Origin of the sequence: Burkholderia sp. AcTa6-5, assembly GCF_017815075.1 — a bacterium.
GTDB classification, from domain to species: Bacteria; Pseudomonadota; Gammaproteobacteria; order Burkholderiales; family Burkholderiaceae; genus Burkholderia; species Burkholderia sola.
Genome location: NZ_JAGIQE010000001.1, coordinates 57,672 through 114,933 on the forward strand (window position 1 = coordinate 57,672; position 57,262 = coordinate 114,933).

The window sequence follows — 57,262 nt, forward strand, 5'->3', positions numbered from 1 at the left end:
TCTCGGCGTGTCGGCGCTCGCGCTCGTGCCCGCGCTGGCGGGGATGGCCGGTGGCCAATACGCGCGGCGCGTGATGAGCGAGAAGATGTTCAAGCGTTGCTTCTTCGTCGGGCTGATCGCGCTGGGCGCGTATATGGCGGGATCGCGGTGGTGGTGAACGCGGGCCCGGGCACTGCATGATCCCGAAGCCGGCTTCGGCAACCGGCTTCGGGAAGGGGCGCGGGAGCGCGGTCTTGTCGCTTACGCCGGATCGGCGTACTTCAGCGTCCACCCGACCGTGCGGGTCGCGCCCGCGCCGAGCGCGAACGGCTTCGTCGTGCACGCGAAGTTCGAATGCAACTGCCCGATCGGCGTCGTCGACAGCGGATTCGTCGTGCCGTTCGCGGTGTCGAAGGCGGACAGCGCGCAGTTGTCGAACCCGGATGCCGCATAGCGCGTCGCCGCGCTGTTTGCGTACGTTACCGACACGCCGTCGCCGTTGGCCTGCGTCGACGCGAAATCCGCGAACGACGTGAAGTCCGTCTCGACCGCGAGGTTGCCCGCGAGCGTGCCCGAACTCAGCGTATCGCTGCGCGAGATCATGCCGTGCGCGAACGTCAGCACCGTGTGCACCAGCAGGTCGAGATCCGTCGTGTACGCGGTGTTCTTCGACGCGACGCGGAACTTCGTCGTATCGAACGACACGATCACCTGGCCGTTGCTTTGCTGCACGTTCAGGTTCTTGTAGTACGTGACGGGAATGTAGGTCTTCGCGTTGTACGTCACCTGCGGCACCAGCAGCGCATAGCCGAGGTCGGTCGTGCCGTAGATCAGCTTGTCCGAGAACGGCACCGGGTAATACGGCGTGTATGCGTCGTAGTCGGGCGCCTGGCTGAGGTTCAGGTTGATCACGCGCCGGCCGTCGCGCACGGTGAGCAGCGCGGCGCTGTACGGATGCGCGGCATCGCCCGGCTGGTTGTACCAGGTGAGCGTGTAGCGCGGCAGCGCGTCGAGCCACGCGCGGTAGTCCGCATCGGCCATCGGCGCCTGGCCGCCGAAGCCGAGCTTGTTCCACCATGCGTTCACGTACAGGTACTGGTGCAGCAGGCTGAAGTTCTCGCCCATCACGCGCGGCTTGCCGCGATACGTGTCGGTGCCGCGGCCCTTGACCCACATGTTCACCGACGGCGTCGGCAGCGACGGGTCGTACCAGTACGTGTCGAAACGACGCGCGGCCTGATAGATGAATGCATACGCAACCTGTTTCTCGCGATCGGTCAGCACGCCGGCATTGGCCGCGGCCGTCAGCACCTCCATGAACGCGGAATCGCCGTACGGGCCGATCGAGCGGCCGTAGTTGAAGCCCTGGCCGTCGGCGTTCAGCTGCGGCAGGATCAGGTCGACCGACTTGCGCAGATAGCCCTTCAGCTCCGGCGTCAGATTCGCTTCGTTGCCCATCTCGAACGTGCGCTCGACCACTTCGCCGATCAGCAGCGTGCTGTAGCGGTCGAAGCGCGTCTGGTCGTAGTAGGTCGTGTGCGTGTTCGATGCTTCGTCGGAGAACCCGCCCGACGAGTCGTTGCGGATGTGGTTCGTCAGCGTGTACAGCAGCGCGTCGCGTGCGCTCATCGTCGCGACCGCCGGATCGGTCTTCGATGCGAACGACGGGCTGCTCCAGCCGAGCTTCTGGCGCAGCCCGGCAATGCCGTAGGACACCGCATAGTAGTTCTGCGCGGTGTTGAGCGACGCGATGTCGATCGGCGTGCCGGCGGCCGGGCAGGTCGTGGTCTTGCCGCTCGCATCGGGGCCGAACATGTCGCAGAACGTGAGCCGCTGCTGCAGCGTCGCCAGCATCGCATCGCTGAAGACTTCGTTGAGCATGCCGTGCGCCTTCAGGTTGTTCAGCGCGACGAGGTAGTAGTACTCGCCCCACGAGGTATTCGCATACGCGTAGTTGCCGCCCGACTGCGCCATCATCGCGGTCGTGATCGTCTGGTACGTCGCGAGGTAGCTCGCGTATTGCGGGTCGTTCTTCGCCTTCATGTCGATCAGGATGTAGGACAGGCCGAGCGCGAGCTTGCCGGGCAGGAATTTGTCGCCGGTATTCGTGTCGAGCACGTGGACGGGCGTGCCGTCGCCGAGATCCATCACCACCTGCGTGAAATCGGGCGATTTCCGGATCAGGTCGAACAGCGCGCGCATCTGGCCCATCATCGTGAGCGGGATGTTCGTGCCGGCCGGCACGCGGGTGTCGGGCGCGCCGTAGACGAGCGCCTGCAGCGAGTTCGCTGCGAGCGTGGGCGGGGTGGACGTAGGGGGCGCCGACGGCGTGTCGGTCACGTCGTTGCCGCCGCACGCGCTGACGAGCACGACGGAAAGGGCGCTGAGCGCGAATCTGCTGCGCGGATGCATGGTGTCTCCAATTTTGAATAGTGATGAAGCACGGGCACGTGTCGCCGATGCCGCGCTCGGTGCCCGTACCGGGCGTCCGCCTTGCAAACCCTGATCCTTGAAGACGGACGGCCTGAATCGCAAATCGAGCAGGCAAGCGTTCCCCCTGCACGGGCCGTGATCGGCGTCGCGCTCGAGCATTGGAAAACGTTTTCCAAATTTAGGCATCGATCGGCGCGATGTCAATGAACTTTCACATCGGATGCGCCGGTAGAAACCCGAATGGAGGAAGCCGGGGCGTGCGAGAGGGGAATCGGAATTACGCGTAAATCGTCGGGATGTTTATCTTGACGATCGCGTGGTCATCGTGCGAAAGAAAAGCTTTGAAGCGGTGAGGGCAAGCATGGGCGGGAAACGGGTTCTCGGTGCATGAAGAGAGAAAACGTTATCCATAAGAATCGGAATGCAGCGAACCGCTCACGGCCGCCCGCCGCCGCATGCGCCGACCCGCCGTTTCGACGACGTTCAAAGCTGCTTCTCGATCGCCGCCTTGTCGATCACCGACCACACCTGGCGGATCTTGCCGTCGTGAAACTCGTAGAACACGTTTTCGGCGAACGTGACCTTGCGGCCGTCGACGGCGAGCCCCATGAACGTTCCTTTCGGCGAACACGCGAAGCGAAGGCGGCACGCGACGCGCGGCGGCTCGCACACGAGCAGCCGGATGTCGAAGCGCAGATCGGGAATGTCGCGGAAGTCCTGTTCCAGCATCGCGCGGTAACCGGCGAGGCCGAGCGGCCGGTCGTTGTGGATCACGTCGTCGGACACGTATTCGCCGAGCGCCGTCCAGTCCTGCCGGTTCAGGCAGTCGATATACGCGCGATAGCGGGTGGCGAGATCGGTATCGGTCATGGCGATGTCTCCGTAGGTCGATGGGACGAATCGAATGCGGCGCGCGTTACGGCGGCGGCGCGTCGCCCGACAGGAACGCGACGAACTCGCGCGTGTACTTCGGCAGCGCGTCGAACGACCGCGCGCAGAGCGTCAGTTTCCGATGGCTCCACGGATCGGACAACTCGACGAGCCGCACGTCCATCGTCTGCATCGCGCGCTCGGCCGCATGCCGCGACACGATGCCGATGCCCACGCCGCTCGCGATCATGCGGCAGATCGCGTCGAAGCTCTTCAACTGCACGCGATAGCGGATCCGCTTGCCGAGCGCGCGCGCCTGGTCGGCGAGATGCACCTGCAGCGCGCTGCCGTCGGTGAGGCCGATGAAGTCTTCGCCGGCGATGTCGTCGAACGCGACCGCGCCGTACGACGCGAGCGGATGCGTGGCCGGCACGACGACGATCAGCCAGTCTTCGCGGAACGGCTTCTGTTCGAGGCCGCCGAGCCCGACCGAATCGGCGACGATGCCGACCTCGGCCGTCTTGTTGCGGATCGCATGCACGATCTCCTGGCTCGAGCGTTCCTCGACGCTGATCGACAGCTTCGGATGGTGCGGCAGGTAATCGGCCAGCGCATCGGGCAGGTATTCGCTCAGCGACGCGGTGTTGCACAGCAACCGGATATGGCCGCGCAGCCCCTGGCCGTATTGCTGCAGTTCGCCGCGCATGTGATCGATCTGCTGCAGCACGGTGCGCGCGTGGTGTTCGAGCGCGCGGCCCGCGTCGGTGGCCTGCGCGCCGGACTTGGTCCGGTGCAGCAGCGGCACGCCCAGCTCGTCCTCCATCCCGCGAATGCGCTCGCTCGCGGCCTGCAGCGTGATGTGCGTTCGCTCGGCGCCGCCCGTGATCGTGCCGGCTTCGCAGATGTTCAGGAAGAGCCGCAGGTCGGTCAGGTCGAAGCGCATGATGGGCGGAGGGATGGCTGGGGGAATGGCCGATAAGTTAGCAGGAACCGCGGCGGCGGTCTCAGGGCCAGCCTGAGACCCGGTTCGTCGCTTCCGCATTTTCGGGGCGCGATCGACGCCCGATCATGGACACACATCAACCGGGGAGCCCGTCATGCGGATCGATTCGTCATGGGGTGTGTCCTTCAAGATCGCGCTGCATCTGCTGTTCCTGTGCATCGGTGTCGCGTGGGCCGGTGCCGAATTCGTCGCATGGTTGCGATGAATGTCGTCGCGCGACTATCGAAACAAATGAACCATAGTTTTTTGTGACGAAAATTCTTCCGTTTTTCTGCGCCCAGACCATCAAGTTTTTCCGGATCGGACCGTATTACCGGTAGCGAATGCCGGCCGGCATCCGGTCCGTGATCGTTTGTCATCATTGTTTGCATCCGGTTACACGTCGGCCGTTCCGTTTTTGAGATGCTTGAAAGATTGTCAAACCGGAGTCGGATCGTCCATGAAAACGCGCGAGATTCACCGCAAGGCGGCGTGGCTGTCGGGCCTGGCCGCCGTGCTTGTCATGGCCGGTTGTGCAAATACGCAGTCCGTTCCGCCGAGCGACACGCTGGCGGCGCAGCCCTCTGATTCGAGCTCGTCCGCCGCGGCGCCGCCGGCCGCCACGATGCCGGCCGCGCCGATGCCGGCCGCGCCGATTCTCGTCGCGCGGAAATATATCGTGAAACGCGGCGACACGCTGACGGGCATCGCCACCGCGAACGATTGCAGCGTGGCCGACTTGCGCACCTGGAACAAGCTGGCCGCGAACGGCAGGCTGCGCATGGGGCAGGTGCTGCGGATCGTCAAGCAGCAGCCGCTGCCGCCCGCGGGCGCGGCCGGCACGCAGGTCGTCGCGAGCAATGGCGCGGCGGGTAATCAGGGAACTGCGCAGGCCACGTCGCCGGCCAGCGCGTCGACCGCGAACGACCGTCAGGTCGTCAAGGAAACGAAGCGTCATGCGGGCGGCGTCGCGCTCAAGTGGCCGGCGACCGGCAAGATCGTCGAAGGGTTCCGGCCCGGGCAGAACCGAGGCATCCAGATTGCCGGCCGGCCGGGCGACCCGGTCCGCGCCGCGGCAGATGGGCGCGTGATGTACGCGGGCACCGGCCTGAACGATTACGGCAGCCTGATTATCGTCCAGCACAACGCGGATTTCCTGACCGCCTATGCGCACAACCGCAAGCTGCTCGTGAAGACGGGCGACATCGTGCATCAGGGCGATGCGATCGCCGAGATGGGCGACCTCGACAACTCGCGCGTCGCGCTGCTGTTCGAGGTGCGACGCGACGGCAAGCCGGTGAATCCGATGCCGTACCTGCCTTCGTCGCAAGGGTGAAGCGGGGCCGTTTCGCTGGAACGCGACGGCGGTCGCTGCTACGCTAAGGTTTGTTCATGCGAATCCCGCTATCGCGGGGCCGACGGGCGTCTTTCGGGGATGCGCGGCGAATGCCGTCGCGGGCCGACCGTCGGCGTGAACGGTCGCGCGTCGCCGATGCGCGGCCGCGTTGCTTCGCGCCACCGTTTCCGACAGAACAGACCTCATTCATGGAACACTCTCCGACACGCCGCTCGCTGTTGCTCGCCGCCGTTGCCGCGCCGTTCGTTGCCGCGTGCACGTCCGCGCCGGTCGCCGACCAGGGGCGCGCCCACGCCGCACAAGCCGAACTCGCCGCGCTCGAAAAAGCCTCGAACGGGCGGCTCGGCGTCGCCGCGCTCGATACGTCGAACGGCGTGCGCATCGCGCACCATGCGCGCGAGCGCTTCCCGCTGTGCGGCACGTACGCAGTCATGGCGGCCGCCGCGATGCTCGCGCGCGGCTCGCTCGACGCATCGCTGCTGCCGCGCCGCATCCTGTATCGCCGCTACGAAATCGTGTCCGGCTCGCCGATTACGGAGAGCCACGTCGACACCGGCATGACGATCGCGCAGCTGTGCGCGGCGATGCTGCAGTCGGGCGACAAGGGCGCGGGCAACCTGCTGATGGGCGTGCTCGGCGGCCCGCAGGCCGTCACGGCGTTCGCGCGCGAAAGCGGCGACACCACCTTCCGCCTCGATCATTGGGAACCCGAACTCAACAAGGCGGCGCCCGGCGACGAGCGCGACACGTCGACGCCGGTCGCGATGGTCGACACGCTGCAGCGGCTGCTGCTCGGCGACACGCTGCGCGAACCGCAGCGCGCGCAACTGACCGAATGGATGGTCGGCGGCGCACGCGGCGCGACCGGCATCGCGGCGGGCGTGCCGCCCGGCTGGCGCGTCGCCGACAAGGCCGGTACCGGCGGCTTCGGCACGACGACCGACGTCGCGGTGCTGTGGCCGCCGTCGCGCGCGCCGATCGTGATGGCCGTGTCGTTCACGCAGCCGCAGGCCGATGCCGCGGCGCGCGCGGACGTCGTTGCATCGGCGGCGCGCATCGCGGCGGGCGCGCTCGCCGCGACGGCCTGAGTCCCCGGCGTCTCGCGCGAAGCCGGCGTTTGGCTTATCGTGTCGGTCAGCGCGCGCCGGCGTCGGCGCGCGGTCCTTCCGCGTCGTTTTCCGTTCCCGTTTCCCGTTCGCCATGCGCCGACTTCCGCCCCTGCACGCGCTGCAGATCTTCTCGACGGTGGCTCGCCACCGCAGCTTCACGCGCGCGGCCGAGCAGCTGTGCATCACGCAGGGCGCGGTGAGCCGGCAGATCCAGACGCTCGAGGCGCACTACGGTTTTCCGCTGTTCAGGCGGCATGCTAAGGGCCTCACGCTGACGGCCGAGGGCGAGCAGTTGTTGCCGGTGGTCGACGAGAGCTTCGCGCGGATCGAGGACATCTCGATGAAGCTCACGCGGCAGCGCACCGATCTCGCGCTGAAGGTGCCGACCTGCGTGATGCGCTGGATGCTGCCGCGGATCATGCGCTTCCAGGGCGAGCATCCCGATCTCCATGTGCAGATCACGACCGCGTGGCAGCACGTCGTCGATTTCTCGACCGAACCGTTCGATGCGGCGGTCGTCTACGGCACGTCGCCGGGCGCTGGCGTGTGCGCGCTGCCGCTGTTCGACGAGCGGCTGACGCCGGTGTGCGCACCCGAGTTGCGGCAGGCCGCACCGCTCGATGCGGTCGGCGATCTCGCGCGCCATACGCTGCTGCATCCGACGCGCGACCATCGCGACTGGCGCGCGTGGCTCGATTACGCCGGCGAGCACGCGGTCGATGCGGAGCGCGGGCCGACCTTCGACACGCTCGACCTCGCGACCAACGCGGCGACGCAGGGCTTCGGCGTCGCGATCGGCGACGTGACGCTCGTCGACGACGACGTCAGCGCGCGCCGGCTCGAACGGCCGTTCGACATCGTGCTCGAGACGGGCGCCCGCTATTTCTTCGTCTATCCAGAGAACATCGGCAGCCAGCAGAAGATCCGCGCGTTCAGCGACTGGATCGCACGCCACCGCGACTGACGCGCGGCGGTTCCAGCGGGGGCTTCTACTGGTAAGTCACGACGGCGATCATCGGCGCGCGCGCGTTGCCCGGACGGTCAGGTAAAACGATTGCGCGGGAGGCCTGCGTAAAGATCGTGGTCTTGATCGTGCGCAGGCTGGCCGCGTCGACGAACGCGACTTGTCCGCTCGCCGGGCGCGGGCAGTCGGGCCGCACCTGCGCATGCGCGGCGTTGGCCGTGTCGACCGCGAACGAGCAGGGCGGCTCGACGATCATGCCGGTGAAGTGGATGATGCCGCCCGTGCCGGCGGCAAATGACGAGGACGAGGCCAGAAGCGAGGCAGCCAGGGCAAACGAGGCGGCAAACGAACGATGCTTCATGACAGGCTCCAGAGAGGAAGCGCGTCGCAGCGAGGCCGCTCGAATGGCAGTCCGTCAACGCTGCGGTGCTGTATGCGTAAACGGCAATTTCATCGAACCTCTTGAGTGAGAAACCGGAAATAACGACGACGAGCAAACGACGCCGTGTTCCTTCAATCAATTTATCTCAAAATTGTGCGGCCGCAAGTCGGGGTATTGCCGATGACGTAGACTCGGGGGAAGCGTGCCAATGGATGCGGGATTTGCAGATAAATCGTTGAGGGCTCAACGATTCGTCCAATCCCCAGGATGACGATTCGCCAAAAGAAAACGGCCGCTCGTGTGTGACGAGCGGCCGTTTGCGTCGGAGTGAACGACGCTGAGGTCAGCTTGCGCGTTTGCGCACCGCACCCACGACGACGAGCAGCACGATCGCGCCGATGATCGATGCGATCCAGCCTGCGCCCTGGCCCGGCGCATACCAGCCCGCGGCGCGGCCGATGTAGCCGGCGACGAGCGAGCCGACGACGCCGAGCACGACGGTCATCAGGATGCCCATCTTGTCGTCGCCGGGCTTGAGCGCACGGGCGAGGAGGCCGACGATGAGCCCGACGACCAGGGTTTCGATGAATTGCAGCATGAACGCCTCCCTATTGCTGTTGAGCTGTTGACGAAAGCAAATGGACTCGTGCGGCGCGCCGGGGTTCCCTGCGGCGGTGATATCGGCGCGCGGCGTGCCGAGTATCGCACGCCGCCGCGTCACGCGGATGTCAGGTCGCGGCGAGGCGTGCGCCGACGTCGTTCATTGATAGTCGAGCAGAACCTGCGCCGCGGCATGAACCGAACCGCCGCCGACCTTCGCGCCCGTTTGCAGGTACGACGCGCGGAGCTGAATCGACGGCGATCCGCCGGTGGCCCGGTTGTAGCCTGTCACCGTGTGCGACTGCCTCAGCGGCAGCGGCTGGCCGGTCGTGGGGTCGGCGATCTGGATGCCGACGCCGGTGGCCGTGGCATCCGGGCGCAACTGCATCCCGCCGGGCGTGCCGGCGACCACGTCGTCCAGCGGGGCCAACTGGTAGCCGATCCGGTTGTAGCCGGCCGGGCAGTTGTTCAACTGCACCCGGAAATCCGTCGCGCCGGCAGTCGAACCGACGCCGTTGAACACATGGTGCTGCACGGGCGGCAGCGTGACGGTCTGGTCGGGAATCGAGCAGGTTCCGTTGATGAAGCTGACCTTCGCGGCGAGGTAGATCATGGACGAGTCGCCGAAAATGCCGGACTTGTAACGGATCGTGTAATAGGCGCTGAGCGTGCCGGAATTGAGCGACCCGTCCTGCGGCTGCCGGCTGTCGCGAAACAGCATGATTTCGAGCGTGTTGCGCAGTGTCGTTTTCGTCGACGAGACGGCGACGTTGCCGTCGATGATCATGCGCGTCGACAGGCCGGACACGTTGGTTTCAAGGTCGGGGCCGTCGGAGGGCGAAAAACTGCCCTTCGGGTACATCGAGATGCTCGTGATCTGGCAGGTGCTCGCGCCGCAAACGTCCTGCGGCGTGAAGTAATAGCGCCCGACGACCACGCCCGGCGTGGCGTTTCCGGGGCTTGTAACGGTTGCTTGCCCGAATGCATAGAGGGAGGAGCCGGCGGTTGCATCGGTCGCGAACGCGACGCAGGCAAGCAGCCCCCCCGAGGCAGCCGCGATCATGCGGGCGCAGTGTCGGGCAATGCCGCCGCGTGCGTGGTACGTCAGGCCTGCCAGGCTCGTCATTCGGGTCGATGCGGACGATGAATTGAAATTGAACATGGGGATTCCTTATTGAATGCCGGCGGTCGTCGAGTCGGGCTGGCAGAGGCTCTTGATGGTCTGAAGGCCCGACGATTGTTTGCGACGTTCCGCGACGGGCAGCTCGTAGGCGATTCGACAGACCGAGCGGCGGTCGGCGCCCCATTGAACCGTCAGCGAGCCGCTGTCGACGAGCCCGCGCGCGAAGATCTTGCTCGCCTGGCCGACGACGCCGACTTCCTTGCCGGTCTCGTCATGCACGGTGGCACCGAACGGCAGCGGCTTGCCGTCGGCCTGGCGCGCCTGGACGAGCGCCGCGCGGCCGGTGTCGGTCGCGAAGCGAATGAGCGGCACCGCACCGGCGCGCGGGGCGATCTGCCGGCTGGTTTCCTTCAGCTCGACATCCATCGGGATGCCCTTCGGATCGAGCGCGACCGTATTGAGGCTGTATGGCGTCAGGTACGGCACGATCGCGTAACCGTTGCCGTCGACCTTGACGCCCGCCGCGTTCGTGACGCGCGCGCCGGCCGCGCCGGGCGCCTCGACGATCGCGAACGTCTCGGATACCGGTTGCGAGAACGTGATGCCGCCGCGGTGCGCGACCAGCGCGCCGCGCACGCCGAGCGAACCCTGCTGGAAGTCCGCGCTCGCGCCGGCGCTGGCATTGATTTCCGCCGCGCGCGTGCGATACGTGACGTTGGCGCTGCCGTCCGTGACCGAATCCGGCCCGGACGAATGGTTCGCACTGACGCTGTACGACAGCGCGTGGTCTTCGCCGAGCGATCCGGACAGCGTCGATTGCAGCCGGGTGCGGCCGAGCGTGTCGCGCGACACGTTGCCGGAGACGGTCATCGGGCGCTCGCGGCCGAACGGGATCGTGACGCTGGCGTAATAGAGCGTGCCCATGTCGCCGCCGGCATTGCGCTGCCGCGTGGCCGTCAGGCTGTAGGACACGTTGCGGAACTGGTTCGTATAGCCGACCGAGTAGTTGACGTCGGAGCCGGAGCGGTTCCAGTAGTTGACGGCCGACGCCGTGACGTTGATGCGCCCGCCGGTCGCGCCGAGGCGCTGCGTGAGCGCCAGCGACGCGCGATGGCGCTGGCGCCAGAGCGACTGGGCCGAGCGGCCGTCGCGCGCGGCATCGCGTGCCTGCATCGCGTCGTTGAGGCCGAAATAGCCGTCCGTCGAATAACGATACGCGGCGAGCGCGATGTCGGTGCCGGTCGCCTCGACCGACTTCGCATAGCTGACGCGCACGCTCGAGCCGCTGTAGCGCTTCGCGCCGGGGATCGAGGTCAGCGCATGCGTGACGTCCGCGCCGAACGCGCCGAACGACGTGTTGAACGCGCCACCCAGCATCGCCGATGCGTAACCGCCCGCGAGCGTGACGCCGCCGTATGCCGTCAGCAGGTTGGTCAGCCCGCGCTGGTACGTTGCCTGCGTGAACAGCGGCTGGCTCGACCCGTGCGGATTGCGCAGCGAGCCCGCGACGAAGCTGTAGCGGCCGACGCCCGGCCGCAGCGACATCGGCACGGCGGCGTAGGGCACCGAGAACGAGTGAACGGAGCCGTCGGCCTCCTCGACCGATACCTGCAGGTCGCCGCCATATCCGGTCGGGTAGAGGTCGTCGATTTCGAAATTGCCGGGCGCGACCGTCGTCTCGTAGATCGTCACGTCGTTCTGGCGGATCGTCACCTTCGCGTTGCTGTTCGCGATGCCGCGCACCACCGGCGCATAGCCGCGCAGCGAGTCGGGCAGCATCCGGTCGTCGGTCGACAGGCGCACGCCGCGGAACTGCGTCGAGTCGAACAATTCGCCCGACGTGTAGCTTTCGCCGATGACGAGTTGCGACGACAGCGACGGCAGGTCGCGCTGCAGATAGGTCGCGATGTCCTGGTACTGGCTCTCGCCGCGCGACGACCAGGAATAGGAGCCTTCGTGGCGAAAGCGCCAGTTGCCGAGGTTCACGCCGCCGTTCAGGCCGAGATAGCCTTGCGTCTGCGCGGTGTGGCCGCTGGCCTTCGACGAATAGAGGTTGAAGTTGTAACCGAGCAGGCCGACGGTCTCGCCGGAAGTCCATTGATCAGGGCTCACGTAGCCGCGTGCCTTGCGCGCGAGCGACGCCTGCGGGATCGACAGCCTCAGCGTCTGTCGCGTGAAGTCGAATGTCGCACTGGCGCCCGGCACGACTTCGTCGAGTCGCAGGCATGCGCCGTCGCCGTCCAGTCGCGCGACGACGTCCGGCGCGAGCTTGCCGAAATCGACGCCGACGCGCTCGAGCAGCGTGCGGTCGAAGCACGGCCGTGCGTCGCCCGAATCCGGCGCGGCCACGAAGCGCACGTCATAGCGGCCGATCCAGTCGGGACCGACATGAATGTCGGCGGTGTACACGCCGGGGGCCGTCACGTTGCGCCGGGCGAAGCGCGACACGTCGAAATCCCTGCCCAGGCGATTCTGCATGAACGCACCGTCGAACTCGACTTGCGCGAGCGTGCCTTCGGCGACCGCGGGTGTCGTCGCGCGGCCCTCGGCGGACCACGCGGCGACGCAGGCCGCCACCACCAGGTGGATCGGCTTGACGCGCGGCAGGTCGGCCGCGCCGCGGTGCGGCAGTCGAGTCGGGGTCATGCGCAGTACTCCACAAAGTTTCGGATCGAGCGGGCGCGGGCGCGTGGCGTGGCGCGGCGGCGGCGAAGGGCAGGTCCGGGGTGTCCGTGCCGGTCGTCGGGACAGCCGAGACGACGGCGGACGAAAAGAGGTGATGCAGTCGACACGCGCGGTGGGCGCGCACAGACGGTTTCGGTCGCGTTACGGTGCGACGCTGACCGGACGCTTGATGTCGGTTGCCCGGCCCCAGTCGTTGATATTGGCGAATTCGACCGTTGCGTCCGCGGCGGGCGCGCCGGCGAGATCCTTGATCGGGAACCGTTGGGTGCTGCGCGGCAGCACGTAGCCCATGCCGGCGTCATGCTTGCGGCCGGCCGAATTCAGCAGCACGTTGCCGAAATTGACGACGAACGGCGTCGGGTTGCTGGCCTCGAGCGCGTAGCCGCCGTCGATGCGAACCACGCGCCAGTCGAGCTGCGAGGGGGCGTCGTCCACGTTGCCGGCCAGACCGGCGGGGCGATACATGATCTTGATGCGCGAGCGGAACGCGAGCTGGATGCGGTTGCGCGCTTCCGTCGCGTCCGCCTTCGGCGGCACTTCGAGCACGTTCAGCCAGAACAGCGATTCGCGGTCGGCAGGCAGCGGTTCGCCGGTATGCACGAGCCGCAGCGTCTGACCGTTGCCGGCTTCCATCCGGAAGATCGACGGCGTCAGCGTGAACGGCACGTCGATGTTCTCGGGCAGCGCGCGGCTGTCGCCATCGTCGAGCCATGCCTGCACCAGTGCCGGACGCTTGCTGTCGTTCGTGAGCTGGATCGTGACTTCGCGCTCGCTGGACGGGAAGATGACGCGCGTGCCGGCGATCACGACGCTCGCATCGGCCTGCGATGCGAATGCGGTGACGGCGAGCGTCAGCGTACGGAAGAGCTTCAACAGTTTCATGGGCATGGGCACTCGGATCGTTGGGACGGGAAGCGGGCGGAATCGGCGGTTCGCGCGCCGCGCGGCGTGACGGGCGGAGATCGCCGGGACGGCGATCTCCACACGCGGTCCTTACTGATAGATCAGCGAGTACTCGACACGCGAATTGACGTCACCGGCCTTCACGGCGTCCGCGGCGTAGTACTCGGCGAAGTAGTTCAGCTTCGCCTTGCCGTCGGCATCGATGGTGGCCATCTCGGTGCTCGCGCCGGTTTGCGCGCCGACCGGAATCAGCTTCTGCTGCGAATCCAGCACGTTGATCTGGACGCCCGAGGCGGCCTTCGTGCCCGCGTCGATCGTCAGTCGGCCGGTCGATTGATCGACGTTCGTGCCGTTCTCGAACACGACACCGACCTTCACCGGGTTGCCATCGCCGACCGAGCAGCCCGTGAGCGCCAGCGAGAACGCGCTGCGGCCGGCGACGGAGCCGACATCGGCGAGCGCGGTGGTGCTGACCGGCGGCAGCGGGACGGTGAAGTCCGATCCGCCCGCGACGCTGCAGGTCGACGCGATGACTTTACCGACGAAGCTGACGGTGCCGTCTGCCGCGTGGGCCGTGGACGAGAAGGCCGCGCCGGCGGCGACGAGGAGGAACGGAATTGCGCTGCGCTTGAAGTTCTTCATATTTAAAATTCCAAATAAAGTTCGACGTTCGAAAGCGCGCATTGAATTTAAATCGATGAATGACGCGTTTCGGATTGAATTATGTGGAATTCGTAATGATTTTGTAATTTGACGGGTACGAATCGATTTGTTTTTTATCTAGTACAAGTACTAATTTGGAGGTTGCCGGCGAGCGGCATTCAGGCGCAACGGGTGGGGGAGCAGGCAGGAGGGCGCGCGCGCGTGTCGCTATCGAGATCGGTCGAGGTGTCGATTTTGTCGGTCGCGCCATTCGATAGGCGCAATAGCCGCTGTTTGTCCGCTATTCGTTGGCGGTTATTCGTTGCTCGGAACGGATCGAAACGGGAATGGTTGGCCGACAAAGGGGGCGGCGGCCGGTATGTCGCGTTGGGCGCGCGGCACGTCATGAGACGTTCGCGCGTGCGAACGTCTCATTGTCATGAAGCGCGCGTCAGGCCGCAGGCGCATCGACCGCCGGATCGAGCCGGCGGTAGCCTTCGGTCGCGCGCAGCAGCGTGCGCGTGTAGTCGCGTGCGACCTGTCCCGCGCGCACGTCCTCGATTCGCAGTTGTTCGACGATCTCGCCGTGCTGCATCACCGCGATGCGCTGGCACAGGAAGCCGATCACCGCGAGGTTGTGGCTCACGACGATCATCGTCAGGTTGCGTTCGCGATGCAGGCGGCGCAGCAGGTTCAGGATCTCTGCCTGCACCGACACGTCGAGCGCGGAGGTTGGCTCGTCGAGCAGCAGCACGCGCGGCTCGACGATCAGCGCGCGCGCGATCGCGACACGCTGGCGCTGGCCGCCCGACAGCTGGTGCGGGTAGCGGAAGCGGAACGTCGGGCCGAGGCCGACCTCGGACAATGCGCGGGCGATGCGTGCGTCGGGTTCGTCGATGCCGTGGATCGACAGCGGCTCGCGCAGCGTCTGGTCGACCGTGAAGCGCGGATGCAGCGACGCGTACGGATCCTGGAACACCATCTGCACGTAACGGCGAAACGCACGATCGGGCGTGCCTCCCACCGGCCGTCCGTCGATCGACAGGCTGCCGGACGCGAGCGGCACGAGACCCGTCAGCGCGCGCAGCAGCGTCGACTTGCCGGAACCCGACTCGCCGACGAGCCCGAACACTTCGCCGTCGCGCACCGCGAAGCTCGCGTCGCGCACGGCGTCGACATGGCCCGTGCGGGTCGGAAAACGGATCGATGCGTGATCGACGTCGATCATCGTGCGGCCTCTTGCGGTACATGAGCGGTCGGCGCGGGCGCAGCGGCGTCGAGCCACGCCGGATCGCGCTGCAACACCGGCAATTCATCGGGCGGGTTCGCGAGCGGCGGATTCGCCGCGAGCAGCCCGCGCGTATAGGGATGAGATGCATCGCGCAGATCGCGCGCGGCGCAGGTTTCGACCACGCGGCCGGCATACATCACCGCGACGCGATCGCAGAACGACATCACGAGCGGCAGGTCGTGGCTGATGAACATCAACCCCGTGCCGTGCCGCGCGATCATCGCGTCGAGCACCGCGAGCACCTGCATCGACACCGCGACGTCGAGCGCGGAGGTCGGCTCGTCGGCGATCAGCAGGCGCGGGCCCGTCGACACCATCATCGCGATCATCACGCGCTGGCCCATGCCGCCGGACAGCTCGTGCGGATACGCATCGGCGACGCGCGCCGGGTCGCGGATCTGCACGGCCGCGAGCGCGTCGACGATCCGCTCGCGCAGCGCGCGGCCGCGCAGGTTCGGCTCGTGCCGCCGGAACGCTTCGCCCATCTGCTTCGCGACCGTCATCACCGGGTTCAGCGAATACTTCGGGTCCTGCAGGATCATCCCCATCTGGCTGCCGCACAGGCGCCGGCGTTCGCGCGGCGACATCGCGAGCAGGTCGTGGCCCGCGAAGCGCATCGTGCGGGCCGAGCAGCGCGCGGCGTCGGGCAGCAGGCCGAGCAGCGCGCGGCCGGTCAGCGACTTGCCGGAGCCCGATTCGCCGACGATGCCGAGCCGTTCGCCGGGCGCAAGCGTCAGCGACAGGTCGCGCACCGCGTCGGTGACGACGCCGTCGTGGCCGCGAAAGCCGATCTTCAGGCCGTCGATCTCGCAGAGCGGTGCTGCCGGCGCGGCGGTGGAATTCAGTGGCATGTCACGCTCCATGACGCGGATCGAAGACGTCGCGCAGCCCGTCGCCGAGCAGGTTGAACGCGAGACTCACGAGCAGGATCGCGATGCCGGGCAGCGTCGCGACCCACCATGCGTCGAGCAGCACGTTGCGGCCCGACGCGACCATGAACCCCCATTCGGGGCTCGGCGGCTGCGCACCGAGGCCGAGGAAGCCCAAGCCCGCGACGGTCAGGATGATGCCGGCCATGTCGAGCGTCGCGCGCACGATCACCGACGACATGCACAGCGGCACGATGTAGCGCAGCAGGATCCGCGGGCCCGACGCGCCTTGCAGCCGCGCCGCATGGATGTAGTCGGCCTGCGCGATGCGGATCGTCTCCGCGCGCGCGAGCCGCGCATAGGCGGGCCACGCGGTGATCGAGATCGCGACGACCGCGTTGATCACGCCCGGCCCGAGCGCGGCCGCGAACGCGAGCGCGAGCACGATCTTCGGGAATGCGAGCGCGATGTCGGTGATGCGCATCAGCACGCTGTCGACGAAGCCGCCGCAATAGCCGGCCGTCGTGCCGATCAACAGGCCGATCGGCACGACGATCACGACGACGAGCAGCGCGATGCCGAGCGTCAGGCGCGACCCGGCGATCAGCCGCGACAGGATGTCCCGGCCGAGCTGGTCGGTGCCGAGCCAGTGCGATGCGGAGCCGGGCGGCAGCAGCCGGTCGGACAGCACCTGGCGCAGCGGATCGTGAGGCATGATCAGCGGGCCGACGATAGCGACGACGATCAGCGCGACCAGGATCGCGAGCCCGAACAGGTTGAGCGGATTCGTGGCGAACCGGCGCCAGCGGCGGTACGCGAGGCCGAACGCGGCTTGCGAGCGCGACGCGGGCGCATCGGACAGCAGCCACGCGCGCAATGTGAGACGCTCGGCATTCATGATTGGACGACCTTCGGCATCGGCGATGAAAAAAGCGGGGTGAAAGCGGTCATGTCGGGGCGGTCCTTTAGCGTGCACGCGGATCGAACACGCGGTACAGCGCATCGGTCAGCAGGTTGACGGTGATGAACATCGCGCCGATCACGAGCGTCGCGCCGAGCACCGCGTTCATGTCGGCGTTCAGCAGCGCGCCGGTCAGGTATGAGCCGAGCCCCGGCCACGCAAACACGATCTCGGTCAGCACCGAGCCTTCGAGCAGGTTGCTGTACGTGAGCGCGATCACGGTCAGCAGCGGCACCGCGATGTTGCCGAACGCATGCCGCCAGATCACGCGCCGCTCCGAGAGGCCCTTCGCGCGCGCGGTGACGATGTATTCCTGGCTCAACTGGTCGAGCATGAACGAGCGCGTCATCCGGCTCAGGTATGCGACCGAGTAGTAGCCGAGGATCGCGGCCGGCAGCGCGATGTGCGACACCGCGTTGCGGAACACGTCCCACTCGCCGGCGAGCGCCGCGTCGAGCAACAGGCTGCCCGTGCGCGGATCGACCATGCCGTCGTACACGGGATCGAGCCGGCCGGGCCCGCCGACCCAGTGCAGCCGCGCATAGAACAGCAGCAGCCCCATCAGGCCGAGCCAGAACACCGGCACCGAATTGCCGATCAGCCCGACGAAGCGCGCGATGTGATCGATCGGGCGGTTGTGCTTCACCGCGGCCGCGACGCCGAGCGGCACGCCGATCGCGATGCCGATCAACGTCGCGATCGTCGCGAGTTCGAGCGTGGCCGGAAACACGCGCCTGATGTCGTCGAGCACCGGGTTCGCGGTCAGCAGCGACATGCCGAGATTGCCGTGCAGCACGTCGCGCGCGTAGATCAGGAACTGCGTGACGAGCGGCTTGTCGAGGCCGAGTGCGATGCGCTCGGCCGCGTACGCTTCGGCGGACGCGCGATCGCCGAGAATCGCGAGCACGGGATCGATCGGCACCTTGCGGCCGATCACGAACGTCAGCGCGAGCAACCCCGCGAACGTGACGGCGAGCGTGAGCGCCCAGCGCACCACGCGCAGCGCCCAGCGTACGGCCGGGCGCCGCGCGGGCAGCGTGCGCAGTGCTTCGAGGGAGGAGGCGGGAGTCGACATGCGGCGATTCTTATTGCTTCTTCAGGTTGCGGTACGACACGAGATCGTTGATCGGCCCGACTTCGAGCCCGCTCACGCCGGGCCGCGTGGCGACCTGCGCGACTTTCTCGAACATGATCACGAACGGCGAGCGCGCGAGCATCGCCTTCTGCATCGCCTGGTACCGCTGCGCGCGTTGCGCGGCGGTCGGCTCGGCGAGCGCGGCGTCGGTCTCCTTCGTCAGTTGCGGAATGTCCCAGCTGTTGCGCCAGGCCAGCATCTTATAGCTCGATTTGTCGCCGTTGTCCGGATTCCATGCAAAACCCTGTGCGTTGCTGTGCGGATCGATGTAGTCGGCCGACCATTCGCCGATGTAGATGTCGTGCTGGCGTGCGCGGTATTTCGCGAGCGTCTGCTTGTTGTCGCCGGGGATCAACTGCACCTTGACGCCCGCCTGCGCGAAGTTCGCCTGCACGGCCTGCGCGATCTCGGTGTACGGATAGTCGTTGCGCACGTCCATCGTCACCGAGAAGCCGTTCGGCACGCCGGCCTTCGCGAGCAGCGCCTTCGCCTTCGCGACGTCGAGCTTGTACGGGTTCGAATTCAGCGTGCCGAGGAAGCCTTCGGGCAGGAAGGTCTGGTGCACCTTGTAGGTCGTCTTCACGACGTTGGACTGGATGCCCGCATAGTCGACCAGCCACTTCAGCGCTTCCTGCACGTCGGGCTTCGCGAGCGTCGGGTTCTTCGTGTTCAGGCCGAGATACAGCAGCGTCGCCTGCGGCGAGGCCGATACTTTCGCCTTGCCGGATTTCACGACCGACGCGAGATCGTCGGGGCTCAGGTCGCGCGCCGCGTCGACGTCGCCGTTTTCCAGCAGCAGGCGCTGGCTCGCGGCTTCGGGCACGTGACGCAGCACGATGCGCTTCATCGCGAGCGGCAGCCGGTAGCCGTCGAAGCGCTGCAGCACGATGCTGTCGCCGGCCGCCCACTTGACGAGCTTGTAGCCGCCGGAGCCGGCCTCATTTGTCTTCAGCCACGCGTTGCCGAAATCGTTGCCCTGCTGGTGCGACAGCAGCAGCTTCTTGTCGAGCACCGACGCGGGCCACGAGCCGAGCACGTTGAGCACGAAGGTCGGCGCGTATTTGTGGTCGGTCGTGATCGACACCGTCTGGTCGTCCAGCTTCTTCACGTTCGCCGCGACGTTGGCCTTCGTGAGCCCGATGCCGGTCAGCACCGCGGCCGGGCCCTTGTCGAGCAGCACCGTGCGCTGGATCGACCACGCGACGTCGTCGGCCGTCAGCGGGTTGCCCGAGTGGAACTTGAGGCCCGCGCGCAGCTTGAACGTATAGGTCAGGCCGTCGGGGCTCACCGTCCACGACTGCGCGACGTCGCCGTTGAATTTCGACGGATCGCGCAGGTCGACGCGCACCAGCCGGTCGTACGTGTTCGCGACGTATTCCTCCGGCACCAGCTCGTAGATCTCGCCGGGGTCGAGCGTCGTGAATTCGTCGAGCAGCGTGGCCATCACGAACATGTCTTTCGGCGTTTCCGCGCGGGCGGCGGAAAACGGAACGGCGGCGAGCAGGGGCGCGGCGGCCAGCGCCGCGACGAGCGGGGAGGTCGGGAATTTCATGGGCGCTTCTCCATCTGTCGTTTGAGTCGTTGAACGTGAACGTGCATGAAAAAGGGGGCGTGCGGCGTCGTCACATCAGGCGCCACGGGCCGCTCGCCGCATTGTCGATCGGCGGCAGCGCGTGCGAACCCGGCAGCTCGTAGTGCCACCATTCGCTGTCGATGTGCGCGAAGCCGGCCGCGTGCATCACGCCGAGCAGCAGCAGACGGTTGCGTTGCACGGGCTCGGGCAACCCCGCGTGAAAGTGGCCCGATGCGGCCACCATCTCGTCGAAGCCGGTGCCCATGTCGAGCGGCGCGCCGTTCGCGTCGACGAGCGTCAGGTCGATGGCGGTGCCGCGGCTGTGGTTCGACCCGCGGCCGAGATCGGCGACGAAGTTCGGGTCGGGCAGGAAATCCCACAGCACCTGCTGCGCTTGCGGCGGCCGGTATGCGTCGTAGAGGCGCAGCGTGAAGCCGGCTTGCGCGGCGACGTCGACCGCGCGGCGCAGCGCGGCTTCGGCCGGCTCGAGCAGCAGACAGTGCGCGTGGCGGTAGATCGGCTTGCCGGTCAGGTTGCGCTCGGTCGCGTAGACGAGATCGATCTCGACGCGATGCGTGGCGGGCGTGATTTCGACGAGGCGGTGCGGGTTCATCGGCGGTCCGGTTCGCTCAGGATTCGAATTGGTCGAACGTGCGCTGCAGTTCGCGGTTGCGCGCGACGCGCCGGTCGATCGCGGGACCGAGGCGGTCGACCACGGCGGTGATCAGCAGGTTGAACAGGCAGGTGAGCGGCGCGAGCGAATCCCAGAACTGGCCGACGTCGGTCTTCACCTGCAGCAGATCCGCTGGCCATTCGCGCGCCCATGGGCAATACAGATCGGTGACCAGCGCGAACGGCTGGCCGCGCTCGGCGGCGGCCTGGCAATAGCGGCGCGCGCTGCGCGAATAGGCGCGCGTATCGGTGACGATGCAGTACGGCCGTTCGAACTCGGAATTCAGCGAATCGACGTACGAGCCCGACTGGCCGTCGGAATAGAACACGCGCGGGCGCAGGTATTCGAGGTAGCTGCTGAACGCATTGCTGATGCCGCGCGTCGACTGGATGCCAAGGATGAAGACGGCATCGGCATGCGCGATCCGGTCCGCGACCTGCGCGAACACCGGTTCCTCGGCGAGCCGGTACACGTGGCGGATCGCGTCGAGTTCGCGGTCGAGCGATGCGGCGAGCGTGCCGGCGCTGCGCTCGCTGTCGCGCGCGTCGGCGGTCGTTGGCATGGCGGCGGCGCGGCGGTACTCGTCGAGGCGGTCGGTGATCATCCACGGGCGGTCGCCGCCGCCGCGCAGTTCGCGTTTCAGGTCGTCGAGATTCCGGTAACCGACGCTGCGCAGGAAACGCCCGACCGAAATGCCGCTGGTGCCGGTCTGCTGCGCGATCTGGTCGGCGGTTTCGAGGCCGAGCCGATCGAGGTTCGCGAGCATGTAGCTGGCGATGCGTTTCGCGGTCGGCGTCAGCTCGGCAAAGCGGGATTCGACGGTGTGGGCGAATGCGCAGGTCATCGGCTGTTAGATCGTTGTCATTTGATGATTCGATGTCATCTATCTGACAAAGCCAAAATCATCGGCGCCAGCGAATAAAAACTATGGGGTGGTAGGAGGCGATAGGGCGGTGCGTGCGCGCAACGACTGGGGCCGCAACGCGCTGTAGTGTGAAAATATTCCTGACAGGGATATTCCGCGTTTATTCGTATCAGAGATAATTTGCGTTTATGCCTGTCAGAGATATACTGCATGGATTGCATAGAGGACCCGCGCCGTGAATCTCATCGTCAATACCCCTGCTCAACTGGGCGAAATCCTGTCGTCCGCGCGTCAGGCCAAGGGGCTGACGCAAGCCGAGGCGGCGGCACGCATCGGCGTCGGCCAATCGCGGCTGTCGTCGCTGGAAACGATCCGCACCGAAAGCCTGTCGCTCAAGCAGTTGCTCGAACTGACCGCGCTGTACGGTCTCGAGCTCAGCATTCGCACGAAGGACGGGCGCGACGCTGCCAACGTCGAGTGGTAATCGATGGGACGCAAATCGCACAGCCGCGCGCTATCGATCTGGGCCAACGGCGTGCGGGTCGGCATCTGGCGGATTCCCGCGCGCGGCGACATGGAGTTGCTGTACGACATCGGCTGGAAACAGTCGGATGCCGGCCGCCCGCTGTCGCTGTCGCTGCCGTTCGGCATCGGCCCTGCGCCGTTGCGCGGCGAGCGCGTGAACCACTACTTCGACAATCTGCTGCCCGACAGCGACGCGATTCGGCGCCGGCTTGCGTCGCGATTCGGCACGGCGACGACCGAGCCGTTCGATCTGCTCGCCGCGCTCGGTCGGGACTGCGTCGGTGCGGTGCAGTTGCTCGGCGAGGATGAAGCCCCGACCGGCCATGACCGGATCGACGGTACGCCGTTGTCCGACGACGACGTGGCGCGCGTACTCGATCGGGCGAGCGGGGCGGCGGGCGGTGCGCAGGACGACGACGACTTCCGCCTGTCGCTGGCCGGCGCGCAGGAAAAGACTGCGTTGCTGTTTCACGACGGGCGATGGATGCGTCCGCATGGCGCGACGCCGACCACGCATATCCTCAAGTTGCCGCTCGGGCTGGTCGGCAACAAGCGTGCGGATCTGACGACCTCCGTCGAAAACGAGTGGCTGTGCCTCGCGGTCCTGCGCGCATTCGGCTTGCCGACGGCGGATGCCGACATCCTGCGTTTCGGCGAACACAAGGTGCTGTCGGTCGCGCGCTTCGATCGCGCGCTGCATCGTGATGGCGGATGGCTGTTGCGCTTGCCGCAAGAGGATTTTTGCCAGGCGCTCGGCGTGCCGCCGCATCTGAAATACGAATCGCAGGGCGGCCCCGGCGTGCCCGATCTGGCCGGCATCCTGCGCCGGTCGGAAACGGCGCAGGCCGACCTCGACACGCTGTTCGCCGCATTGGTGGTGTTCTGGATGCTCGCCGCACCGGACGGGCATGCGAAGAACTTCAGCCTGCGCCTGCTGCCCGGCGGCCGCTTCCGCCTGACGCCGCTCTACGACGTGATGTCGATCTGGCCGGTCGACGGAGATGGCGCGAACCAGTGGTCGTGGCACAAGGCGAAGCTCGCGATGGCCGTGCACGGCAAGCGCAAGCACTACGCGATGCGCGACATCACGCGCCGGCACTTCACTGCGATGGCGGAGTATTGCCTGCTTGGCGATATCGCTACGCCGATCGTCGAACGACTGATTGCGATGACGCCGCACGTGATCGAATCGGTCGGCGCGGCGCTGCCGGCCGGGTTTCCGGCAAGGATCGCCGAACGCATTCTCGGCGGATTGCGCTTCGCTGCGCAACGGCTTGCCGACATGCCGCGGGAGTGACCCGGTCCAGGTCCGGGCCGGGCAGGTGAAAGCACGCGCATCCGCATTTTCCTGTTCCCGTCGATCGCATTGAGTCGCCATCGTGCGGCGCGCCTATCGATCTCTTCTCGTCGCCATTCATCCATTGCTGCATCGCAATAATTACAAAAATTAAAATCGATCAGTTTTAGTCATTAATTCAGGTTAATAATTCATTTAATTTTTAGATGAATATGGATTTAACTTGCGTCACGGGATGTTCGATTTTCGGTAATTCGAAAAACGGCAAGTGTTCCGTAGTGGAAATTCTCTCGATTGCAGAAATGAAGAGGAAATCATGACGAATCTTTCTCGACGCAGGATGTTGACGAGTACGGCCGGCGCCATTGCCGCGGCGGGTATTGCGGTAACGGCGAAGGCCGCTTCGTTCGGTAACCCGGACAGCCCGCCGGAAGGCGCGGTGAATGCGCGCAACCGTCAGAGCCTGACCGACCCGGGGCCTAAAAATCCGGCCATCGCCAATCAGTTCCCGTCTTTTCAGGATCCGCCGGCCACCGATATCAACGGGATGCCGTTATTCTGGGCGTCTTTCAATAATGCGCATAAGCGCATTCAGAATGGCGGATGGGCGCGCGAAGTCACGCAGGATGATTTCGCGATTTCCGAAACCATCTCCGGCGTCAATATGCGGCTGACGCGCGGCGGCATTCGCGAGATGCACTGGCACCAGCAGGCCGAGTGGGCGATCATGCTCGACGGCCGCTGCCGGATCACGGTGCTCGACGAACTCGGGCGGCCGTCGGTGCAGGACGTCAAGACCGGCGATCTCTGGTATTTCCCGCCCGGCCTGCCGCATTCGCTGCAGGGCCTCGGCAGCGACGGCGCCGAATTCCTGCTCGCATTCGATAACGGCCGCGCATCGGAATTCAACACGCTGTTGCTGACCGACTGGATCGCGCATACGCCGCCCGACGTGCTCGCGCTCAACTTCGGCGTGCCGGCCGACGCGTTCAGGAACGTGCCGCTCGACAACCTGTGGATCTTCCAGGGCGACGAACCGGGCCCGCTCGCGGACGCGCAGCGCGCGTCGGCCGCGTCGGCCGGTGCGCCGCCGCATCCGTTCGTGTTTTCGCTCGGCGACATGAAGCCGGTCAGGAAGACGCGCGGCGGCGAGGTGCGGATCGCCGACAGCACCAACTTCAACGTGTCGACGACCGTCGCGGCGGCGCTCGTCACCGTGCACCCGGGCGGCATGCGCGAGCTGCACTGGCATCCGAACGCCGACGAATGGCAGTACTACCTGCAGGGCGAGGCGCGGATGACCGTGTTCGACACGGGGCCGAAGGCGCAGACGGCCGACTTCCGCGCGGGCGACGTCGGCTATGTGAAGAAGAGCCTCGGCCACTACGTGCAGAACACCGGGCAGACCGACCTCGTGTTCCTCGAGATCTTCAAGACCGACCGCTATGCGGAGGTGTCGTTGTCCGACTGGCTCGCGCACACGCCGCCGAAGCTCGTCGAAGCGCACCTGAACATCGCGCCGGACGTGATCGCGCAGTTTCCGCGCAATCGTCCCGACGTCGTGCCGCTGTAATGTCGCCGGCGTCTTGCCGTGGCCGGCACGCGGCATGCCGGCCACGGCGGGCGCGATCCGCAATCAGCCGTCCTTATTCGAACGGAATACTCACATGATCCCCGTCCCGAGCAAACCTGCCGGTGGCTTCGCGCTGCCGGGCCGGTCCATCGAGCCTATCGACGGCGCGGCGCGCGCCGCGCTGGAAGGGCGCCGCACCGGCGTCGCCGCGCTGCTGCCGTTCGTCGGCCCGGCCGTGATCGCGTCGATCGGCTACATGGATCCCGGCAACTTCGCGACCAACATCCAGGCCGGCGCCGCGTACGGGTACCGGCTGCTATGGGTAGTGCTGGCCGCGAACGCGATCGCGATGCTGTTCCAGGCGATGTCGGCGAAGCTCGGCATCGTGACCGGCCGCAATCTCGCCGAGCTGTGCCGCGACCGTTTCCCCGCGCCGGTCGTGTGGGGCATGTGGATCGCGTCGGAGATCGCCGCGATGGCCACCGATCTCGCCGAATTCCTCGGCGGCGCGCTTGCGTTCGGGTTGTTGTGCCACCTGTCGCTGCTCGCGGGGATGATCGCGACCGCGTTCGCGACCTGCGCGATCCTCGCGCTCGAAAAACGCGGCTTCCGGCCGCTGGAAGCGGCGATCGCGGCGCTGGTCGGCGTGATCGGCGCGTGCTATCTCGGCGAACTGCTGATCGCGCCGCAGGACTGGCATGCGGCCGCGTTCCATCTGGTGGTTCCGCAGATTCCGGATCATGCGGCGCTGACGATCGCAGTCGGCATCATCGGCGCGACGATCATGCCGCATACGCTGTATCTGCATTCGGGCCTCACGCAGGATCGCACCGCGCCGCGCGACGACGGAGAGCGGCGGCGGCTCGTGCGTTTCTCGAACCGCGAGGTCGTGATCGCGCTGGGGCTCGCCGGATTCGTGAATCTCGCGATGGTGATGATGGCGTCGTCGGCGTTTCACGCGGCCGCGCCCGGCATGACCGACATCGGCGACGCCTATCACACGCTGATCCCGGTGCTCGGGCCGGCGGCCGGCGCGCTGTTTCTCGTCGCGCTGCTGACCTCCGGCGTGTCGAGTTCGGTGGTCGGCACGATGGCGGGGCAGGTCGTGATGCAGGGCTTCATCCGCCGCCGCATGTCGATCTGGGTGCGGCGCGCGGTGACGATCGCGCCCGCGTTCGTGGTGGTCGCGCTTGGCTGCGACGTCACGCGGGCGATGGTGGCCAGCCAGGTCGTGCTGAGCTTCGTGCTGCCGATGCCGATGATCGCGCTGCTGATGCTGTCGGCGCGCAAGGACGTGATGGGCGCTTACGCGATGCGGATGCCGCTGCGGATCGTCGCCGGCGCGGCGACGGTCGTGATCGTCGGGCTGAATGCGTACCTGGTATGGGCGGCATTCAATTGAACGGGTATGCGCGTTCTCGTCCCGTGACGTGTGCGCGGCACGGTATCCGACCGATGGCGGTCATTGTCGATCGCGCACGGCCCGGCGCCAGCGCCGCGGCGCGCGGCGATTACCCGCACGGCGGCGTGGCCGCACGCGCGGGCAGCCGCGATTACTTCGCGAGCGTGCGGTATGACACGAGGTCGTTGATCGGCCCGATTTCCGGTCCGGTCGCGCCGGGGCGCGTGGCGACCTGCACGACCTTCTCGAACATGATGATGAACGGCGAGTTCGCGAGCACGCCCTTCTGCAGCGCTTCGTAACGCTGCGCGCGCTTCGCGGGCGACGGCTCGACGAGCGCGGCCTCGGTGTCCTTCGTCAGTTGCGGAATGTCCCAGCTGTTGCGCCACGCGAGCATCTTGGTCGGCGACTGGTCCGAGTTGTCCGGATTCCACGCGAAACCGCGCGCGTTGCTGTTCGGGTCCATGTAGTCGGGCGACCATTCGCCGACGAAGATGTCGTGCTGGCGCGCACGGTACTTGCCGATCGCCTGCTTCGCGTCGCCCGGGATCAGCTTCACGCGGATGCCGCCCTGCGCGAAGTTCGCCTGCAGCGCCTGCGCGATCTCGAGGTACGGATAGTCGTTCGGCATGTCCATCGTCACGTCGAAACCGTTCGGCAAGCCGGCCTTCGCGAGCAGCGCCTTCGCCTTCGCGACGTCCTGCTTGTACGGCCGCGCGTTCGACGCGCCGAGGAAGCCTTCGGGCAGGAAGGTTTCATGCACCTTGTAGGTCGTGCTGACGATGTTGCGCTGGATGCCGTCGTAATCGACGAGCCACTTCATCGCCTGCTGCACCTCGGGCTTCGCGAGGTTCGGGTTCTTCGTGTTCAGGCTCAGGTACAGCAGCGCCGACACCGGCCACGACGCGATCTTGATCTTGCCGGCCTTCGACAGCGCGGCGAGGCTGTCGGGGCTCAGGTTGCGCGCGGCGTCGGCGTCGCCGTTCTCCAGCAGCAGCCGTTGCGCGGACGCTTCGGGCACGTGGCGCAGCACCACGCGCTTCATCGGGTACGGCGTGCGGTATTTGTCGAAGCGCTGCAGCACGATGCTCTCGTTCGGCGTCCACTTGACGAGCTGGTACGGGCCCGAGCCCGCGTCGTTGGTGCGCAGCCAGCCGCTGCCGAAATCGTTGCCTTGCTGGTGCGACAGCAGCAGCTTCTTGTCGAAGACCGAGGCCGGGCACGCGCTCAGCACGTTGAGCACGAAGCTCGGCGCGTACTTGCGGTCGGTTTCGAGCACGACGGTTTGCGGATCGACCACGCGCACCTTCTGCGTCACGTTCGCCTTCGTGAGGCCGAGATCGGCGAGCACGCCGGCCGGCCCCTTGTCGAGCAGGATGGTCCGCTGCAACGACCACGCGACGTCGTCGGCGGTGACCGGGTTGCCGGAATGGAACGTCAGGCCCGGGCGCAGCTTGAACGTGTAGGTCACGCCGTCGGCGCCGACCGTCCACGATTGCGCGATCTGTCCGTCGAAGCGCGTCGGGTCCTTCAGGTCGACGCGCACCAGCCGTTCGTAGGTGTTCGCGACGTATTCGGACGGCACCAGTTCGTAGATCCCGCTCGGGTCGAGGGTCGTGAATTCGCCGAGTTGCGTGGCGACGACGAAGATGCCGGGCGGCGTGGCAGCCTGCGCCGGCAGCGCCGGAACAAGCGCGACGAGCGCGGCGCTGACGAACAGCCGGGACAGCAGGTGCTTCATGCGGGCTCCGTTGAAAGGGAATCGTGGGTGCGATTCTCTCATCGACGGGCAGCCGGATGAAAATATTCGGCAGGCGCGCCGGGTAGCGCGTAGCGGCAGGCAGACGGGCCGGGCGGACGCCCGGCGCCGGAGGGCGTCAGATCGCGCAGCGCGCGACCGCGAAGCGCATCGCTTCCTCGGCCGGTTCGTTGCCCGAGCCGCGCACGACCTTGATCACCGAGCCGTTGCCCGACGGCGTCAGCGTGACGAAGTACGAATTCGAGCCGACCGCGATGTCGGTGACGCCGTTGTGCTGCGATTGTTCGGTGCCCGACAGGCGGCTGTCGAGGCAGTTCGCGACCGCGTAGGCCGGACGTTGCGACGACACGTAGATCATCGGCGCGGCGCCCGAGCCGGCCGAATCGGACGAGGGTGCGGAGCCGCAGGCGGCGAGCAGGGCGGCGGGAAGAAGCAGCAGGAATCGTTTCATGATCGGTCGTCGGGTGTCTCGTATCGAGGCTGGGGCGCGGGGGAGCGAAACGCGAAGCTTCGCGACGAAACCGCCTGGAATCGGGCCTTTTTGACGGACGACGACACGGCAGGCGGCTGACGACGGAGTATACCCGCAGCATTTGACGCCGTTGGCGCGTTGAAACGATTCGATACAACCGGCGCCCGCTGTCGGACGGGCGCTCGCTTCGGTTGTCGTCGCGACCGGCGGATCGCCCGGTCGTCGCGCTGTCGGCGCGAGGCGCGCCGCTGCCGCGCATGCGGATCAATGCGCTCCGGCCGCCGCCGCATCGGCATCGCCGCCGCCCGAGCGCACCGGTTTCGTGATCCAGATGAGCGGGATGATCGCGACGAAGATGATCGCCGACACGTAGAAGATGTCGTTCAATCCCATCACGGCCGCCTGCGAATCGACCGATGCGTTGAAGAACGCGAGCGCCGAATCGGGGCTCAGGTGCAGCAGCGAACGGGACGTGTCGAGCTGTTGCGTGAAGACCGGATTGGTGACGCTCGCCTGTTCGGTGAGCCGCACGTGATGCAGGATCGTGCGGTCGTTCCACGCATTGCTGATCAGCGACGTCCCCACCGCGCCGCAGAACGTGCGGCCGAAATTCGACAGGCCGGCCGCGGCCGGGATCTTGTCCGGCGGCAGCCCGGACAGGATGATCGACGTCAGCGGCACGAAGAACATCGCCATCGGAATACCTTGCAGCAGCGTCGGCAGCACGAGATCCCAGCGCGACACGTCGGTGTAGAACGTCGTGCGCATCATGAACACGACCGCGAAGCCGACGAACGCGAGCGTCGCGATATAACGCGGATCGGTGCGCGGCAGCAGGCGCCCCATGACCGGCGTGAGCAGGATCGCGAACACGCCGAGCGGCGCGGTGGCGAGCCCCGAATCGACCGCGCGATAGCCGAGATAGCCCTGCATCCATTGCGGCAGCAGCACGAGCGTGCCGAAGAACATCCCGTACGCGACGGAGATCGCGATCGTGCCGCCCGCGAAGTTGCGTTGCGTGAAGAGCCGCAGGTCGACGATCGGGTTGGCCTCGTTCAGCTCCCAGATGAGGAAGAATGCGAAGCCGATCAGCGCGACGATGCCCAGCGCGACGATCACGGGCGAATTGAACCAGTCGAGATCCTTGCCCTTGTCGAGCATGATCTGTAGCGAGGCGACCCACAGCACGAGCAGCAGCAGTCCGACCGTATCGATCGGCAGGCGGCGCGTGGCCGATTCGCGATCGCGGAACACGAACCACGTGACGGCCGCCGCGAAGAAGCCGACCGGAATGTTGATGTAGAAGATCCACGACCAGTTGTAGTCGTACGTGATCCAGCCGCCGAGCGACGGCCCCGCGATCGGACCGACGAGCGCGGTCATCGACCACAGCGCGAGCGCCGTCGACGACTTCTGCCGCGGCCACGCGCCGAGCAGCAGCGCCTGCGACAGCGGCGCGAGCGGTCCCGCCACGGCTCCTTGCAGAATTCGCGCGGCGAGCAGCGTCGGCAGGTTCGGCGCGATTCCGCACAGCCACGACGCGAACACGAACAGCAGGATCGACGTGACGAACAGGCGCACCTGGCCGAAGCGCTGCGTGAGCCAGCCGGTCAGCGGAATCGACACCGCGTTCGCGGCCGCGAAGATCGTGATCACCCACGTGCCTTCGTCGACCGACACGCCGAGGTCGCCCGAGATCGTCGGGATCGCGACGTTCGCGATCGACGAATCGAGCACGTTCATGAACATCGCGAGCGATACCGCGACCGTGCCGATCGCGAGCTTGCCGCCCGACAGCGGCGCCTGGGGTGACGGAGATGACATGGTGTTCCTGCGTGATGGAAAGTGGCCCGCGGGGCGCATGCGCCGATGGCGACCGCGCACGGGCGTGCGGCGGCCGCGCGTGCGGACACGCGCGACGTGCGCGCGGCCGGCCAAGCGGAGGGCCGCTCGCGCGCGGCGTGCGGTTCAGGCGTTCGATCGGATCGGCGAAGCCGTGACGGCTTCGGCAAGCAGGCAGGCCGGTCAGGACGGCGCGACGCGCGTGACGCGTCGGCGGGCAGCGCTCAGGTGGCTGCCGTCGCGTGTGTGGTCATTTTTCATCGGCACAGGCTAACGATGCGGCGAACGGCGATCAACGCTTGCGCGCTCATTAATTCCTTTCCTGCGCCGCAATAATGCGGCGGGCGTGCATCGCTTGCCGGTCGTGCCGAGTCGACTACGACGCGGCCCGCCACGCAGTAAAGACTTCCGTCAGGAATTCGACGAACGCACGCACCTTGCTGTCGAGCGTCGCGCGCTTCGGGTACAGCGCGTGCAGCTCGACGTCGTCGGTGCGATGCCAGTCGGGCAGCACGATTTCGAGTTCGTTGCTCGCGAGCCGCCGTGTGGTGAAGTGGGTCGAAATCAGCGCGATGCCGCCGCCGCTCGCGGCCTGGCGCAGCACCGTGACCGATTCGTTCGAGATCAGCACGGGCCGCACCGGCACGTCGGCGACGTCGCCGGCCGCGTTGGTCAGGCGCAGCGTCAGGCCGGGCGCGTCGCGGCCGACGAACAGGATGTCGTGATCGGCGAGATCCTGCGGCGTGTGCGGCCGGCCGGCGCGGTCGAGATAGTGCGGGCTGGCCGCGAGCTTTGCGTGCGACCAGCCGAGCGAGCGCGCGACATAGCCGGAATCCGTCAGCACGCCGGTGCGCAGCGCGACGTCGAAGCCGTGTTCGACGAGGTCGAGCGCGCTGTTGTCGTAGATCAGCACGAGCTGGACCAGCGGGTAGCGCCGGCGAAATTCGGCGAGCGCCGGCTCCAGTTCGAACAGGCCGATCGCGTAGGGCACCAGCACGCGCAGCGTGCCTTCGGGCTCCGTGCGCAGCGCGCGCACCTGCCGGTCCGCATCGAGCAGGATCTCCTCGGCGCGCAGGCAGCGTTCGTAGTAGTCGCGTCCGGCTTCGGTGACGGACACGCGACGCGTCGTGCGGTACAGCAGCTGGACGCCGAGGTCGTCCTCGAGCTGCCGGATCTTGCGGCTCACGCGGCTGAGCGGCATGTCGAGTTGCGTGGCGGCGGCCGTGAAGCTGCCGCGCTCCACCACGCGCAGGAATATCCGGATGCTCTCGAGGTCCATGCGATTCGTTTCAGTGTTCGACATGCGCGCATCTTACCGTCGCGGGCCGGATCGCCGCGGGTCGAGCCGATTATCCCGCCCGGCGCAATAACGCATCCCGCCGCTGCCCCGTAGTGGCGGCCGGCGCGCGACCGTATGCTCGCCGCATGAAATTCGCCTTCCCCAGCATGCCGCCGCTCGCGGCCGTCCGGGCCGCGCTGCGCGACGCGCGGCCGACGCTGCCGCCCGGCGCGCTTGCCTTCGCACTCCGCAATACGGCCGCGTCGCTGCTCGCGCTCTATATCGCGTTCCGGATGAATCTCGACGATCCGATGTGGGCCGCGTCGACCGTGTGGATCGTCGCGCAGGGCAGCCGCGGGATGGGGCTGTCGAAGAGCCAGTACCGGATTCTCGGCACCGCGATCGGTGCGGCCGTCGCGCTCGCGCTGACCGGCGCGTTCGCGCAGACACCCGAATTGTTCCTGCCCGCGCTCGCCGCGTGGATCGGCTTGTGCGCGGGTATCGCGACGTTCCAGCGGAATTTCCGCGCGTATGCGGCGGTCCTCGCAGGCTATACGGCCGCGATCGTCGCGATGGACGCGGTATCGGCGCCGCTGCACGCGTTCGATATCGCGGTCGCGCGGTTCCTGTACGTGGTGGTCGGCATCCTGTGCGGTGCGCTGTTCGAAACGGTGTTCGCGCCGGGCACGCCGCTGGAGGATGTCCGGACGCGGCTCGCGCGCTATCTCGAGCGCGCGGTGGCGCTCGGCGCCGGCGCGCTGCGCCGCGAGCCGAACGGCGCGGCCGTGCACCGGCTGTTCGCGGAGGCGCTCGAACTCGACACGGCGGCCGAATATGCGGCCGCCGGCGCACCGCCGGTGCGCAACATGATCGGCCATGTGCGCGCGGCGGCGCTCGGCGTGCTCACCGCGCAGGCCGCGGGGCAAGCGATTCGCGAACACGCGGCGCGCGGCGGCGATGCGCCGGAACCGCTCGTCGACGAGGCGGCAAGCGTGCTCGACCGGGTCGCCGTGTCGGGCGATGCGGCGCACGAGATGGCGGCGCTGCGCGCACGCGTGGACGATGCACTGCGTGTCGAAGCCGCCGTGCCGGCCGGCCCGGACACGTCGCGCCTGCTCATGCTCGACCGGCTGTCGGCACTGCTCGGCGGGTTCGACCGCGCATTCGCGAGCCTGGCATTGTTCGACCGGCCGGTGCCTCCCTCTGCACGCGTGCGTTACGCGTTCCACCGCGATCCGGTGCTCGCATGCCACAACGGCATTCGCGCGTTCATCGCGGTGCTGGCCGCGTCGGCGATCTGGATCTTCACCGCGTGGCCGGCGGGCGGCGGCTTCGTTGCGATCACGGCCGTGGTGAGCGCACTGTTCTCGACACGCCCCAATTCGGTGCGTGCGATCGTCGGTTTCATGAAAGGCACGACATGCGCGGCGGTCGCGGGCGCCGTCTGCAACTTCATCCTGCTGCCGGCGGTGTCGGGCTTCGAGATGCTCGCCTACATTCTCGGCATGTTCCTGATCGGCACCGGGATCGCGATGCGTCATCCGCGCACGGCCGCGATGGGCAGCGCGTTCTCGATCTTCTTCTGGAATTTCACGTCGCCGGACAACACGACGCGCATCGGCGACGCCGCGTTTCTGAACAGCGCGCTCGCGACGCTGCTCGGCATCGCGTTCGGCGCGCTGATCTTCGCGCTGGTGTTTCCCGGCGATCCGGGCACGAGCCGACGGCGTCTGCACCGCGCGGTGCGTCGCGATCTGGCCGGCATCGCACGCGATCCGCGTGCATGGTCCGCGAGCGCATGGCTGAGCCGCACGGCCGACCGTCTCGGGCGCGAGCTCGGTTTCGCGGGCAGCCTGCCGCAGACGCTGATCGAGCTCGACATGCGTGACCTGCTCGCGATCTGGGGGCTCGGCGACAGCCTGCTGTCGCTTGCCGAACTGGCTACGCGCGAGCCGGCCGCGCGCCGCGCGGCAGCGGTGGTGCGTGGGCGCATCGCGCAGGCCGATTTCGCGCGGCTCGAGCAGACGTGTGCCGCGGCGGCCCGCCTGTTGCGGCGTCGCGTGGCCGCGCGCGACGGCGACGCCGCGCATGCATTGCTGAGCGGCATCGTCCTGCTGCGACGGATCGCGGACGCGGCCGCCGAACATGGCGGCTTCCTGCGCGGCCGCCGCGATTGAGCGGCGCGAGTCAGGCGAAGCGGGTCAGGTGAGTCGGTACGACGGGCCGGGCGTCACTTCGGCCGGCATCCGCAGCCAGTGCTCGCGCGGACGAACGATCATCGTCGTGCTCCGTCAGGCAGCGATCGACGCCGGCGCGGCCGCGCGATGCAGCAGCACGGGTACCGACTTCGACGTCGGCGTGTTGCACACGTCGCCGACGCTGTCGAGCGGCACGAGCGGGTTGGTTTCCGGGTAGTACGCGCCGATGCAGCCGCGCGGGATGTCGTATTCGACGAGCAGGAAGCCGTTCGCGCGCCGCTCGATGCCGTCGTGCCACACCGTTTCCATGTCGACCCATTCGCCGGCCGCGAGGCCGAGCATCGCGAGATCGTCGCGGTTGACGAACACCACGCGGCGCTGGCCGAACACGCCGCGATAGCGGTCGTCGAGCCCGTACACGGTCGTGTTGTACTGGTCGTGCGAGCGCGTCGTCATCAGCGTCATCAGCCGTTCGCCGTGCAGCGCGCGGGCGCGCTGGATCGGCGTGTCGGTCGGCAGCGCGTGCGCGATGAAGTTCGCCTTGCCCGTCGGCGTCAGCCATTCGCGGTCGCGCGACGCGACGCGCAGGTGGAAGCCGCCGGGCCGCGCGATGCGCGTGTTGTAGTCGTAGAAGCCGTCGAGCGTCGCCTCGATCGCATCGCGGATCTTCGCGTAGTCGTCCTTGTACGCGAGCCAGTCGATCTTGCCGCTGCCGAACAGCGCGTGCGCCATGTGCGCGACGATCGCGGGCTCCGACATCAGGTTCGGCGACGCCGGCTTGTTCATCCCGTACGACACGTGGACCATGCTCATTGAATCCTCGACCGTCACGCCTTGCGCGACGTTGTCCTGCAGGTCGATCTCGGTGCGGCCGAGCGTCGGCAGGATCAGCGCGTCGCGGCCGTGGATCAGGTGGCTGCGGTTCAGCTTCGTCGTGATGTGCACGGAAAGCGCGCAGCGGCGCATCCCTTCCCACGTGCGCGGCGTGTCCGGCGTCGCCATCGCGAAGTTGCCGCCGAGACCGATCAGCACCTTCACGCGGCCGTCGAGCATCGCTTCGATCGTCTCGACGACGTCGTAGCCATGGTGGCGCGGCGGTTCGAAATCGAACACGTGGCCGAGCCGGTCGAGGAACGCCTGCGACGGCTTTTCCTCGATGCCGACCGTGCGGTTGCCCTGCACGTTCGAATGGCCGCGCACCGGGCACAGGCCGGCGCCGGGGCGGCCGATGTTGCCGCGCATCAGCATCAGGTTGGTCAGCATCTGCACCGTGGCGACCGAATGCTTGTGCTGCGTGATGCCCATGCCCCACGTCGCGATCACGCGTTCGCTGCGCGCATAGCGCTGCGCAAGCGCGTCGATCTGCTCGTACGGCACGCCGCTTTCGGCCGTCAGCGCGGACCAGCTTTCGGCGCGCAGATCGTCGGCGAACGCATCGAAGCCGGCCGTGTGCTCGTCGATGAACGCGGTGTCGAGCACACGCGGCGCACCGGCGGCGCGCGCGGCGTCGTCGAGTTCGAGCACGCGCTTGGCCATCCCCTTGATCAGCGCGAAATCGCCGCCGATGGTCGGCTGGATGAACGTCGATGCGATCTTCGTGCCGGACATCGTCAGCATCTCGAGCGGGCTTTGCGGATCGGCGAAGCGCTCGAGGCCGCGCTCCTTCAGCGGGTTGATCGACACGATCGTCGCGCCGCGCTTCGCGCACTCGCGCAGCTCGCCCATCATCCGCGGGTGATTGGTCGCGGGGTTCTGGCCGAAGATCAGCAGCATGTCCGCATGCTCGAAATCGTCGAGCGTGACCGTGCCCTTGCCGACGCCGACCGACGCCGGCAGCCCGCGGCTCGTCGCCTCGTGGCACATGTTCGAGCAATCGGGGAAGTTGTTGGTGCCGTACAGGCGCACGAACAGTTGATAGAGGAACGCCGCTTCGTTGCTCGCGCGGCCGGACGTGTAGAACGCGGCCTGGTTCGGGTCGGGCAGCGCGCGCAGGTGGCGCGCGATCAGCGCGAAAGCATCGTCCCACGCGATCGGCACGTAGCGGTCGGTCTGTGCGTCGTACGCCATCGGGTCGGTGAGCCGGCCGTGCTGTTCGAGTTCGAAATCCGATTGGTCGAGCAGCTCGGTGACCGTGTGCGCGGCGAAGAATTCGGGCGTCACGCGCTTGCTCGTCGCTTCGGCGGCCACCGCCTTCACGCCGTTCTCGCAGAATTCGAACGTCGACGCGTGCTGTCGGTCCGGCCATGCACAGCCGGGGCAGTCGAAGCCGTCCGGCTGGTTCTGGCGCAGCAGCGTCCGGTAGTTGCCGCCGGCGACCTTTTCCTTGATCAGGTTGATCGTGACGGCTTTCAGCGCACCCCAGCCGGCGGCCGGGTGGGTGTACGGTTCGATGCGCGCGGTCGCGGATTTCTTTTTCATGATGCAGGTGTCGGGGTCGATGCGTGCAGAGTACGCGCGGCACCCGTGCGGCTGTGTGTACACCTGTTCACTTCAAAAAAGAGTACAGTTCCGGCCATTCATCCCGTGCGGATCGCAACTGTGTTGCTGAAGGGAAGTTGAAAGGGGAAGCGCGTGAAGCGTTACGAACAACTGGCCGACGATCTCCAGGCGCAGATCGAGCGCGGCGTGTACCGGCCCGGCGAGCGGATTCCGTCGGTGCGGCACGCGAGCCGGCAACAGCAGCTCAGCGTCACGACCGTGCTGCGCGCATACCTCGTGCTGGAAAGCCGCGGCCTGATCGAAAGCCGGCCGCAGTCAGGCTACTTCGTGCGGGCGCGTGCGGCAGTGCCGGCCGAGGCCGAGCTGCATATTTCCGCGCCGGCCGCCGAGCCGTCGGCCGTGGACGTGAGCCGGCTCGTGCTGTCGACGCTGCGTTCGATCGCGCGCGACGACGCGGTGCCGCTCGGCTCGCCGTATCCCGACGCGTCGCAGTTTCCGGTGCAGCGTCTTGCGCGCTATGCGCAGGCGATCGGGCGGCGGCGCACGCGCTGGGGCGTGATCGACGACCTGCCGCCCGGCAACCAGGAGCTGATCCGCCAGATCGCGCGGCGCTATGCGGAGCGCGGGGTCGCGGTCGAGCCGGGCGAGATCGTGATGACGATCGGCGCGACCGAGGCGATCAACCTGTGCCTGCAGGCCGTCGCGAAACCGGGCGACACGATCGCGGTGGAGTCGCCGACGTTTTACGCGATGCTGCACGCGATCGAGCGGATGGGCATGCGTGCACTGGAAGTCGCGACGCACCCGGGCGACGGCATCGATCTCGACGCGCTCGAGCGGATCCTCGCGCGCGAGCGCATCGCCGCATGCATGGTGATGCCGAATTTCCAGAATCCGCTCGGCTTCCAGATGCCCGATGCGCGCAAGCGCGCGCTGGTCGAACTGCTCTCGAAGCACGGCGTGCCGGCGATCGAGAGCGACGTTTATCACGAGCTGCACTTCGGCGACACGGCGCCGAGCGCGCTGAAGTCGTTCGATCGCGACGGGCTGGTGCTGCATTGCGCGTCGTTCACGAAGAGCCTGTCGCCGCGCTACCGGATTGGCTGGGCGATGCCGGGCCGTTACCGCGACCAGGTCGAGAAGCTGAAATTCCTGAACACGCTCGCGACGCCCGCAATCGAGCAACTCGCGATCGCCGAATACCTGAAACACGACGGCTACGATTTTCATCTGCGGCGCATGCGCAAGCTGTATGCGCAGCAGGCGAGCCTGATGAGTGCGATGGTGCGGCGTTTCTTCCCGGAAGGCACGCGGCTGTCGCAGCCGCAGGGCGGGTATGTGCTGTGGGTCGAACTGCCGCCGCGGGTCGATGCGATGAAGCTGTATACGCTCGCGCTCGCGCAGCGGATCACGCTCGGGCCCGGGCATATGTTCTCGGCCGGCGCCGATTACCGGCATTTCATCCGGCTCAACTACAGCTACCCGTGGTCGCGGCAGATCGAGGATGCGCTGAAGGTGCTGGGGCGGCTCGCGTCGGAGTGCGCGGCGCGGTGAGCGCTGCCGGCCGGCGGATGCGGGTACATGCGCAGCGGGAACGCCGGCAGCACTGCGATCAGGTGGTCGAACAGGTCGGCCTGGATGGCCTCGTAGTCGACTCACGTCGTCGTATCGGTGAAGCAGGGCAGTTCGAGCGGAATGCGTGCCGTGAACGCAGGTCGATCGGCTCCCGAATCGGCTCACCGTTGTGAAGGTATCCTCTGCATCGAGGTGAAGGCCGCTGGTGAACCCGCATCACCGCAAGCCGGCGTGCGAGCCGGTTGCCGGATGCGGCGTCTACAGGAACGCGATCGGCCCGAAGCCATGACGGCAGGCCGTCGCGTTTCGATGCGCGCGGTCGGCGATCCATGCAATCATGCGGACGTCGCAGGCGTCGTCGGTGTGCCGCGCGCGTTGGCGTGCGGCTCCTCCGGCAACGGTGAGCGACACGCGACACCGTTGCGCACCCGTTCGTGGCCCGTCATTTCGACTTCACGCATTTCACGCATGCAAGATTCCAATGAAAGCCGTCCGTCGCGCGTGCGGCTGCTGAAAGGCCTCCTCCCGATCCGTCGCGCGGGTGCCATCCGCGACATCTTCGCGGGCATGTCGCTCGCGTCGATGGACATCCCGCAGGTGCTCGGCTACGCACGCATCGCCGGCATGCCGGCCGTCACGGGGCTCTACACGGTGTTCCTGCCGCTCGTTGCGTTCGCATGCTTCGGCGCGTCGCGCCATCTCGTGGTCGCCGCCGATTCCGCGACCGCGACGATTTTCGCGAGCCGGCTGTCGTCGATGGCGCCGGCCGGCAGCGCCGACTATGCGGCGCTCGCCGGCATGGTCGCGTTGCTGACCGCCGCGATGCTGCTGCTCGCGCGCATCTTCAAGCTGGGTTTCCTCGCCGATTTCCTGTCGCGCACGGTGCTGGTCGGTTTCCTCGCTGGCGTCGGCGTGCAGGTGTCGATCGCGATGCTCGGCGACATGCTCGGCGTGGCCGTGCCGTACCCGGCGTCGCGCAGCCTCGCGCAACTCGACTACGTCGTCTTGCACCTGGTTGACGCGCACCGGCCGACGCTCGCGCTCGCGGCGCTCGTCGTCGTCGCAATTCTCGCGTGCAAGCGGTTCCTGCCGCGCGTGCCGATGCCGATGATCGCGGTCGCGGGCAGCATCGCCGCGAGCGCAACGTTCGGTTTCGCCGCGCACGGCATCGCGGTGCTCGGGCCCGTGGCGGGCGGGCTGCCGCCGCTGCGCTGGCCGTCCGTCACGTGGCAGCAGTTCCTCGATCTCGTGCCGGTCGCCGCTTCGTGCTTCGTGATGATCATCGCGCAGAGCGCGGCCGCCGCGCGGGTGTTCGCGCAGCAGTACGGCGAGGACGTCGACACCAATGCCGACATCCTCGGCCTCGCGGCCGCGAACGCGGCGGCGGCGCTCGGCGGCGCGTTCGTCGTCAACGGCAGCCCGACGCAGACGGCGATGGCCGACGGCGCGGGCGTGCGCAGCCAGATCGGGCATCTCGCGTTCGCTGCGGTCGTCGCTATCGTGCTGCTGTTCTTCAGCCCGTATCTGCAGTATCTGCCGCATGCGGTGCTGGCCGGCATCGTGTTCACGATCGCGCTCGGGCTGATCAACGTGCGCAGTCTCGCCGCGATCCGTCGGGAGAGCCCCGGGGAATTCACGCTCGCGCTGGTCACGGCCGCCGCCGTCGTGACGGTCGGCGTCGAGCAGGGCATCCTGCTGGCCGTCGCGCTGTCGCTGATGCGGCACGTGCGCCACAGCTACCAGCCGCACACGATGGTGCTCGAACCCGTCGCCGGCAACGGACGGTGGCAGCCGGTGCCCGCCCGGCGCGGCGCGATGACGGCGCCCGGGCTGATCGTCTACCGGTTCGGCGCCGACCTGTTCTTCGCGAACGATCATCTGTTCGCTGCCGAAGTAATCGAACTCGTCGATGCGGCGCCGGTGCCGCCGCGCTGGTTCGTCGTCGATGCGGGCGCGATCACCGACGTCGACTATTCGGCCGCACGGACCTTGGTCGATCTCGTCAGGGCGCTGCATGTGCGTGGGATCGGCGTGCTGTTCGGGCGCGTGAACCGCTATCTGCGCGCGGACATGGATCGTCACGGGATCACCGAGGCGGTCGGCGCGTCGTGCATCTTCGCCACGCTGCATCAGGCGCTGGAGGCGGCGGGCGCGACGCCCGCACCGCAGGAGCCGGGCACGGTGTAGGGCCTGTACACGCCGATAACGGGCCAGCCCCACGAACGATTTTTTCCAAACACGGGAACGTGCGTTATTAGCGTGAACACGCTCTTGCTCAGCAGCGCTACGCGACCGCGCGCAGGCGTGCGAAACCGTTGCGCAGGCAACGGGCCAGTTCCGCCGCGGCCGCCGTGTGCTGGCCGCGCGGCACATGCAGGTTGATCGAGAAATTCGGCAGCGCGGGCAGGCCGCTGCCGGCCGGCAGGATCTCGAGGTCGGCCGGCACGGTGGACGCGAGCCACACGGTTACGGCCAGATCGGCGCGCACGGTCGCGGCCGTGGCATCGAAGCTGCCGTTCTCGAACACGGTGCGCCACGCACGATCGCTGCCGCGTAGTGCGTCGAGCACCGTCGGGCGGAACGCGCAGGTCTGCGCGACCATCGATACCGGCAGCGGCGAGTGCCGGTGCGCGGTGCCGCCTTTCGCGCCGACCCACACCAGCCGGTCGACGGCGATGCATTCGCCGCGCGACGATCCGACCGGTGCCTCGATCAGCGCGACGTCGAGATCACCCTGCTTGAGCCCGCGCCGCAACTCCGGCGATGCCGCGCACACGAGCGTGAGCGCGACGTGCGGATGTGCGTGCGCATAGCTTTTCAGGATCGGCGCGAGACAGGTGCCGACCAGATCCTGCGGTGCGCCGAGACGCACCGGGCCTTCCACCGCACCGGCGCTCAGGTCGGCGAGCAGCGCATCGTGAACGGCGAGCAGCCGGCGCGCCTGTTCGAGCAGCCGCTCGCCGGCCGCCGTCAGCAGCAGGTTGCGATGCTCGCGGACGAACAGCGGGCCCGACAGCATTTCGAGCCGCGCGACCTGCTGGCTGATCGCGCCTTGAGTGAGGTGCAGCGCGTGGCCGGCCGCCGTCATGCTGCGATGATCGGCGACGGAGACGAATGCGCGCAGCAGCGCGAGATCGAGATTGCGAGCCATGCTTCGCATTATGAATGCTAATGGAAGGCATAAAAATCTTTCGCTGTCGTAATGGCGCAATCGCAGGTAAAAACGGGGCCTCAGTGACGACAACCGGGAGCCCTCGTGCCGCTTCACGACTATCTGCCGCTGGTGCTGTTCGTGATCGTCTCCACTGCGACGCCGGGTGGCGCGACGACGCTCGCGACCGCCTCGGGCGCCCATTTCGGCTATCGGCGTTCGCTGCCGCTGATGTCGGGCATCGCGGCGGGCCTCGCGTCGATGGCGGCGGCGGCCGCCGCCGGGCTCGGCAGTGTGCTGCTCGCGCTGCCCGCGTTGCAGCTCGCGATGAAGGCGGTCGGTTCGGCGTACCTGATGTGGCTGGCGTTGCGCATCGGACGTGGCGGCAAGCCGTGGCTCGATGTCGACGTGCACCGGCCGCAAGGGTTCGTCAGCGGCGTGTGGATGCTGTGGCACAACCCGAAAGGCTGGGCGATGACGCTCGGCGCGGCCGCGTCGTTCGCGGCGCTCGCGTCGGGGCCGGCGCGGCTCGGTGTGCTGCTTGGGGTGGCGTTCGGCGTGGCCGCGATGGCGTCGTTGTCGCTGTGGTGTTTCGCCGGGCTGCTGTTCGCCCGCGTGTTGCGCACGGAGCGGCAGTGGCGTTGCCTGAATGCGGGGCTCGGCCTGTTGCTCGTGGCGTCGATCGTGCCGATGTGGTTGCCGTAACAGGAAACCGCGCACGCGGTGCGGCGCGGCGCCCGTTCAGCGCGAACCGGCCGGCGCGTTGCCGGCCCGTCGGTCGCCGCCTGCACCGGCCGATCGCAACGGCAGCCGCAGCGTCGTCACGAAGCTCGCCGCATGCAGCGCACACAGCAGGCCGAACGCCCACGCATACGCGACGGCCTGCGTGCCGCCGGCCGACGTTGCTTCGGCGTGCAGCCGCCACGCGAGAAACAGCGTGCAGAGCGTCGTGAACGTCGGGCCGCCGAGCCGCTGCACGATATTGAGCGACGTGGTCGCCATCGGCAGGTCGCGGCGCTCGACCGACGCATACGCGGCGGCGATCGACGGCGCGCCGATCGCGCTCTGGCCCATGCCGCGCAGAAACAGCGCCGGGACGAGCACGAGCGGATCGTAGCCGGTCAGCGCGACGAACACGAACGGCAGTGTCGCGGCGAGTGCGAGCAGCGCGCCGGCGGCGGCCAGCCGGCGTACGCCGAACCGGCTCGTCAGCGCGCCCATCGACGGATAGGTGACGAGCATGCCGAGCCCGAGCGGCGCGAGCAGCCAGCCCATTTCGCCCGGCGAGCGCCCGCACGCCTGGATCAGGAACACGGGAATCAGCATCTGGCCGGCATACAGCGCGCCATTCGACAGGAACTGCGTGCCGGCTGCGGCGCCGAACACGCGCGAGCGAAACAGCGCGAGATCGATCAGCGCACGCTCGCCCTGGCGGCGCTCGAAGCGCAGGAACGCGACGAGCAATAGCGCCGAACCTGCGACCGCCGCGATGCCGGGCATCGAGCCGATCCGCTCGACGCCGTACAGGAACAGCACGAGGCCCGGCGACAGTAACGCGAGGCCGATCCAGTCGAGTTCGCGCCGCGGCGCGTCGTCGCGGTCGCCCGGCAGGAACCGCGCGGCCAGTGCGAGCGCGAGCGCGCCGACGGGCAGGTTCACCAGAAACAGCCAGCGCCATGACGTGTGCTGCAGGATCGCGCCGGCGACGACCGGCCCGAGGATCGGCGCGAGCAGCACCGGCACCGCCGCGTAGCCGATCACGCGCGCCATCTGCTGGCCGGCGACGCGCGCGATCATCATCTGCGCCATCGGCGCGAGCAAGCCGCCGCTGACGCCTTGCAATACGCGGAACGCGATCAGCGACGGCGCGGACCATGCGAGCCCGCACAGCGCCGACGTCAGCGTGAACGCCGAGAAGCACCACAGGTACAGCGCCTTCGCGCCGATGCGATCGACGAGCCAGCCGCTCAGCGGCAGCACCAGCGTCAGCGCGAGCAGGTAGCCGCTCGTCACCCACTGGATCGTCGACAGGCTCGCATGCAGGTCGGTCGCGAGACTCGACAGCGACACGTTGACGATCGTCGCATCGAGCTGTGACAGCAGCGAGCCGAGCGTCGCGACCGCGCTGACTTTCCAGATCGACGGATCGAGCCGGCCGGCCGCGTGGCCCGGCGTTGGCTGTCTGCGTGGCTCGCTCACGCGCCGCGCCGGTCGAGCAGCGCGACGATGTCCTGCGTCGTGCCCGTCTCGCCGAGGCGCGGGAACAGCCGCTCGACGCTGTTCGCGTGTGCGTCCGCGTTGAGGTCGGTCATCGCGTCGACGGCGAGCGTCACGTTGTAGCCGAGTTCGTGCGCCTGCCGCGCGGTCGATTCGACGCCGATGCTCGTCGCGACGCCGGTCAGCACGATCTGCGTGACGCCGGCTGCCTTCAGATGCGCGTCGAGACCGGTGCCGGTGAACGCGCCCCAGGTCCGCTTCGTCACGACGTGGTCGCTTGGCTGGCGGTTCAGTTCGGGCACGAGTTCGGTCCAGTCGGCGGGAAGCTGCGCCGTGCGCGGCGGTTGCTCGGTGCGGCCCGGTGCGCCGCCCGCGACGTCGACCAGCACGACCGGCAGCCCTCGACCGCGGAAGGCGTCGAGCAGTTCGCGGGCGTGGGCGATCACCGGTGCGACCGGGTGCGCGGTGGGGAGGGCGACGATGCCTTTCTGCAGGTCGATGACGACCAGCGCCGTGTTCGTGTCGAGACGGGTTGCGCTCATGATGGGCTCCGGGGAAAGGGCGAGGAAAGCCGTGCGCGAATGCTGCGTGGCGCACGGGCCGGGTTTATTGGTCGCCGATGCGGCGGATCAGCGGGATGGCCGCGGCAAGCGTGTCGATGTCGTGCGGGTCGAGCTTCTCGATCGCGGCGCCGAGCCACTTGTGTTTCGCGGCGTTGCGCTTGCGTCGTGCGTGGAGGCCGGCGGCGGTGAGTTTGAACAGGATCTGGCGGCCGTCGGTCGGATGCGGTTCGCGCTCGACGAGCGCGTCTTCCTCGAGGCTCGCGAGAATCGCCTTCATCGACTGCGGCTTCATCGCCTCGGCGCGCGCGAGATCGGCGGTCGTCATCGGCCCGTGCCGTTCGAGTCGCGCGAGCGCGCTCGTCTGCGACATGCCGAGCCCTTCGGAGTCAATCTCGGAGCGCAGCCGGCGGATGAGCTGGCCGACCGCGAGGGTCAGGTCGGCGGCGACGGTTTCGGCGGAAACGCCGGATTTGCGTGGCGGGTTCATGCGACGAATCATAGAGCACGACAGTTAGACTTGCAAGTTTAACTGTCGAATTGATCGCTGGCCGGCGTTACTGTCCGATGCGCGATTACGTGCGTCGATGCGCGACCGGTACGACTTCGCTGTATCGCGGGGTTGCGTTTTCGTGCAGCAGATCGCCGAGGTACTGGCCGAGTTCGTCGGCGGTGAGCGCCGATGGAATCTGCAGATTGGCCGGGCGCCGCTTGCCTTCGGCGCCGAGATCGAACACGGCCCAGCGGCCGTCCGTGCGCACGACGGCGAGCAGCCGGCCGAAGGCGTTGAAGCGGTATTCGTGCTGCATCGCGTCGCTCCGTTAGCGTGAACGCGCCGGCTGCCCGTGTGTGTTTACTGGATCGAGCAGGACAGCCAGCGATGGATTTTGATTGCGTCGCTCGACACGCCGGCACGCGTCGGCGCGCCGAGCAGCACGACCGTTTCGCGGCGGCCTTTCACGCGCATGCGCATCACGACGCCGTGCCCCGATTCGTTGATGAAGCCGGTTTTCTGCAGCCGGATCGGCAGGCGGCGGTAGCGCACGAGCGGGTCGGAATTCACGTACACGAGTTCGCCGTCGCCGGGGCGCACGGTGGTCGACAGGTCGGTCGAGAAATAGCGGATCAGCGGATCCTGCGCGGCCGCGCCGACGAGCCGTGCGAGATCTTCCGCCGTCGACACGTTGTGCGGCGACAGGCCGGTCGGCTCGCGGAAGTGCGTACGCCGCATGCCGAGCCGGCGCGCTTCGCGGTTCATCGCCTTCACGAACGCCGCGCGCCCGCCTGGATAGTCGCGGCTCAGCGCGGCGGCTGCGCGGTTCTCCGACGACATCAACGCGATATGGAACATGTCGCGGCGCGACAGTTCCGAGCCGACCTGCAGGCGCGAGCCGGTGAACTTGATCGTGTCGCGGTCGCGCGCGGTCACGCGCAGCACGCCGTTCAGCGGACGATCGGCGTCGCGCGCGACGACGGCCGTCATCAGTTTCGAAATCGATGCGATCGGCCGTACGGTGCGCGCGTTGCGCGCGAGCAGCGGGGTGCCGGAATCGACGTCGAGCACGTAAGCCGCGCGCGAATGCAGCGACGCGACCGCGCGCGGCGTATAGCCGCAACTGGCGAGCAATTTCGGTTTCGCGGGCGCGGGCGGTCGCACGGCGGTCGTGCGTTTCGCGCGCCGCTGCTGCGATGCGGGTGCCGCGTGGCGTTGGGCTGCTTGATGCGTCACGCGCGAGCGACGACGCTTGACCGCCTTTTTCTTGCGATGGGGTGTCTTCTTGACGGCCTTCGTATGGGCATGCGGCTGCGCATGGGCGGCGCGATGCGGCTGCACGCGTTGCGCGGACGCATGCGCGGCGAATGCGAGCAGCAGGAACGACAGGGCGAGGATCAGGGTGGTCCGGGCGCGAGGCAGGCGCGCGATGAGGCCGGTCAAGCGAAAGTCTCCTTTTCACGCGCGATGCGGCTGCGCGGAATGCATGGGCGGTCAGCGGGTGCGGGAAATTATACGGTCGATCGCGGGACGATGACGATTGGATGACGCGCAATGACGCGTGATACGGGATGATTTCGGTCTTTTTTGCGCTGCCGGGCAAGCGGTGCGCGTCGCGTGAAAGGCGGGCAGATGCGCGGTTCAGCGCGGCCGGTTCCGCCGCGACACGACCGCGAAACTGATCGCGATCGAACCGGTCACCGCGCGCGGCGGCGCGTCTTCCAGCGCATCGCCGAAGCGAAAGCGGCGGCTGCGCCCGTCCGTGCGTTCAGCACGACGCTTCGGTGCGCGCGCAGCGGCGGCAGCAGCGCATTCGCTTGCATCCGCGACATCGGATGACGGCTCGGCCACGCAGTCGGCCGCTGGATCGACGGACATGAAAGTAAGTTCCGGGAAGGGCATGTCCGTATTGAACGCCATTGCATTCGATCGGTAAAATGAATCTTTCGATCGTTATGATTCCATTAAAGAATGGAACTGAAACTGCTACGCACGTTCCTGACGGTGACCGAGCTGTGCCATTTCAGCCGTGCGGCCGACGCGCTGCACATGAGCCAGCCCGCGCTCAGCAAGCAGATCGGCGCGCTGGAGGCGAGCCTCGGCGGCAAGCTGTTCGAGCGCGGCCGGCATGGCGCGGAACTGACGCCGTTCGGCGAACGCTTCCTGCCCGACGCGCAGGCGCTTGTGCGAGATGCCGACGAAATCCTGGCGCGTGCGCGGGAAGCGACGAGCGGTCAGCGCGGGCACTTGCGGCTCGGCATCTGCCTGTCCGTGCTCACGCTCGTGCCGAAACTGATCGCCGAATTCCGCCGTCGCAATCCGGGTATCGCGGTGACGCTGAGCGACCTGTCGTCGTCCGAACAGACGCGCCGGCTGCACGCCGGCAAGCTCGACGCCGGGTTCCTGCGCCTGCCCGCCGACGAAGGCTTGTCGTCGTTCAAGGTGACCGACGAAGCGCTCGCGCTCGCGGTGCCGCCGCATCTCGGTTTCAAGCGCGTGCCGGCCAACCTCGACGTGCTCAACGAGATCGGCTTCATCGCGCTGCAGCGTGCGCGCGGCCCGGGACTGGCCGCGCAGATCGACCGGTGGTGCGTCGAGCGCCGCTTCGTGCCGCACGTGATGCAGCAGGCGGAGGACGTGCAGTCGGTGCTGACGTCGGTCGCGGCCGGCGTCGGCGTCGCATTCATTCCGTCGAGCGCGCAGTACCTGCTGCGCGACGCGACGGTGCTGCCGCTCGACGGCCGGGACGCGAAGTGGCGCGTGGGACTCGCGTGGCGGGCCGAGCGCGACGATCCCGTCACCACGCGTTTCGTGTCGTTCATGCGCGCCGCGCTCAAGGGCGCGTGACGCGGCGTATAGTGCTCGCGATGGTTGTCTCCATGCATGCCGGCCCGACGCCGGCCGACGAACCCGAACCGATGACTTCTGAATCCGACGAATCCCCGCTCGATCCCGCACTCGTCGCCACGCTCGCGACGCTGAACGAAGCCGCGAGCGATCCGGCCGGCAAGGCGTGGTCGCTGCCGAAGATCGCAAAGCGTGCGCAACTGCCGATGAGCACGCTGCGCCGTGTGCTGACGCAGCTCGACGCCGCCGGCCTGAGCGCGACGACGCTGAACGAGGACGGTACCGGCAGCGCTGCGCTGACCGACGAAGGGCGCGCGGTGTGCGCGCAATTGTTCGGCGCGAACGACGCCCAATGATTGAAAAAACGGGCCGCTGATGCGGCCCGAGGCATAGGCGGGGGCGGCGACGCGGACGTCGCGCCGGCCCGTTCGTCGCTCGCGAACGCGGGCCGGCACTTCGTCAACGGCGCGACATCAGAACCACTGCTTGTAGCGACGCACGTAGATCGTCTTGACGATTTGCGCGAGCACGATGTAGCCGACCATCGTCGCGGCGAGCCAGAGCCAGTAGGTGCCCGGCAGGTGCATGAAGCCGATCGCGTCCGCGAACGGCGAGAACGGCAGCCAGCAGCCGATCGCGATCGCGGTGAAGGTCGACAGCAGCACCGGCAGCGACGCGGTGCTCTGCAGGAACGGGATCTTCTGCGTGCGCAGCAGGTGCACGACGAGCGTCTGCGACACGAGGCTCTCGATGAACCAGCCCGAATTCATCACGATCTGGCCGCTCGCGCCGCCGTTCAGGTGATACAGCGCGCCCGCCCCGAACACGGTCCACATCAGGATGTACGTCGTGATGTCGAATACCGACGACGTCGGCCCGACCCACAGCATGAAGCGGCCGATGTTGCCGGCTTCCCACTTGCGCGGCTTCTTCAGGAACTCGGGATCCATCTTGTCCCACGGCAGCAGCATCTGCGACGTGTCGTAGATCAGGTTCAGCACGAGCAGCTGCGTCGCGAGCATCGGCTCCCACGGCAGGAACGCGCTGGCGACGAGCACCGAGAACACGTTGCCGAAGTTCGAGCTGGCCGTCATGTTCAGGTACTTGAGGATGTTGCCGAACGTCTCGCGGCCCTTGATCACGCCTTCCTCCAGCACCATCAGGCTCTTCTCGAGCAGGATGATGTCGGCGGTTTCCTTCGCGATGTCGGCGCCGCTGTCGACCGAGATGCCGACGTCCGCGTCGCGCAGCGCGGGCGCATCGTTGATGCCGTCGCCGAGGAAGCCGACCGTGTGGCCGTTCGCCTGCAGCGCCTTGACGATGCGTGCCTTCTGCAGCGGCGTGAGCTTCGCGAACACGGTCGTGCGTTCGACCGCCTGCGCGAGCGTCGCGTCGTCGAGCGCTTCGATCTCGGTGCCGAGCATCGGCTTGGCCGGCTCGAGGCCGACCTGGCGGCACACCTTCATCGTGACGGTCGGGTTGTCGCCCGTCAGCACCTTCACCGCGACGCCGTTCTCGCGCAGCGCGGCGAGCGCCGGCGCGGCCGATTCCTTTGGCGGATCGAGGAAGGTCAGGAAGCCGCGCACGACGAGATCGTGTTCGTCGGCGGTGCGGTATTGCGCGCGTTCGTCGCCGCGCGGGATCGTGCGCGTCGCGAGCACGAGCACGCGGAAGCCGTCCTCGTTGTACGCGGTGGCCTGTTCGAGCAGCCGCTTGCGCGCGACGAAGTCGAGCGGGCGCACGCCGTCTTCATCCTGCACGTGCGTGGACACCGCCAGCATTTCCTCGACCGCGCCCTTGCAGATCAGCAGGTGCGTGCCGTGCGTATCCTCGACGACGACCGACAGGCGGCGCCGCACGAAGTCGAACGGCAGTTCGTCGATCTTCTTGTAGCCCTGCGGCTTCACGCGTTCGCCGATCTCGTCGGCGCGCGCGACGACCGCGATGTCGATCAGGTTCTTCTGGCCGCTCTGGTGGAAGCTGTTCAGCCAGCCGAGCCGCAGGATGTCCTCGTTCTTGTGGCCGGACAGGTCGAGGTGGTGTTCGAGGATGATCTTGTCCTGCGTGAGCGTGCCGGTCTTGTCGGTGCACAGCACGTCCATCGCGCCGAAGTTCTGCACCGAGTTTAGCCGCTTGACGACGACCTTGCGGCGCGCCATCGCGACCGCGCCGCGCGCGAGGTTCGCGCTGACGATCATCGGCAGCATCTCGGGCGTGAGGCCGACGGCCACCGCGAGCGCGAACGTGAGGGCGCTCAGCCAGTCGCCCTTGGTCAGGCCGTTGATCATGAACACGATCGGCACCATCACGAACATGAACTTGATCAGCAGCCAGCTCACGCTCGCGACGCCGCGGTCGAAGCTCGTCTCGATGCGCTTGTGGCTCACGACGTTGCGCGCGAGCGAGCCGAAGTACGTATCTTCGCCGGTCGCGACGACGACGGCCGTCGCCGTGCCGCTGACGACGTTGGTGCCCATGAAGCAGACGTTCTCGAGATCGAGCAGCGATGCCGGTGCGTCGTTCGCCGCGCCGGCCGCTTGCGTGCTCGCGGATTTGCCGGCCACCGCGCCGAGCGTGTCGTACTTCTCGACGGGCAGCGCCTCGCCGGTCAGCACGGCCTGGCTGATGAACAGGTCGCGCGACGCGAGCAGCCGCACGTCGGCGGGGATCATGTCGCCGGCGGAAAGATGCACGATGTCGCCGACCATCACTTCGCGCATCGGCACCTCGCGGCGCGCCGGCTCCGACGTGTCGGTCACCGCGCGCTGCACGGTCGCCGTCGTGCGGACCATCGCCTTGAGCTTCTCGGCCGCGCGCAGCGAACGGAATTCCTGCACGAAGCGCAGCAGCGCGCTGATCGTGACCATCGTCAGCAGGATGGTCATGCCGACGTAATCGCGATCGTCGGGCGCCGCAAAGTAGACGTCGGTGCAGAAGCTGATGGCGGCCAGCACCAGCAGCACGTAGACGAACGGGTTGTGGAACGAGAGCAGCAACTGGCGGGTCCAGTGCGGCGGTTTGTCGTGCGCGATTTCGTTCGGGCCGTAGCGTTGCAGGCGGTCGGCGGCCTGGTCGTAGGTCAGGCCGCGTGTGCTGGTGCGCAGCGACTTCAGCGTGTCTTCGAGCGGGCGGGCCGCTTCCTGCGCGGCGCGCATGATGCGCGGGTCGTTCTGCTGGCCTGCGCCGGCCTTGATGAAGCCGCGCTGTTTCTTGTGCGAGGTGTTGTGTCGTGTCGTCATGAGTCGCTCCTTGCGCACGAGGCGGCGGGCGGGGAGCGGCCGTGACGTTATCGACGCACGAGCGCTCCCCGCCGCGTCGCGTCAGGCGCGATCGGCTGTGGGTCGGTAAAGGCGGGAACGCTCGCCGGCGCGCAGCATGCGGACGGCGTGTCGATGCGCAGCGTTGCACCGGCGAGCGGTAATCGACTACTGTCGTCTGAGTTCATCTGCACTCCTGTCGGTTGCGGATAGTCGGCACGGGCGATCGGCAGCGGCGCGCGCAACGAGGCGCGCGGCCGGACGGCACGCGAACGGCGGGCGCACGCGGCCGGCGCCGCGCGCAACGCGAACGCACGCGCACGACGGCGCGTCGCGTGCATTCGACAACATCGAAAATTCGGGCGGGAGATCTGGCCGATAGTCAGGCCGGAAGGGCGCCGCATCCTGCTTCCCGGGATGCGGCAGAAGACGAGGCTCTGCGCGTTTTCCTCAGGCAGCAGTCAAGTTGGTGATGCACCAACTACAACTCGCATCGGTGTTCACAGAACACTCCATGTAACTAGACGGGGGCGATGGTAATGGCTCGCTGTGCGAAGCGTCAACCCTTTTGTCAGGCGTTATTTCGAGATAATCGATCGCGCCAGTGCGCGTTCGCAGGCGTGTGCGACAGCCCGTCACGAAACAGCCGCGCGCATCCCGTGTCGGCATGCGCGCGGCCGTGTCGAACGAGGCGCCGGTTACTGGTTCGCAGTCGCGACGGCGGCCCCTGCATCGAGGATGCCCGAGCCTGCGGGCAGCGCGGTGCACGACGTGCCGGCCGCGAGCTTCGCCGCGCGCGTGCCGCCTTGCAGCTTCTGCAGGATCTGCGCGGGCGTGAGGTTGCCGTTCACCGACAGCATCAGCGCGGCGACCCCCGTCACCTGCGGCGCCGCGAGGCTGGTGCCGTTCGCGGGGCCATAGGTGTCCGAGCCCGGCGTCGTCGTGCCGGTGTTCGACGTCGACAGGATGTTGACGCCCGGCGCGCTCAGCGCGACGTCGGCGCCGAAGTTGCTGAACGACGCGCGGCGGCCCGTCGCGTCGGTCGCGGCGACGGTGATCACGCCGCGGCAGTTGGCGGGCTGGTCGAGCCCGGTCGACAGGCCGTCGTTGCCGGCCGCGACGACCACGGTCACGCCCTTCGCGGTCACGTCGTCGATCGCCTGCTGGAACGTCGTGCTGCAGGCGCCGACCCCGCCGAGGCTCAGGTTGATGATCTTCGCCGGCCGCGGGTTCGTCGGTACGCCGACGACGTTGATGCCGGCTGCCCAGCGCATGCCGTCCGCGATGTCGCTCGTCACGCCGCCGCACTTGCCGAGTACGCGCACGGGCAGGATCTGGCCGAGCCACGATACGCCGGCGACGCCGGTGCCGTTGTTGGCGGTTGCGCCGATCACGCCCATCACGCGCGTGCCGTGCCAACTGCTATTGCTCGGCTGGCTTGCGCAGTGATAGTACGGGCCGTTGACGTTGTCGATTTCCTGCTGCGTGACCCAATCGCCCGGATCGGTTGCGTCCGGGCCGCGCGTCGAGCCGTTGTTGCTGGTGTTGACGTTGCTGATGAAGCTGTAGCCGGACAGCAGGTTGCCGACGAGGTCGCCGTGCGGCCGATAGCCGGTATCGAGCACGGCCGTGACGACGGTCGGCGAACCCTTGGTCACGTTCCACGCCGGTGGCAGGTCGATGCCGGCGGCCGGGTCGGACAGGTACCACTGCTGGTTGTAGAGCGGATCGCTCGGCGTGTCGCGGATCTGCATCGGGTGATCCGGCTCCGCGTAGTCGACATCGCTGTCGGCCGCGAACGCCTGGGCGAGCGCGGCGGCATCGGCGGCGGCCATGCGCTGACCGAGCGACAGCACGGCCGCGCCGCTCGAGATCGTTCGTTCGACCTGCACGTTCACCGGCGTTTGCCCGACCGTGCTCGCGTACGCGCGTGCGTTGCCGGTCACGGGCGCCGTCCAGCGCGTCATCGCACGCTGGATCACCGCATCGAGTCGCGAGCCGTTGTCGATGGTCGCCATCGCGCGCGTGGCCGTCAGCGTTTTCAGCTTGACGATGAGGTGATCGACCGGCGGCTCGACCGGTGCGGTCTGCGCGGCCATCTGTACGGCGGCCTGCTGCGACGTGCACGCATTGCCGCCGGACGATGTGGGCGGGGCGGTCGGGGTGGGTGCGGGAGCGGGCGTCGGAGCGGGGGCCGGTGTCGGTGTCGGTGCGGGGGACGCGTTGGACGAAGAAGGGTTGCTGCCGTCGCCGCCGCCTCCGCCGCAACCGGCGAGGGGCAGGAGAGCGGCGGCGGACAGCATACCGGCGAGCATGCGCGCATGGGCGGGGCGCGCCAGCGCGAAATTGAAGCGTTTGGCTTTCATGTTGAAAGTCGATCCTCGAAGATAACCGTCGTGCCGGCGGTGGTGCCTGGTCCGGCGTACACCGGACCTTGTTTTTGTTCGGCGCACGCAGCGCTGCTGCGACGCGCCATGCATTGGGTAACGGCTGATGAGGCGGCTTCTTGAATATGTTTTGTGTGAAAAAGGGGCGAGACGCAAACGATTGCGATGCTGTCTTGCAGCATGAACGCGCGTTTGGAACGAGTGATCTGTTCATCGGGTGCAAGATTGCAGGCGGTCGACCCGGCGAAACGTTCGGCACAGGCGCTTTTGCGCGCCGCGGAAACGATTTTCTCGGTGAGGCCGCGACAGCGGCCGCTTGACGCTTTCCCCGATGCGGCGCGAATTTTGTTGGGCGTACGATCGCGATTCGATCAACGTTTCGTCAGGAGAAAAGCATGGATCGCCGCTTTCGTTGGCTGGCCGTTGCGCTCGCCTGCGCGCTGGCGGGCACCGCGCACGCGCAGGCCCTCACCGGTACGCTGAAGAAGATCAAGGACACGGGCGTCGTGTCGCTGGGTATCCGCGAATCGTCGGTGCCGTTCTCGTATTCGGACAACCAGCAGAAGAACATCGGCTATTCGCGCGACATCGCGTCGCGCATCATCGACCGGTTGAAGACCGATCTGAACCTGCCGAACCTCGCGGTGAAGGAAATCCCGATCACGTCGCAGAATCGGATTCCGCTGCTGCAGAACGGGACGATCGACTTCGAATGCGGGTCGACGACGAATACGCTCGAACGGCAAAGGCAGGCCGCGTTCTCGAACAGCATCTTTCTGTACGGCATCCGTTTCAGCACGCGCAAGGATTCGGGCGTGAAGGACTTCGCGGACCTGGCCGGCAAGACGGTCGCGACGACGGCCGGCACGTCGGACGAGCGTCTGCTGCGCAAGCTCAACGAAGAGAAGGCGATGAACATGACGATCATCAGCGCGAAGGATCATGCCGAAGCGTTCATGAACGTCACGACCGGGCGCGCGGTCGCGTTCGTGATGGACGAACCGCTGCTGTACGGCGAGATCGCGAAGGACCGCAATCCGGGTGCGTATACGGTCGCGGGCACGCCGCTCGTCCACGAAAATTACGCGTGCATGATGCGCAGGGACGATCCGGCGTTCAAGCAAGTGGTCGACGGCGTGATCGCGAAGATGCAAACCTCGGGCGCGGCCGAGAAGCTGTACGACCAGTGGTTCATGCAGCCGATTCCGCCGAAGGGCGTGAGCCTCAACTATCCGCTGTCGGCGGAGATGAAGCAGCTGTTCAGGAATCCGACGGATCAGGCGCAGTACTGATTCGACCGTCGCAACGAAAAACCGCCGGCAGGTGCCGGCGGTTCGAGCGCAGAGCGCCGAGCGGCGCGAAGCGCGTCAGGCCTTGATCTCCGGGCCGCGCGCGGCGGGTGCGGCCGGTGCCGCCGACGGCATCGGCGGCCGTGCCGGGGCGATGACGAGCACCGGTTGGGGAGCGGCCCACGCCGGTATCGCGAACTCGACCGGCTGCGGCATCGGCATCGCGAACGCGTTGGCGAGCGCAATGTGCTGCAGCGCCATCATCTGCTGCTGCATCGCGACCATCTGCGCCTGCGCCGCCTGCATCCGGTACTGCGCGGCCTGTATTTGCCGCAACGCCGCCGCGGGCGGCATGCCGCCCGACGACGACGTCTGCATCTCGAAGCTCGCGCCGCCTTGCGGGCTACGCCAGCGCCACGTGCTGACCTTCATCGGGCCGACGGCTGTCTGGACGACGCGCGTTTCGGCTTTCACGGGCACGGCCTGCCCGTCGACATTGACGAGCATCGGTTGGGCGGTCGCCGCCGCGCCGGCCTGCCCGGCCAGCGCGAACACGGGCACCAGCGCCAGCGCGCCCGCCGCCATATACGAACGGAATCGCATCTTCGTATCTCCATCAAACGAGACTGAATCAACAATGACGTACGGCTCACGGAATGAGCCATCCGAGACAATGCGACCGTCGGCTTAAACCAACATTAAAACTGCCGTCGGTCGGCCCGATCCGCGCATTCCATGATGCGCCGCCATCGGCATTCAACCTCGCCCGCGCCAGGGTAATCCTGTCGCCCGGTGCAACAACGGGCACAATACGGAATTCGCCACCACCGCACGCATGTTCGACATCCGAACACTGACGGTGCGGCACTGCTGCCCGACCTCCTTCCCGGTCCTCATGAACGCCACGCCCACTCCCGCGCGCGAGTCGAATTCGCCGCGCTTCCTGCTGTTCCTGATCTGCCTGTTCGCGTCCGCCGGCCAGCTCGCGATCGATATCTACGTGCCCGCGCTGCCCGACATGGCCCGTTCGTTCGCGACCACGCCGCAGGCGATCCAGTCGAGCGTGTCCGGCTATATGGCGGCCTACGCGCTCGGCCAGTTGATCTTCGGGCCGATCGCGGACGCCTACGGACGCAAGCGCGTGCTTGCGTTCGGGCTCGTGATCTACACGATCGGCTGTCTGCTGTCGCTGGGCGCGTCGAACCTCGAGACGTTCATACTCGCGCGCTGCCTGCAGGGCTTCGGAATCGCGACCACCAACCTGCTGGCGAAGGCGATCATCACCGATTCGTTCTCCGGCCAGGCGTTGATGCACGCGTTCACCTACATGTCGATCGCGTGGGGGCTCGCGCCGATCATCGCGCCGGTGATCGGCGCGCACCTGCAGGAATGGTTCGGCTGGCGCGCATGCCTCGTGTTCCTGCTGGTCTACTCGCTGGCGATGTGGGCGCTGCTGTGGCGCTACCGCGAAACCTTGCCGAGGCCCGTGCATCTCGAGCCGCGCACGTTGATGGCGAACACGGGCAAGGTGCTGGCGAGCCCGGTGTTCCAGAGCTGTTTCCTCGCCCAGGGGCTGTGCTACAGCATCCTGCTGGTGTTCAACATCGTCGGGCCGTTCATGGTGCAGACCACGCTGCACAAGCCGCCGACCTTCTTCGGGTATCTCGCGCTCGGCATCGGCCTCATGTATTTCCTCGGCGGCCTGTCGAACCGGATTCACGGCCGCGGGCTGCCGAGCGCCGAGCAACGGCTGCGTATCGGCGCGCGCGTGATGGCGGGCGCGTCGATCGCGATGCTGGTGCTGGCGCTGACCGTCGGCCTGCGCGTGTGGACGCTCGCGACGCCGGTGCTCGTGATGGGCTTCTGCGCGGGCGCGATGTATCCGACGCTGATGGCCAAGGGCAATTCGCTGTTTCCGCATATCGCCGGCCTGACGAGCGCGATTCTCGGCTGTGCGCTGCTGCTCGTGTCGTCCGCGATGATGGGTCTGGCCGGTTTCGTGTCGATTCACGTGCTGACGCCGCTCGCGGTGTTCTTCGTCGCGTTGTCGTTCATCGTCGTGTGGATGGTGACGAAGCTGCTGCGGTATCTGTCGCAGCAGCAGGCGGCGCCGGTGGTGTGCGGGCGGGGGGAGGCGGCGTAAGCGCGGATGGTGATCGACTCATGAACCGGATCCTGCTGAATCGCGTCGCCCGGTCCGACGCCGCCGATCTGATCGCCGGCAACCGCGCGAACCGGAGCCATCATCTGCCGTGGGTCGATTCGTTCATCGACCAGGCCGGGTTCGATCAATGGTTCGCCCGCTGCCTGACGGGGCCGAACGTCGGATTGGTCGCGCGCGAGCGGGCGTCGGGCGCGGTGGTCGGCGTGGTGAATCTCAACGAGATCGTCGGCGGGGTGTTTCAGAGCGCTTATCTTGCGTACTACGGAATGGCGGATTTCAGCCGCAAGGGGCTGATGACGGACGCGTTGCGCGCGGCGATCGACGTCGCGTTCGGCGAACTCGGGCTGCACCGGCTCGAAGCGAACATCCAGCCCGGCAACCATGCGTCGATCGCGCTGGTTCGACGGCTCGGTTTCCGGCAAGAGGGATTTTCGCCGCGCTATCTGCGCATCGGCGGCGAATGGCGCGACCACGAGCGTTGGGCGTTGCTGGCCGACGACGCGCACGAAGCCGGCGCCTGACGGTCGATTCTCGTCCCCCTCGCATCGCTTACAGCGGATGGGCGGCCCCGGCCTGCTGCAACAGCGACACGGCCACCGGATCCGGCAGTCCGTTCGAATCGATCGCCCCGGCTTTGCCCAGCGCGACGAGATCGCTGTCGACGCCCGGTTGCCCGACCACGAACGACGTGGTCAGGAACGCCGGCGCGGCGAGCGTGACCGCATAGCGCTGTTGCAGGTTCGTCACCACGGCCGATTGCGCGGCCTGCACGGTGTCCGGGCTGTTCATCGCCCGCTGGTAGCGCAGGGTGCCCTGGAAATTGCCGATCAGCCCGGCCGTGTTCGTCCCGAGTTGCGCCGCGAGATAGACGAGCATTAGCTCGGTCTCGGGCGTCGTGTTGAAGGTGCCGCCCGCATAGGCGAGCGAATGCAGGCTCGCGCCGCCCGACGCCACGGTGATCACGCATGGCAGCGCCGCGTTGAGCGTCACATGGTAGTTGCCGCCGCCGTCCGTCAGCGTCGTTGCCGAGCCCGCCGCGCAGTTGACCGTGACTTGCGCGCTCGCGAGCGCGTCGCCCGTCGCGGCCGTGCCCGACAGCGAGACGGTTTGCGTGTTGCCGTTGAAGCACGCGTCGACGCC

50 protein-coding genes and 1 pseudogene (2 of these 51 only partly in view) are annotated in these 57,262 nt (G+C 67.4%); 17 read left to right on the forward strand and 34 right to left on the reverse strand.

All coding sequences use genetic code 11. The annotated features are described in order from the left end of the window. On the forward strand, window positions 1-157 hold the end of the coding sequence (locus tag J8I33_RS00235; RefSeq protein WP_209924904.1) for a sulfite exporter TauE/SafE family protein. It extends 584 nt beyond the left edge of the window; the window shows 157 of its 741 coding nt (coding positions 585-741); the start codon falls outside the window, past its left edge; its stop codon occupies window positions 155-157. 83 nt (window positions 158-240) lie between these two features. Here the strand turns inward: J8I33_RS00235 and J8I33_RS00240 are convergent, their stop codons facing one another. From J8I33_RS00240 to J8I33_RS00250, 3 genes are all read right to left on the reverse strand, one after another. Then, window positions 241-2,391 (reverse strand): hypothetical protein, encoded by a 2,151-nt coding sequence (locus J8I33_RS00240; RefSeq protein ID WP_209932466.1) that lies wholly within the window; start codon window positions 2,389-2,391, stop codon window positions 241-243. Window positions 2,392-2,895: 504 nt separating this feature from the next. Further along, complete coding sequence (locus J8I33_RS00245) at window positions 2,896-3,282, reverse strand: ester cyclase (protein WP_050012839.1); 387 nt, start codon at window positions 3,280-3,282, stop codon at window positions 2,896-2,898. 46 nt (window positions 3,283-3,328) lie between these two features. Continuing rightward, complete coding sequence (locus J8I33_RS00250) at window positions 3,329-4,225, reverse strand: LysR substrate-binding domain-containing protein (RefSeq protein ID WP_050012838.1); 897 nt, start codon at window positions 4,223-4,225, stop codon at window positions 3,329-3,331. Window positions 4,226-4,724: 499 nt separating this feature from the next. Here J8I33_RS00250 and J8I33_RS00255 point away from each other — a divergent pair, with 499 nt between their 5' ends. The 3 genes from J8I33_RS00255 (at window position 4,725) to J8I33_RS00265 (ending at window position 7,694) form a co-directional block, all read left to right on the forward strand. Next, window positions 4,725-5,600 (forward strand): peptidoglycan DD-metalloendopeptidase family protein, encoded by an 876-nt coding sequence (locus J8I33_RS00255; RefSeq protein ID WP_209932471.1) that lies wholly within the window; start codon window positions 4,725-4,727, stop codon window positions 5,598-5,600. Between the two features lie 209 nt (window positions 5,601-5,809). Continuing rightward, window positions 5,810-6,709 (forward strand): class A beta-lactamase, encoded by a 900-nt coding sequence (bla, locus tag J8I33_RS00260; RefSeq protein ID WP_209924907.1) that lies wholly within the window; start codon window positions 5,810-5,812, stop codon window positions 6,707-6,709. Window positions 6,710-6,821: 112 nt separating this feature from the next. After that, the gene (locus J8I33_RS00265) at window positions 6,822-7,694 is read left to right on the forward strand and encodes a LysR substrate-binding domain-containing protein (protein ID WP_209924908.1); all 873 of its coding nucleotides are present in this window, start codon (window positions 6,822-6,824) and stop codon (window positions 7,692-7,694) included. 25 nt (window positions 7,695-7,719) lie between these two features. Here the strand turns inward: J8I33_RS00265 and J8I33_RS00270 are convergent, their stop codons facing one another. From J8I33_RS00270 to J8I33_RS00330, 13 genes are all read right to left on the reverse strand, one after another. Then, the gene (locus J8I33_RS00270; RefSeq protein ID WP_209924909.1) at window positions 7,720-8,055 is read right to left on the reverse strand and encodes a type 1 fimbrial protein; all 336 of its coding nucleotides are present in this window, start codon (window positions 8,053-8,055) and stop codon (window positions 7,720-7,722) included. 364 nt (window positions 8,056-8,419) lie between these two features. Then, window positions 8,420-8,674: a GlsB/YeaQ/YmgE family stress response membrane protein gene (locus tag J8I33_RS00275; RefSeq protein ID WP_050012833.1), complete on the reverse strand. Its 255-nt coding sequence runs from the start codon at window positions 8,672-8,674 to the stop codon at window positions 8,420-8,422. Window positions 8,675-8,836: 162 nt separating this feature from the next. Beyond that, window positions 8,837-9,802 (reverse strand): fimbrial protein, encoded by a 966-nt coding sequence (locus tag J8I33_RS00280; RefSeq protein ID WP_245171230.1) that lies wholly within the window; start codon window positions 9,800-9,802, stop codon window positions 8,837-8,839. Window positions 9,803-9,847: 45 nt separating this feature from the next. Then, a complete protein-coding gene (locus J8I33_RS00285) occupies window positions 9,848-12,445 on the reverse strand; it encodes a fimbria/pilus outer membrane usher protein (protein WP_209924911.1) in 2,598 nt (865 codons plus the stop codon). A gap of 180 nt (window positions 12,446-12,625) precedes the next feature. Then, window positions 12,626-13,366 (reverse strand): fimbria/pilus periplasmic chaperone, encoded by a 741-nt coding sequence (locus J8I33_RS00290; protein WP_209932938.1) that lies wholly within the window; start codon window positions 13,364-13,366, stop codon window positions 12,626-12,628. Between the two features lie 111 nt (window positions 13,367-13,477). Next, complete coding sequence (locus J8I33_RS00295) at window positions 13,478-14,071, reverse strand: fimbrial protein (RefSeq protein WP_245171233.1); 594 nt, start codon at window positions 14,069-14,071, stop codon at window positions 13,478-13,480. Window positions 14,072-14,480: 409 nt separating this feature from the next. Beyond that, window positions 14,481-15,257: an ABC transporter ATP-binding protein gene (locus J8I33_RS00300; protein ID WP_209924913.1), complete on the reverse strand. Its 777-nt coding sequence runs from the start codon at window positions 15,255-15,257 to the stop codon at window positions 14,481-14,483. Further along, window positions 15,254-16,171, reverse strand: a complete 918-nt coding sequence (locus J8I33_RS00305) for an ABC transporter ATP-binding protein (protein ID WP_209932475.1) — start codon at window positions 16,169-16,171, stop codon at window positions 15,254-15,256. The genes J8I33_RS00300 and J8I33_RS00305 overlap by 4 nt, the downstream gene beginning before the upstream one ends. A gap of 1 nt (window position 16,172) precedes the next feature. Continuing rightward, the gene (nikC, locus tag J8I33_RS00310; RefSeq protein ID WP_209924915.1) at window positions 16,173-17,087 is read right to left on the reverse strand and encodes a nickel transporter permease; all 915 of its coding nucleotides are present in this window, start codon (window positions 17,085-17,087) and stop codon (window positions 16,173-16,175) included. A gap of 67 nt (window positions 17,088-17,154) precedes the next feature. Next, window positions 17,155-18,225, reverse strand: coding sequence for an ABC transporter permease (locus tag J8I33_RS00315; protein ID WP_050012825.1), 1,071 nt, complete (start codon window positions 18,223-18,225; stop codon window positions 17,155-17,157). A gap of 10 nt (window positions 18,226-18,235) precedes the next feature. Further along, window positions 18,236-19,837 (reverse strand): ABC transporter substrate-binding protein, encoded by a 1,602-nt coding sequence (locus tag J8I33_RS00320; protein ID WP_209932482.1) that lies wholly within the window; start codon window positions 19,835-19,837, stop codon window positions 18,236-18,238. Window positions 19,838-19,907: 70 nt separating this feature from the next. Continuing rightward, window positions 19,908-20,471, reverse strand: coding sequence for a D-alanyl-D-alanine dipeptidase (gene ddpX, locus J8I33_RS00325; protein WP_124554973.1), 564 nt, complete (start codon window positions 20,469-20,471; stop codon window positions 19,908-19,910). Between the two features lie 16 nt (window positions 20,472-20,487). After that, a complete protein-coding gene (locus tag J8I33_RS00330; RefSeq protein WP_050012822.1) occupies window positions 20,488-21,375 on the reverse strand; it encodes a MurR/RpiR family transcriptional regulator in 888 nt (295 codons plus the stop codon). A gap of 256 nt (window positions 21,376-21,631) precedes the next feature. Here J8I33_RS00330 and J8I33_RS00335 point away from each other — a divergent pair, with 256 nt between their 5' ends. The 4 genes from J8I33_RS00335 to J8I33_RS00350 all read left to right on the forward strand — a co-directional run bounded on the left by J8I33_RS00335 (window position 21,632) and on the right by J8I33_RS00350 (window position 26,193). After that, window positions 21,632-21,880 carry a helix-turn-helix transcriptional regulator gene (locus J8I33_RS00335; RefSeq protein ID WP_050012821.1) on the forward strand — a complete coding sequence of 83 codons (249 nt, stop codon included), beginning with the start codon at window positions 21,632-21,634 and terminating at the stop codon, window positions 21,878-21,880. Between the two features lie 3 nt (window positions 21,881-21,883). Continuing rightward, the gene (locus J8I33_RS00340; protein WP_209932488.1) at window positions 21,884-23,218 is read left to right on the forward strand and encodes a type II toxin-antitoxin system HipA family toxin; all 1,335 of its coding nucleotides are present in this window, start codon (window positions 21,884-21,886) and stop codon (window positions 23,216-23,218) included. 316 nt (window positions 23,219-23,534) lie between these two features. Further along, the gene (locus tag J8I33_RS00345) at window positions 23,535-24,791 is read left to right on the forward strand and encodes an oxalate decarboxylase family bicupin (protein ID WP_050012819.1); all 1,257 of its coding nucleotides are present in this window, start codon (window positions 23,535-23,537) and stop codon (window positions 24,789-24,791) included. A 94-nt stretch (window positions 24,792-24,885) separates the two neighbouring features. Then, complete coding sequence (locus J8I33_RS00350; RefSeq protein ID WP_050012818.1) at window positions 24,886-26,193, forward strand: Nramp family divalent metal transporter; 1,308 nt, start codon at window positions 24,886-24,888, stop codon at window positions 26,191-26,193. Window positions 26,194-26,344: 151 nt separating this feature from the next. Here the strand turns inward: J8I33_RS00350 and J8I33_RS00355 are convergent, their stop codons facing one another. The 4 genes from J8I33_RS00355 to J8I33_RS00370 form a co-directional block, all read right to left on the reverse strand. Next, entirely contained in the window at window positions 26,345-27,934 is a 1,590-nt protein-coding gene (locus J8I33_RS00355; RefSeq protein WP_209932495.1) for an ABC transporter substrate-binding protein, read from the reverse strand. Window positions 27,935-28,070: 136 nt separating this feature from the next. After that, entirely contained in the window at window positions 28,071-28,403 is a 333-nt protein-coding gene (locus tag J8I33_RS00360; RefSeq protein WP_050012816.1) for a sugar ABC transporter ATPase, read from the reverse strand. A 285-nt stretch (window positions 28,404-28,688) separates the two neighbouring features. After that, on the reverse strand, window positions 28,689-30,248 hold the full coding sequence (locus J8I33_RS00365; protein ID WP_124554967.1) for a DHA2 family efflux MFS transporter permease subunit: 1,560 nt from the start codon (window positions 30,246-30,248) through the stop codon (window positions 28,689-28,691). A gap of 394 nt (window positions 30,249-30,642) precedes the next feature. Continuing rightward, entirely contained in the window at window positions 30,643-31,545 is a 903-nt protein-coding gene (locus tag J8I33_RS00370; protein WP_124639145.1) for a LysR family transcriptional regulator, read from the reverse strand. A 146-nt stretch (window positions 31,546-31,691) separates the two neighbouring features. On the opposite strand from J8I33_RS00370, the gene J8I33_RS00375 reads away from it, so the two are divergent. Beyond that, entirely contained in the window at window positions 31,692-33,722 is a 2,031-nt protein-coding gene (locus J8I33_RS00375) for an FUSC family protein (protein WP_209932501.1), read from the forward strand. 114 nt (window positions 33,723-33,836) lie between these two features. On the opposite strand, the gene J8I33_RS00380 is transcribed toward J8I33_RS00375, so the two are convergent. After that, window positions 33,837-36,161 carry an FdhF/YdeP family oxidoreductase gene (locus tag J8I33_RS00380; protein WP_209932517.1) on the reverse strand — a complete coding sequence of 775 codons (2,325 nt, stop codon included), beginning with the start codon at window positions 36,159-36,161 and terminating at the stop codon, window positions 33,837-33,839. A gap of 153 nt (window positions 36,162-36,314) precedes the next feature. On the opposite strand from J8I33_RS00380, the gene J8I33_RS00385 reads away from it, so the two are divergent. Then, window positions 36,315-37,736: a PLP-dependent aminotransferase family protein gene (locus tag J8I33_RS00385; RefSeq protein ID WP_209924921.1), complete on the forward strand. Its 1,422-nt coding sequence runs from the start codon at window positions 36,315-36,317 to the stop codon at window positions 37,734-37,736. Between the two features lie 14 nt (window positions 37,737-37,750). Here the strand turns inward: J8I33_RS00385 and J8I33_RS34360 are convergent. Beyond that, window positions 37,751-37,879 (reverse strand): annotated as a pseudogene (locus J8I33_RS34360) (mechanosensitive ion channel family protein); the annotation flags it as partial. Window positions 37,880-38,225: 346 nt separating this feature from the next. On the opposite strand from J8I33_RS34360, the gene J8I33_RS00390 reads away from it, so the two are divergent. After that, a complete protein-coding gene (locus J8I33_RS00390) occupies window positions 38,226-39,944 on the forward strand; it encodes a SulP family inorganic anion transporter (RefSeq protein ID WP_209932525.1) in 1,719 nt (572 codons plus the stop codon). 97 nt (window positions 39,945-40,041) lie between these two features. Here the strand turns inward: J8I33_RS00390 and J8I33_RS00395 are convergent, their stop codons facing one another. Beyond that, window positions 40,042-40,917 carry a LysR substrate-binding domain-containing protein gene (locus J8I33_RS00395; RefSeq protein WP_089489441.1) on the reverse strand — a complete coding sequence of 292 codons (876 nt, stop codon included), beginning with the start codon at window positions 40,915-40,917 and terminating at the stop codon, window positions 40,042-40,044. A gap of 96 nt (window positions 40,918-41,013) precedes the next feature. Between J8I33_RS00395 and J8I33_RS00400 the strand changes: the two genes are divergently transcribed. Beyond that, complete coding sequence (locus J8I33_RS00400) at window positions 41,014-41,613, forward strand: LysE family transporter (protein ID WP_209932532.1); 600 nt, start codon at window positions 41,014-41,016, stop codon at window positions 41,611-41,613. A gap of 36 nt (window positions 41,614-41,649) precedes the next feature. Here the strand turns inward: J8I33_RS00400 and J8I33_RS00405 are convergent, their stop codons facing one another. The 6 genes from J8I33_RS00405 to J8I33_RS00430 all read right to left on the reverse strand — a co-directional run bounded on the left by J8I33_RS00405 (window position 41,650) and on the right by J8I33_RS00430 (window position 46,098). Continuing rightward, a complete protein-coding gene (locus tag J8I33_RS00405) occupies window positions 41,650-43,107 on the reverse strand; it encodes a DHA2 family efflux MFS transporter permease subunit (protein ID WP_050012807.1) in 1,458 nt (485 codons plus the stop codon). Then, window positions 43,104-43,667, reverse strand: coding sequence for an isochorismatase family protein (locus J8I33_RS00410; RefSeq protein WP_209932539.1), 564 nt, complete (start codon window positions 43,665-43,667; stop codon window positions 43,104-43,106). Before J8I33_RS00410 ends, J8I33_RS00405 begins: the two co-directional genes overlap by 4 nt. 64 nt (window positions 43,668-43,731) lie before the next feature. Next, entirely contained in the window at window positions 43,732-44,187 is a 456-nt protein-coding gene (locus J8I33_RS00415; protein ID WP_089489440.1) for a MarR family transcriptional regulator, read from the reverse strand. Between the two features lie 73 nt (window positions 44,188-44,260). Beyond that, entirely contained in the window at window positions 44,261-44,494 is a 234-nt protein-coding gene (locus J8I33_RS00420) for a hypothetical protein (protein WP_050012804.1), read from the reverse strand. 44 nt (window positions 44,495-44,538) lie between these two features. Beyond that, a complete protein-coding gene (locus J8I33_RS00425; protein ID WP_124592857.1) occupies window positions 44,539-45,621 on the reverse strand; it encodes a serine hydrolase in 1,083 nt (360 codons plus the stop codon). A 198-nt stretch (window positions 45,622-45,819) separates the two neighbouring features. Then, the gene (locus J8I33_RS00430) at window positions 45,820-46,098 is read right to left on the reverse strand and encodes a hypothetical protein (protein WP_209924924.1); all 279 of its coding nucleotides are present in this window, start codon (window positions 46,096-46,098) and stop codon (window positions 45,820-45,822) included. A gap of 51 nt (window positions 46,099-46,149) precedes the next feature. Between J8I33_RS00430 and J8I33_RS00435 the strand changes: the two genes are divergently transcribed. Then, on the forward strand, window positions 46,150-47,025 hold the full coding sequence (locus J8I33_RS00435; RefSeq protein ID WP_069617970.1) for a LysR family transcriptional regulator: 876 nt from the start codon (window positions 46,150-46,152) through the stop codon (window positions 47,023-47,025). Between the two features lie 71 nt (window positions 47,026-47,096). Then, a complete protein-coding gene (locus J8I33_RS00440; RefSeq protein WP_089489757.1) occupies window positions 47,097-47,381 on the forward strand; it encodes a transcriptional regulator in 285 nt (94 codons plus the stop codon). Between the two features lie 117 nt (window positions 47,382-47,498). Here the strand turns inward: J8I33_RS00440 and mgtA are convergent, their stop codons facing one another. From mgtA to J8I33_RS00455, 3 genes are all read right to left on the reverse strand, one after another. Further along, window positions 47,499-50,264, reverse strand: coding sequence for a magnesium-translocating P-type ATPase (gene mgtA / locus J8I33_RS00445; RefSeq protein WP_209932545.1), 2,766 nt, complete (start codon window positions 50,262-50,264; stop codon window positions 47,499-47,501). Between the two features lie 716 nt (window positions 50,265-50,980). Next, window positions 50,981-52,648 (reverse strand): S8 family peptidase, encoded by a 1,668-nt coding sequence (locus J8I33_RS00450; protein WP_209932550.1) that lies wholly within the window; start codon window positions 52,646-52,648, stop codon window positions 50,981-50,983. After that, window positions 52,645-52,851, reverse strand: a complete 207-nt coding sequence (locus J8I33_RS00455) for a hypothetical protein (protein ID WP_209924926.1) — start codon at window positions 52,849-52,851, stop codon at window positions 52,645-52,647. Before J8I33_RS00455 ends, J8I33_RS00450 begins: the two co-directional genes overlap by 4 nt. Window positions 52,852-53,064: 213 nt before the next feature. Between J8I33_RS00455 and J8I33_RS00460 the strand changes: the two genes are divergently transcribed. Next, on the forward strand, window positions 53,065-53,961 hold the full coding sequence (locus tag J8I33_RS00460; protein WP_089489435.1) for a glutamate/aspartate ABC transporter substrate-binding protein: 897 nt from the start codon (window positions 53,065-53,067) through the stop codon (window positions 53,959-53,961). A gap of 75 nt (window positions 53,962-54,036) precedes the next feature. Here J8I33_RS00460 and J8I33_RS00465 read toward each other — a convergent pair whose 3' ends face one another. Continuing rightward, the gene (locus tag J8I33_RS00465) at window positions 54,037-54,561 is read right to left on the reverse strand and encodes a hypothetical protein (protein ID WP_209924927.1); all 525 of its coding nucleotides are present in this window, start codon (window positions 54,559-54,561) and stop codon (window positions 54,037-54,039) included. Between the two features lie 292 nt (window positions 54,562-54,853). Between J8I33_RS00465 and J8I33_RS00470 the strand changes: the two genes are divergently transcribed. Both J8I33_RS00470 and J8I33_RS00475 read left to right on the forward strand, forming a co-directional pair. Continuing rightward, window positions 54,854-56,101, forward strand: coding sequence for a multidrug effflux MFS transporter (locus tag J8I33_RS00470; RefSeq protein WP_050012797.1), 1,248 nt, complete (start codon window positions 54,854-54,856; stop codon window positions 56,099-56,101). A gap of 20 nt (window positions 56,102-56,121) precedes the next feature. Further along, entirely contained in the window at window positions 56,122-56,643 is a 522-nt protein-coding gene (locus J8I33_RS00475) for a GNAT family protein (RefSeq protein WP_089489434.1), read from the forward strand. 28 nt (window positions 56,644-56,671) lie between these two features. Here J8I33_RS00475 and J8I33_RS00480 read toward each other — a convergent pair whose 3' ends face one another. Continuing rightward, window positions 56,672-57,262: the 3' portion of a hypothetical protein gene (locus tag J8I33_RS00480; RefSeq protein ID WP_209932557.1), read on the reverse strand. 99 nt of this gene lie beyond the right edge of the window; 591 of the gene's 690 nt are visible here — the last part of the coding sequence; its start codon lies off the right edge, out of view; it ends in the stop codon at window positions 56,672-56,674.

Coding starts and splice junctions, on each gene's coding strand:
- J8I33_RS00240 (WP_209932466.1), bottom strand. CDS start 2,391: ATGCATCCGCGCAGCAGATTCGCGCTCAGCGCCCTTTCCGTCGTGCTC.
- J8I33_RS00245 (WP_050012839.1), bottom strand. CDS start 3,282: ATGACCGATACCGATCTCGCCACCCGCTATCGCGCGTATATCGACTGC.
- J8I33_RS00250 (WP_050012838.1), bottom strand. CDS start 4,225: ATGCGCTTCGACCTGACCGACCTGCGGCTCTTCCTGAACATCTGCGAA.
- J8I33_RS00255 (WP_209932471.1), top strand. CDS start 4,725: ATGAAAACGCGCGAGATTCACCGCAAGGCGGCGTGGCTGTCGGGCCTG.
- bla (WP_209924907.1), top strand. CDS start 5,810: ATGGAACACTCTCCGACACGCCGCTCGCTGTTGCTCGCCGCCGTTGCC.
- J8I33_RS00265 (WP_209924908.1), top strand. CDS start 6,822: ATGCGCCGACTTCCGCCCCTGCACGCGCTGCAGATCTTCTCGACGGTG.
- J8I33_RS00270 (WP_209924909.1), bottom strand. CDS start 8,055: ATGAAGCATCGTTCGTTTGCCGCCTCGTTTGCCCTGGCTGCCTCGCTT.
- J8I33_RS00275 (WP_050012833.1), bottom strand. CDS start 8,674: ATGCTGCAATTCATCGAAACCCTGGTCGTCGGGCTCATCGTCGGCCTC.
- J8I33_RS00280 (WP_245171230.1), bottom strand. CDS start 9,802: ATGACGAGCCTGGCAGGCCTGACGTACCACGCACGCGGCGGCATTGCC.
- J8I33_RS00285 (WP_209924911.1), bottom strand. CDS start 12,445: ATGACCCCGACTCGACTGCCGCACCGCGGCGCGGCCGACCTGCCGCGC.
- J8I33_RS00290 (WP_209932938.1), bottom strand. CDS start 13,366: ATGAAACTGTTGAAGCTCTTCCGTACGCTGACGCTCGCCGTCACCGCA.
- J8I33_RS00295 (WP_245171233.1), bottom strand. CDS start 14,071: ATGCGCGCTTTCGAACGTCGAACTTTATTTGGAATTTTAAATATGAAG.
- J8I33_RS00300 (WP_209924913.1), bottom strand. CDS start 15,257: ATGATCGACGTCGATCACGCATCGATCCGTTTTCCGACCCGCACGGGC.
- J8I33_RS00305 (WP_209932475.1), bottom strand. CDS start 16,171: ATGCCACTGAATTCCACCGCCGCGCCGGCAGCACCGCTCTGCGAGATC.
- nikC (WP_209924915.1), bottom strand. CDS start 17,087: ATGAATGCCGAGCGTCTCACATTGCGCGCGTGGCTGCTGTCCGATGCG.
- J8I33_RS00315 (WP_050012825.1), bottom strand. CDS start 18,225: ATGTCGACTCCCGCCTCCTCCCTCGAAGCACTGCGCACGCTGCCCGCG.
- J8I33_RS00320 (WP_209932482.1), bottom strand. CDS start 19,837: ATGAAATTCCCGACCTCCCCGCTCGTCGCGGCGCTGGCCGCCGCGCCC.
- ddpX (WP_124554973.1), bottom strand. CDS start 20,471: ATGAACCCGCACCGCCTCGTCGAAATCACGCCCGCCACGCATCGCGTC.
- J8I33_RS00330 (WP_050012822.1), bottom strand. CDS start 21,375: ATGACCTGCGCATTCGCCCACACCGTCGAATCCCGCTTTGCCGAGCTG.
- J8I33_RS00340 (WP_209932488.1), top strand. CDS start 21,884: ATGGGACGCAAATCGCACAGCCGCGCGCTATCGATCTGGGCCAACGGC.
- J8I33_RS00345 (WP_050012819.1), top strand. CDS start 23,535: ATGACGAATCTTTCTCGACGCAGGATGTTGACGAGTACGGCCGGCGCC.
- J8I33_RS00350 (WP_050012818.1), top strand. CDS start 24,886: ATGATCCCCGTCCCGAGCAAACCTGCCGGTGGCTTCGCGCTGCCGGGC.
- J8I33_RS00355 (WP_209932495.1), bottom strand. CDS start 27,934: ATGAAGCACCTGCTGTCCCGGCTGTTCGTCAGCGCCGCGCTCGTCGCG.
- J8I33_RS00360 (WP_050012816.1), bottom strand. CDS start 28,403: ATGAAACGATTCCTGCTGCTTCTTCCCGCCGCCCTGCTCGCCGCCTGC.
- J8I33_RS00365 (WP_124554967.1), bottom strand. CDS start 30,248: ATGTCATCTCCGTCACCCCAGGCGCCGCTGTCGGGCGGCAAGCTCGCG.
- J8I33_RS00370 (WP_124639145.1), bottom strand. CDS start 31,545: ATGGACCTCGAGAGCATCCGGATATTCCTGCGCGTGGTGGAGCGCGGC.
- J8I33_RS00375 (WP_209932501.1), top strand. CDS start 31,692: ATGAAATTCGCCTTCCCCAGCATGCCGCCGCTCGCGGCCGTCCGGGCC.
- J8I33_RS00380 (WP_209932517.1), bottom strand. CDS start 36,161: ATGAAAAAGAAATCCGCGACCGCGCGCATCGAACCGTACACCCACCCG.
- J8I33_RS00390 (WP_209932525.1), top strand. CDS start 38,226: ATGCAAGATTCCAATGAAAGCCGTCCGTCGCGCGTGCGGCTGCTGAAA.
- J8I33_RS00395 (WP_089489441.1), bottom strand. CDS start 40,917: ATGCGAAGCATGGCTCGCAATCTCGATCTCGCGCTGCTGCGCGCATTC.
- J8I33_RS00410 (WP_209932539.1), bottom strand. CDS start 43,667: ATGAGCGCAACCCGTCTCGACACGAACACGGCGCTGGTCGTCATCGAC.
- J8I33_RS00415 (WP_089489440.1), bottom strand. CDS start 44,187: ATGATTCGTCGCATGAACCCGCCACGCAAATCCGGCGTTTCCGCCGAA.
- J8I33_RS00420 (WP_050012804.1), bottom strand. CDS start 44,494: ATGCAGCACGAATACCGCTTCAACGCCTTCGGCCGGCTGCTCGCCGTC.
- J8I33_RS00430 (WP_209924924.1), bottom strand. CDS start 46,098: ATGGCGTTCAATACGGACATGCCCTTCCCGGAACTTACTTTCATGTCC.
- J8I33_RS00435 (WP_069617970.1), top strand. CDS start 46,150: ATGGAACTGAAACTGCTACGCACGTTCCTGACGGTGACCGAGCTGTGC.
- J8I33_RS00440 (WP_089489757.1), top strand. CDS start 47,097: ATGACTTCTGAATCCGACGAATCCCCGCTCGATCCCGCACTCGTCGCC.
- mgtA (WP_209932545.1), bottom strand. CDS start 50,264: ATGACGACACGACACAACACCTCGCACAAGAAACAGCGCGGCTTCATC.
- J8I33_RS00450 (WP_209932550.1), bottom strand. CDS start 52,648: ATGAAAGCCAAACGCTTCAATTTCGCGCTGGCGCGCCCCGCCCATGCG.
- J8I33_RS00455 (WP_209924926.1), bottom strand. CDS start 52,851: ATGCTGCAAGACAGCATCGCAATCGTTTGCGTCTCGCCCCTTTTTCAC.
- J8I33_RS00460 (WP_089489435.1), top strand. CDS start 53,065: ATGGATCGCCGCTTTCGTTGGCTGGCCGTTGCGCTCGCCTGCGCGCTG.
- J8I33_RS00465 (WP_209924927.1), bottom strand. CDS start 54,561: ATGCGATTCCGTTCGTATATGGCGGCGGGCGCGCTGGCGCTGGTGCCC.
- J8I33_RS00470 (WP_050012797.1), top strand. CDS start 54,854: ATGAACGCCACGCCCACTCCCGCGCGCGAGTCGAATTCGCCGCGCTTC.
- J8I33_RS00475 (WP_089489434.1), top strand. CDS start 56,122: ATGAACCGGATCCTGCTGAATCGCGTCGCCCGGTCCGACGCCGCCGAT.